Annotated in this window: 65 protein-coding genes, 2 tRNA genes, 1 pseudogene and 1 riboswitch (2 of these 69 cut by a window edge); of the genes and pseudogenes, 36 read left to right on the forward strand and 32 right to left on the reverse strand. The window is 60.7% G+C overall.

The window, feature by feature from the left end; translation table 11 throughout:
- On the reverse strand, positions 1 to 49 hold the start of the coding sequence (locus EEQ99_RS11585; RefSeq protein WP_047614089.1) for a glucose 1-dehydrogenase. 698 nt of this gene lie to the left of the window's left edge; 49 of the gene's 747 nt are visible here — the first part of the coding sequence; its start codon is at positions 47 to 49; its stop codon lies off the left edge, out of view.
- Between the two features lie 107 nt (positions 50 to 156).
- Between EEQ99_RS11585 and EEQ99_RS11590 the strand changes: the two genes are divergently transcribed.
- Entirely contained in the window at positions 157 to 513 is a 357-nt protein-coding gene (locus EEQ99_RS11590) for an ArsR/SmtB family transcription factor (RefSeq protein WP_047614087.1), read from the forward strand.
- Positions 514 to 530: 17 nt separating this feature from the next.
- On the opposite strand, the gene EEQ99_RS11595 is transcribed toward EEQ99_RS11590, so the two are convergent.
- From EEQ99_RS11595 to EEQ99_RS11605, 3 genes are all read right to left on the reverse strand, one after another.
- The gene (locus EEQ99_RS11595; RefSeq protein WP_047614086.1) at positions 531 to 734 is read right to left on the reverse strand and encodes a cold-shock protein; all 204 of its coding nucleotides are present in this window, start codon (positions 732 to 734) and stop codon (positions 531 to 533) included.
- A 152-nt stretch (positions 735 to 886) separates the two neighbouring features.
- The gene (locus EEQ99_RS11600; RefSeq protein WP_097623271.1) at positions 887 to 1,360 is read right to left on the reverse strand and encodes a nucleoside deaminase; all 474 of its coding nucleotides are present in this window, start codon (positions 1,358 to 1,360) and stop codon (positions 887 to 889) included.
- A gap of 127 nt (positions 1,361 to 1,487) precedes the next feature.
- Positions 1,488 to 1,937, reverse strand: coding sequence for a VOC family protein (locus EEQ99_RS11605; protein WP_047614085.1), 450 nt, complete (start codon positions 1,935 to 1,937; stop codon positions 1,488 to 1,490).
- A gap of 51 nt (positions 1,938 to 1,988) precedes the next feature.
- Between EEQ99_RS11605 and EEQ99_RS11610 the strand changes: the two genes are divergently transcribed.
- The gene (locus EEQ99_RS11610; RefSeq protein WP_097623272.1) at positions 1,989 to 2,591 is read left to right on the forward strand and encodes a TetR/AcrR family transcriptional regulator; all 603 of its coding nucleotides are present in this window, start codon (positions 1,989 to 1,991) and stop codon (positions 2,589 to 2,591) included.
- A gap of 78 nt (positions 2,592 to 2,669) precedes the next feature.
- Here EEQ99_RS11610 and EEQ99_RS11615 read toward each other — a convergent pair whose 3' ends face one another.
- Positions 2,670 to 3,608, reverse strand: a complete 939-nt coding sequence (locus EEQ99_RS11615; RefSeq protein WP_097623273.1) for an AraC family transcriptional regulator — start codon at positions 3,606 to 3,608, stop codon at positions 2,670 to 2,672.
- A 70-nt stretch (positions 3,609 to 3,678) separates the two neighbouring features.
- Here EEQ99_RS11615 and EEQ99_RS11620 point away from each other — a divergent pair, with 70 nt between their 5' ends.
- Entirely contained in the window at positions 3,679 to 4,518 is an 840-nt protein-coding gene (locus tag EEQ99_RS11620; protein ID WP_127430446.1) for an oxidoreductase, read from the forward strand.
- Between the two features lie 47 nt (positions 4,519 to 4,565).
- Here EEQ99_RS11620 and EEQ99_RS11625 read toward each other — a convergent pair whose 3' ends face one another.
- The 3 genes from EEQ99_RS11625 to EEQ99_RS11635 form a co-directional block, all read right to left on the reverse strand.
- Entirely contained in the window at positions 4,566 to 4,799 is a 234-nt protein-coding gene (locus tag EEQ99_RS11625; RefSeq protein WP_097623275.1) for a hypothetical protein, read from the reverse strand.
- A complete protein-coding gene (locus EEQ99_RS11630) occupies positions 4,796 to 5,116 on the reverse strand; it encodes a hypothetical protein (protein WP_097542782.1) in 321 nt (106 codons plus the stop codon). Before EEQ99_RS11630 ends, EEQ99_RS11625 begins: the two co-directional genes overlap by 4 nt.
- A 75-nt stretch (positions 5,117 to 5,191) precedes the next feature.
- On the reverse strand, positions 5,192 to 5,911 hold the full coding sequence (locus EEQ99_RS11635) for an SOS response-associated peptidase (protein WP_047614460.1): 720 nt from the start codon (positions 5,909 to 5,911) through the stop codon (positions 5,192 to 5,194).
- A 197-nt stretch (positions 5,912 to 6,108) separates the two neighbouring features.
- Between EEQ99_RS11635 and EEQ99_RS11640 the strand changes: the two genes are divergently transcribed.
- Together EEQ99_RS11640 and EEQ99_RS11645 are read left to right on the forward strand one after the other, a co-directional pair.
- Complete coding sequence (locus tag EEQ99_RS11640) at positions 6,109 to 6,699, forward strand: TetR/AcrR family transcriptional regulator (protein ID WP_047614076.1); 591 nt, start codon at positions 6,109 to 6,111, stop codon at positions 6,697 to 6,699.
- Positions 6,700 to 6,768: 69 nt separating this feature from the next.
- Positions 6,769 to 7,362 (forward strand): DUF308 domain-containing protein, encoded by a 594-nt coding sequence (locus EEQ99_RS11645; protein ID WP_063476548.1) that lies wholly within the window; start codon positions 6,769 to 6,771, stop codon positions 7,360 to 7,362.
- Positions 7,363 to 7,469: 107 nt separating this feature from the next.
- On the opposite strand, the gene EEQ99_RS11650 is transcribed toward EEQ99_RS11645, so the two are convergent.
- Positions 7,470 to 7,958 carry a RidA family protein gene (locus tag EEQ99_RS11650; RefSeq protein ID WP_063476547.1) on the reverse strand — a complete coding sequence of 163 codons (489 nt, stop codon included), beginning with the start codon at positions 7,956 to 7,958 and terminating at the stop codon, positions 7,470 to 7,472.
- A gap of 175 nt (positions 7,959 to 8,133) precedes the next feature.
- On the opposite strand from EEQ99_RS11650, the gene EEQ99_RS11655 reads away from it, so the two are divergent.
- Both EEQ99_RS11655 and EEQ99_RS11665 read left to right on the forward strand, forming a co-directional pair.
- Positions 8,134 to 8,832 (forward strand): TetR/AcrR family transcriptional regulator, encoded by a 699-nt coding sequence (locus EEQ99_RS11655; protein WP_097623277.1) that lies wholly within the window; start codon positions 8,134 to 8,136, stop codon positions 8,830 to 8,832.
- 324 nt (positions 8,833 to 9,156) lie between these two features.
- Entirely contained in the window at positions 9,157 to 9,546 is a 390-nt protein-coding gene (locus EEQ99_RS11665) for a response regulator (RefSeq protein WP_097542785.1), read from the forward strand.
- A gap of 219 nt (positions 9,547 to 9,765) precedes the next feature.
- Here EEQ99_RS11665 and EEQ99_RS11675 read toward each other — a convergent pair whose 3' ends face one another.
- A complete protein-coding gene (locus EEQ99_RS11675) occupies positions 9,766 to 10,215 on the reverse strand; it encodes a hypothetical protein (RefSeq protein ID WP_373289072.1) in 450 nt (149 codons plus the stop codon).
- A gap of 164 nt (positions 10,216 to 10,379) precedes the next feature.
- Between EEQ99_RS11675 and EEQ99_RS11680 the strand changes: the two genes are divergently transcribed.
- The gene (locus EEQ99_RS11680; protein ID WP_127430448.1) at positions 10,380 to 11,363 is read left to right on the forward strand and encodes a phosphotransferase enzyme family protein; all 984 of its coding nucleotides are present in this window, start codon (positions 10,380 to 10,382) and stop codon (positions 11,361 to 11,363) included.
- Positions 11,364 to 11,495: 132 nt separating this feature from the next.
- Here EEQ99_RS11680 and EEQ99_RS11685 read toward each other — a convergent pair whose 3' ends face one another.
- Both EEQ99_RS11685 and EEQ99_RS11690 read right to left on the reverse strand, forming a co-directional pair.
- Positions 11,496 to 11,753, reverse strand: a complete 258-nt coding sequence (locus EEQ99_RS11685) for a GlsB/YeaQ/YmgE family stress response membrane protein (protein WP_047614066.1) — start codon at positions 11,751 to 11,753, stop codon at positions 11,496 to 11,498.
- 153 nt (positions 11,754 to 11,906) lie between these two features.
- Entirely contained in the window at positions 11,907 to 12,119 is a 213-nt protein-coding gene (locus EEQ99_RS11690) for a hypothetical protein (RefSeq protein WP_127430449.1), read from the reverse strand.
- A gap of 325 nt (positions 12,120 to 12,444) precedes the next feature.
- Here EEQ99_RS11690 and EEQ99_RS11695 point away from each other — a divergent pair, with 325 nt between their 5' ends.
- Positions 12,445 to 13,128 carry a winged helix-turn-helix domain-containing protein gene (locus tag EEQ99_RS11695; protein WP_063476543.1) on the forward strand — a complete coding sequence of 228 codons (684 nt, stop codon included), beginning with the start codon at positions 12,445 to 12,447 and terminating at the stop codon, positions 13,126 to 13,128.
- A gap of 39 nt (positions 13,129 to 13,167) precedes the next feature.
- On the forward strand, positions 13,168 to 14,568 hold the full coding sequence (locus EEQ99_RS11700; protein ID WP_127430450.1) for a HAMP domain-containing sensor histidine kinase: 1,401 nt from the start codon (positions 13,168 to 13,170) through the stop codon (positions 14,566 to 14,568).
- Between the two features lie 52 nt (positions 14,569 to 14,620).
- On the opposite strand, the gene EEQ99_RS11705 is transcribed toward EEQ99_RS11700, so the two are convergent.
- Positions 14,621 to 15,424 carry a glycosyltransferase family 25 protein gene (locus tag EEQ99_RS11705; protein ID WP_047615511.1) on the reverse strand — a complete coding sequence of 268 codons (804 nt, stop codon included), beginning with the start codon at positions 15,422 to 15,424 and terminating at the stop codon, positions 14,621 to 14,623.
- A 328-nt stretch (positions 15,425 to 15,752) separates the two neighbouring features.
- On the opposite strand from EEQ99_RS11705, the gene EEQ99_RS11710 reads away from it, so the two are divergent.
- The 7 genes from EEQ99_RS11710 (at position 15,753) to EEQ99_RS11740 (ending at position 20,682) form a co-directional block, all read left to right on the forward strand.
- Entirely contained in the window at positions 15,753 to 16,190 is a 438-nt protein-coding gene (locus EEQ99_RS11710; protein WP_047614059.1) for a copper resistance protein, read from the forward strand.
- A gap of 244 nt (positions 16,191 to 16,434) precedes the next feature.
- Positions 16,435 to 17,076, forward strand: coding sequence for a nitrile hydratase subunit alpha (gene nthA / locus EEQ99_RS11715; protein ID WP_127430451.1), 642 nt, complete (start codon positions 16,435 to 16,437; stop codon positions 17,074 to 17,076).
- Positions 17,076 to 17,714 carry a nitrile hydratase subunit beta gene (gene nthB, locus EEQ99_RS11720; protein WP_127430608.1) on the forward strand — a complete coding sequence of 213 codons (639 nt, stop codon included), beginning with the start codon at positions 17,076 to 17,078 and terminating at the stop codon, positions 17,712 to 17,714. Before nthA ends, nthB begins: the two co-directional genes overlap by 1 nt.
- Positions 17,701 to 18,051 carry a hypothetical protein gene (locus EEQ99_RS11725; RefSeq protein WP_047615505.1) on the forward strand — a complete coding sequence of 117 codons (351 nt, stop codon included), beginning with the start codon at positions 17,701 to 17,703 and terminating at the stop codon, positions 18,049 to 18,051. Before nthB ends, EEQ99_RS11725 begins: the two co-directional genes overlap by 14 nt.
- A 122-nt stretch (positions 18,052 to 18,173) precedes the next feature.
- Positions 18,174 to 18,869 (forward strand): class I SAM-dependent methyltransferase, encoded by a 696-nt coding sequence (locus EEQ99_RS11730; protein ID WP_127430452.1) that lies wholly within the window; start codon positions 18,174 to 18,176, stop codon positions 18,867 to 18,869.
- Positions 18,870 to 19,142: 273 nt separating this feature from the next.
- Positions 19,143 to 20,252 (forward strand): sulfite oxidase, encoded by a 1,110-nt coding sequence (locus tag EEQ99_RS11735; RefSeq protein WP_127430453.1) that lies wholly within the window; start codon positions 19,143 to 19,145, stop codon positions 20,250 to 20,252.
- Positions 20,253 to 20,445: 193 nt separating this feature from the next.
- On the forward strand, positions 20,446 to 20,682 hold the full coding sequence (locus tag EEQ99_RS11740) for a hypothetical protein (RefSeq protein ID WP_127430454.1): 237 nt from the start codon (positions 20,446 to 20,448) through the stop codon (positions 20,680 to 20,682).
- Between the two features lie 387 nt (positions 20,683 to 21,069).
- Here EEQ99_RS11740 and EEQ99_RS11745 read toward each other — a convergent pair whose 3' ends face one another.
- The 8 genes from EEQ99_RS11745 to EEQ99_RS11780 all read right to left on the reverse strand — a co-directional run bounded on the left by EEQ99_RS11745 (position 21,070) and on the right by EEQ99_RS11780 (position 23,814).
- Positions 21,070 to 21,663 (reverse strand): hypothetical protein, encoded by a 594-nt coding sequence (locus tag EEQ99_RS11745; RefSeq protein ID WP_127430455.1) that lies wholly within the window; start codon positions 21,661 to 21,663, stop codon positions 21,070 to 21,072.
- 13 nt (positions 21,664 to 21,676) lie between these two features.
- Complete coding sequence (locus EEQ99_RS11750) at positions 21,677 to 21,874, reverse strand: response regulator transcription factor (protein ID WP_063476536.1); 198 nt, start codon at positions 21,872 to 21,874, stop codon at positions 21,677 to 21,679.
- The gene (locus EEQ99_RS11755) at positions 21,871 to 22,170 is read right to left on the reverse strand and encodes a GcrA cell cycle regulator (protein WP_127430456.1); all 300 of its coding nucleotides are present in this window, start codon (positions 22,168 to 22,170) and stop codon (positions 21,871 to 21,873) included. Before EEQ99_RS11755 ends, EEQ99_RS11750 begins: the two co-directional genes overlap by 4 nt.
- Positions 22,167 to 22,562, reverse strand: coding sequence for a hypothetical protein (locus EEQ99_RS11760; protein WP_127430457.1), 396 nt, complete (start codon positions 22,560 to 22,562; stop codon positions 22,167 to 22,169). The genes EEQ99_RS11755 and EEQ99_RS11760 overlap by 4 nt, the downstream gene beginning before the upstream one ends.
- The gene (locus EEQ99_RS11765; protein WP_063476533.1) at positions 22,528 to 22,893 is read right to left on the reverse strand and encodes a hypothetical protein; all 366 of its coding nucleotides are present in this window, start codon (positions 22,891 to 22,893) and stop codon (positions 22,528 to 22,530) included. The genes EEQ99_RS11760 and EEQ99_RS11765 overlap by 35 nt, the downstream gene beginning before the upstream one ends.
- 32 nt (positions 22,894 to 22,925) lie before the next feature.
- Positions 22,926 to 23,204 carry a sigma-70 family RNA polymerase sigma factor gene (locus EEQ99_RS11770; RefSeq protein ID WP_127430458.1) on the reverse strand — a complete coding sequence of 93 codons (279 nt, stop codon included), beginning with the start codon at positions 23,202 to 23,204 and terminating at the stop codon, positions 22,926 to 22,928.
- A 236-nt stretch (positions 23,205 to 23,440) separates the two neighbouring features.
- Entirely contained in the window at positions 23,441 to 23,626 is a 186-nt protein-coding gene (locus EEQ99_RS11775) for a hypothetical protein (protein ID WP_047614037.1), read from the reverse strand.
- Positions 23,623 to 23,814, reverse strand: a complete 192-nt coding sequence (locus tag EEQ99_RS11780; protein ID WP_063476531.1) for a hypothetical protein — start codon at positions 23,812 to 23,814, stop codon at positions 23,623 to 23,625. Before EEQ99_RS11780 ends, EEQ99_RS11775 begins: the two co-directional genes overlap by 4 nt.
- 140 nt (positions 23,815 to 23,954) lie before the next feature.
- Here EEQ99_RS11780 and EEQ99_RS11785 point away from each other — a divergent pair, with 140 nt between their 5' ends.
- The 4 genes from EEQ99_RS11785 (at position 23,955) to EEQ99_RS11805 (ending at position 26,208) form a co-directional block, all read left to right on the forward strand.
- Complete coding sequence (locus EEQ99_RS11785) at positions 23,955 to 24,602, forward strand: S24 family peptidase (protein ID WP_007627142.1); 648 nt, start codon at positions 23,955 to 23,957, stop codon at positions 24,600 to 24,602.
- 870 nt (positions 24,603 to 25,472) lie between these two features.
- Positions 25,473 to 25,736: a hypothetical protein gene (locus tag EEQ99_RS11795; RefSeq protein ID WP_097542798.1), complete on the forward strand. Its 264-nt coding sequence runs from the start codon at positions 25,473 to 25,475 to the stop codon at positions 25,734 to 25,736.
- A gap of 11 nt (positions 25,737 to 25,747) precedes the next feature.
- On the forward strand, positions 25,748 to 25,987 hold the full coding sequence (locus EEQ99_RS11800) for a hypothetical protein (protein WP_127430459.1): 240 nt from the start codon (positions 25,748 to 25,750) through the stop codon (positions 25,985 to 25,987).
- The gene (locus EEQ99_RS11805; RefSeq protein WP_127430460.1) at positions 25,984 to 26,208 is read left to right on the forward strand and encodes a hypothetical protein; all 225 of its coding nucleotides are present in this window, start codon (positions 25,984 to 25,986) and stop codon (positions 26,206 to 26,208) included. Before EEQ99_RS11800 ends, EEQ99_RS11805 begins: the two co-directional genes overlap by 4 nt.
- 26 nt (positions 26,209 to 26,234) lie before the next feature.
- On the opposite strand, the gene EEQ99_RS11810 is transcribed toward EEQ99_RS11805, so the two are convergent.
- The gene (locus EEQ99_RS11810; RefSeq protein WP_018069182.1) at positions 26,235 to 26,474 is read right to left on the reverse strand and encodes a DUF982 domain-containing protein; all 240 of its coding nucleotides are present in this window, start codon (positions 26,472 to 26,474) and stop codon (positions 26,235 to 26,237) included.
- A gap of 468 nt (positions 26,475 to 26,942) precedes the next feature.
- Here EEQ99_RS11810 and EEQ99_RS11815 point away from each other — a divergent pair, with 468 nt between their 5' ends.
- Positions 26,943 to 27,494, forward strand: a complete 552-nt coding sequence (locus tag EEQ99_RS11815) for a Panacea domain-containing protein (protein WP_127430461.1) — start codon at positions 26,943 to 26,945, stop codon at positions 27,492 to 27,494.
- A gap of 462 nt (positions 27,495 to 27,956) precedes the next feature.
- Here EEQ99_RS11815 and EEQ99_RS11820 read toward each other — a convergent pair whose 3' ends face one another.
- Positions 27,957 to 28,262 carry a hypothetical protein gene (locus EEQ99_RS11820; protein WP_127430462.1) on the reverse strand — a complete coding sequence of 102 codons (306 nt, stop codon included), beginning with the start codon at positions 28,260 to 28,262 and terminating at the stop codon, positions 27,957 to 27,959.
- A gap of 53 nt (positions 28,263 to 28,315) precedes the next feature.
- On the opposite strand from EEQ99_RS11820, the gene EEQ99_RS35605 reads away from it, so the two are divergent.
- The 5 genes and pseudogenes from EEQ99_RS35605 to EEQ99_RS11845 all read left to right on the forward strand — a co-directional run bounded on the left by EEQ99_RS35605 (position 28,316) and on the right by EEQ99_RS11845 (position 32,269).
- Positions 28,316 to 29,374, forward strand: a complete 1,059-nt coding sequence (locus tag EEQ99_RS35605) for a CBS domain-containing anti-phage protein (protein WP_127430463.1) — start codon at positions 28,316 to 28,318, stop codon at positions 29,372 to 29,374.
- Positions 29,368 to 29,625, forward strand: a pseudogene (locus EEQ99_RS11830) (helix-turn-helix domain-containing protein); the annotation flags it as partial. The gene EEQ99_RS35605 and the pseudogene EEQ99_RS11830, both read left to right, overlap by 7 nt.
- A 150-nt stretch (positions 29,626 to 29,775) precedes the next feature.
- Positions 29,776 to 30,027 carry a type II toxin-antitoxin system Phd/YefM family antitoxin gene (locus tag EEQ99_RS11835; RefSeq protein ID WP_127430464.1) on the forward strand — a complete coding sequence of 84 codons (252 nt, stop codon included), beginning with the start codon at positions 29,776 to 29,778 and terminating at the stop codon, positions 30,025 to 30,027.
- Positions 30,024 to 30,473 (forward strand): type II toxin-antitoxin system VapC family toxin, encoded by a 450-nt coding sequence (locus EEQ99_RS11840; protein ID WP_127430465.1) that lies wholly within the window; start codon positions 30,024 to 30,026, stop codon positions 30,471 to 30,473. The genes EEQ99_RS11835 and EEQ99_RS11840 overlap by 4 nt, the downstream gene beginning before the upstream one ends.
- Positions 30,474 to 30,682: 209 nt before the next feature.
- On the forward strand, positions 30,683 to 32,269 hold the full coding sequence (locus EEQ99_RS11845; RefSeq protein WP_127430466.1) for a hypothetical protein: 1,587 nt from the start codon (positions 30,683 to 30,685) through the stop codon (positions 32,267 to 32,269).
- Between the two features lie 85 nt (positions 32,270 to 32,354).
- On the opposite strand, the gene EEQ99_RS11850 is transcribed toward EEQ99_RS11845, so the two are convergent.
- Together EEQ99_RS11850 and EEQ99_RS11855 are read right to left on the reverse strand one after the other, a co-directional pair.
- Positions 32,355 to 33,647, reverse strand: a complete 1,293-nt coding sequence (locus tag EEQ99_RS11850; protein ID WP_127430467.1) for a bifunctional folylpolyglutamate synthase/dihydrofolate synthase — start codon at positions 33,645 to 33,647, stop codon at positions 32,355 to 32,357.
- Between the two features lie 21 nt (positions 33,648 to 33,668).
- A riboswitch (ZMP/ZTP riboswitch) is annotated at positions 33,669 to 33,746 on the reverse strand.
- Between the two features lie 292 nt (positions 33,747 to 34,038).
- A tRNA-Pro gene (locus EEQ99_RS11855) sits at positions 34,039 to 34,115 on the reverse strand.
- A 262-nt stretch (positions 34,116 to 34,377) separates the two neighbouring features.
- Here EEQ99_RS11855 and EEQ99_RS11860 point away from each other — a divergent pair.
- Entirely contained in the window at positions 34,378 to 34,785 is a 408-nt protein-coding gene (locus EEQ99_RS11860) for a hypothetical protein (protein WP_097542804.1), read from the forward strand.
- Between the two features lie 446 nt (positions 34,786 to 35,231).
- Positions 35,232 to 36,419 carry a TCR/Tet family MFS transporter gene (locus EEQ99_RS11865; RefSeq protein ID WP_127430468.1) on the forward strand — a complete coding sequence of 396 codons (1,188 nt, stop codon included), beginning with the start codon at positions 35,232 to 35,234 and terminating at the stop codon, positions 36,417 to 36,419.
- A 57-nt stretch (positions 36,420 to 36,476) separates the two neighbouring features.
- Here the strand turns inward: EEQ99_RS11865 and EEQ99_RS11870 are convergent, their stop codons facing one another.
- The 4 genes from EEQ99_RS11870 to EEQ99_RS11885 all read right to left on the reverse strand — a co-directional run bounded on the left by EEQ99_RS11870 (position 36,477) and on the right by EEQ99_RS11885 (position 42,368).
- Positions 36,477 to 37,541 (reverse strand): dipeptidase, encoded by a 1,065-nt coding sequence (locus EEQ99_RS11870; protein ID WP_127430469.1) that lies wholly within the window; start codon positions 37,539 to 37,541, stop codon positions 36,477 to 36,479.
- A gap of 321 nt (positions 37,542 to 37,862) precedes the next feature.
- The gene (locus EEQ99_RS11875; RefSeq protein ID WP_127430470.1) at positions 37,863 to 41,258 is read right to left on the reverse strand and encodes an acyl-[ACP]--phospholipid O-acyltransferase; all 3,396 of its coding nucleotides are present in this window, start codon (positions 41,256 to 41,258) and stop codon (positions 37,863 to 37,865) included.
- Positions 41,259 to 41,350: 92 nt separating this feature from the next.
- A complete protein-coding gene (locus EEQ99_RS11880; RefSeq protein WP_003546080.1) occupies positions 41,351 to 41,632 on the reverse strand; it encodes a YiaA/YiaB family inner membrane protein in 282 nt (93 codons plus the stop codon).
- Between the two features lie 49 nt (positions 41,633 to 41,681).
- Positions 41,682 to 42,368: a PspA/IM30 family protein gene (locus EEQ99_RS11885; protein WP_127430471.1), complete on the reverse strand. Its 687-nt coding sequence runs from the start codon at positions 42,366 to 42,368 to the stop codon at positions 41,682 to 41,684.
- Between the two features lie 110 nt (positions 42,369 to 42,478).
- Here EEQ99_RS11885 and EEQ99_RS11890 point away from each other — a divergent pair, with 110 nt between their 5' ends.
- From EEQ99_RS11890 to EEQ99_RS11905, 4 genes are all read left to right on the forward strand, one after another.
- The gene (locus EEQ99_RS11890) at positions 42,479 to 43,093 is read left to right on the forward strand and encodes a TetR/AcrR family transcriptional regulator (protein ID WP_127430472.1); all 615 of its coding nucleotides are present in this window, start codon (positions 42,479 to 42,481) and stop codon (positions 43,091 to 43,093) included.
- Between the two features lie 409 nt (positions 43,094 to 43,502).
- Positions 43,503 to 44,282, forward strand: coding sequence for an SDR family NAD(P)-dependent oxidoreductase (locus EEQ99_RS11895; protein WP_127430473.1), 780 nt, complete (start codon positions 43,503 to 43,505; stop codon positions 44,280 to 44,282).
- A 289-nt stretch (positions 44,283 to 44,571) separates the two neighbouring features.
- A complete protein-coding gene (locus tag EEQ99_RS11900; RefSeq protein WP_127430474.1) occupies positions 44,572 to 46,005 on the forward strand; it encodes a hypothetical protein in 1,434 nt (477 codons plus the stop codon).
- A gap of 293 nt (positions 46,006 to 46,298) precedes the next feature.
- Positions 46,299 to 47,225 (forward strand): hypothetical protein, encoded by a 927-nt coding sequence (locus EEQ99_RS11905; RefSeq protein WP_127430475.1) that lies wholly within the window; start codon positions 46,299 to 46,301, stop codon positions 47,223 to 47,225.
- 335 nt (positions 47,226 to 47,560) lie between these two features.
- Here EEQ99_RS11905 and EEQ99_RS11910 read toward each other — a convergent pair.
- A tRNA-Gln gene (locus EEQ99_RS11910) sits at positions 47,561 to 47,634 on the reverse strand.
- A gap of 163 nt (positions 47,635 to 47,797) precedes the next feature.
- Here EEQ99_RS11910 and EEQ99_RS11915 point away from each other — a divergent pair.
- From EEQ99_RS11915 to EEQ99_RS11925, 3 genes are read left to right on the forward strand one after another with little or no spacing between them, the layout of a single operon-like run.
- The gene (locus EEQ99_RS11915; protein WP_127430476.1) at positions 47,798 to 48,715 is read left to right on the forward strand and encodes an MBL fold metallo-hydrolase; all 918 of its coding nucleotides are present in this window, start codon (positions 47,798 to 47,800) and stop codon (positions 48,713 to 48,715) included.
- Positions 48,716 to 48,717: 2 nt separating this feature from the next.
- The gene (locus EEQ99_RS11920; RefSeq protein WP_127430477.1) at positions 48,718 to 49,170 is read left to right on the forward strand and encodes a thiol-disulfide oxidoreductase DCC family protein; all 453 of its coding nucleotides are present in this window, start codon (positions 48,718 to 48,720) and stop codon (positions 49,168 to 49,170) included.
- Positions 49,167 to 50,888: a saccharopine dehydrogenase family protein gene (locus tag EEQ99_RS11925; protein ID WP_127430478.1), complete on the forward strand. Its 1,722-nt coding sequence runs from the start codon at positions 49,167 to 49,169 to the stop codon at positions 50,886 to 50,888. The genes EEQ99_RS11920 and EEQ99_RS11925 overlap by 4 nt, the downstream gene beginning before the upstream one ends.
- Positions 50,889 to 51,026: 138 nt before the next feature.
- Here the strand turns inward: EEQ99_RS11925 and EEQ99_RS11930 are convergent, their stop codons facing one another.
- The gene (locus tag EEQ99_RS11930) at positions 51,027 to 51,449 is read right to left on the reverse strand and encodes a hypothetical protein (RefSeq protein ID WP_127430479.1); all 423 of its coding nucleotides are present in this window, start codon (positions 51,447 to 51,449) and stop codon (positions 51,027 to 51,029) included.
- 143 nt (positions 51,450 to 51,592) lie between these two features.
- On the reverse strand, positions 51,593 to 52,302 hold the 3' portion of the coding sequence (locus EEQ99_RS11935; protein WP_097622934.1) for a DUF1499 domain-containing protein. 202 nt of this gene lie beyond the right edge of the window; only the last 710 of its 912 coding nucleotides appear in the window; its start codon lies beyond the right edge, outside the window; its stop codon occupies positions 51,593 to 51,595.

Raw genomic sequence — 52,302 nt, forward strand, 5'->3', positions numbered from 1 at the left:
CTTTGGAGGCGCCGGTGACCACGGCAACCTTTCCCGTGAGCTTAGCCATATCGAATTCCTTTTGACTCGGACGGCCGTCGGGAGTGGCGGCCTTGTTCCGTAGTTCAGAAATTCGGAACTATTGATCTTGATGTCAAGTGCGGCTATATAAAATTTATGCGACCGCTCTTTCACCCAGCATTAGAGGACATCCGGCCCGAAGCGATTCTCTATGCGCTTGCCGATCCGGAGCGCGCCGCAATTTTCGCGCAGCTTGCCGGTGCTGCCTGCGGCAGGACGTGTTCTGCCCTCGCGGAGTTCGGGGAGCGCGTCATCCCGAAGTCGTCGCTGTCGAATCATTTCAAGGTATTGCGGGAGTCGGGGCTGATCGTCAGCGAGCGCCAGGGTGTGGAGATGCTCAATCAAACCCGCTGCGCGGAGCTCGACGAACGCTTCCCGGGCCTGATCAAGGCCATTCTGACCGCTTACGGCCAGTTTCCCGGGCAGTTGAAGGGGCGAACGCCCCCTCAATAGTCGGCATTGCCGCCCGGTCAGAGGACCGAGACGTTCTCAGCCTTGGACTTGCCGGTCTTGCGGTCCTGTCCGACCTCGAAGCTGACCTTATCGCCTTCGCGGAGCGAACCGCCGCGTTGCAGGGCAGAGACGTGAACAAACACATCCTGTCCGCCACCCTCAGGCGTGATGAAGCCGAAGCCCTTGTCGTCGTTGAAGAATTTAACCGTACCCGTTGGCATAAGAGCCTCCTGTTTCGTTCGTCCGGATTGCGAAGCGGACGCTACAGCGCCAGCGCTCGACTATCAATGGCGAGCATGCAGATCACTGCTATCTGGGCTTCAATTGTGCCCATGATTGTGACCGAGAGGGAGCGTCAAAGGACGCAGGCGCTCTAAGCCTTGCCCAGATGCTTCGGCCAGAATTGCTGATGGACGTCGGCGGCTTCGTCTTCGAGGTTCGTCGGGCCAACCACGGTGACGGTGCGCGCGCCGGTTTGCAGCACCGCCCGGCTCGGCACGTTCAACCCGATCCCGGCGATCTCGCCAAGCCGCGTTTCCGAGCAGGCAAACACCATGCGCCCGATGCCCGACCAGTAAATCGCCCCGGAGCACATCGCGCAGGGCTCGGTGCTGGTGTAGAGCGTGCAGTCAGCGAGAAACGCCGTGTCGTAGTGCTGTGCGGCCAGTTTAACCAGGTTCATCTCGGCATGGTTCGTCATATCGTGGCCGGTGAAGACGCTGTTTTCGGCGCGCAGGATGACTTCGCCGTCCTTCACCAGCACCGAGCCAAATGGTTCGTCGCCGCGTTCCATCGCGGATTTCGAGAGCGCGATCGCCTCGCGTAAAAACGGCTCGTGGTTTTCCATCAGGGTCCCCCGCTAGAGCGAGATGATCTTGTCTTGAATCGGTGGGATTTCCAAGGCTGCAAATCCGATTCAGGTCGGCGATCTCTAGCCACAACCGTCATTTTCTCTCATCTCGTCGCGGCGGCGCTCATGCCGACATGTCCTCGTTCCAGCGGCGTTGCATCTCCTCGGGCGTGACCTGTTCGATGGTTTGCGACAACATCCAGCGATGGCCGAAGGGATCAAGCACCTGCGCCACCCGCTCGCCAAAACTCTGGTCGGTCGCCGGGCGCAACATCGTCGCCCCGGCCGACAGCGCCTGGGCCAGTGCGGCGTCGGTCGACGCCGTGTCCATGTGGAAGGTTACCGGCGAGCCTCCGACGGTATCGGGAGAAAGGGCGCCGAAGTCCGGATATTCGTCCGCCAACATCATCAGCGTCTCTCCGAAACGCAGCTCGGCATGGCCGATCCGCCCGTCCGAGGGATCGGTCATGCGGAAGACTTCCGTGGCGCCGAACGCCTCCTTGTAGAAGTCGATGGCGCGTGCCGCATCCTTGACGATGAAGTAGGCGCTCACTTTTCGGGCAAAACTCGGCATGGATGATCCTCCTTGACTGGTTTCTTTAATAACGTTACGTATCGTAATGATATGAGTCAAGAGCGCAGTGCAACACCTAGGAAAAGAGGGCGGCCGCCAAGCGCTGCCGCGCAGAGGCGCGCCTTGGAGGCCGCCCATGAAATCCTGATGGCCGAAGGTTTCGGCCGCATGACGATCGAAGCCGTGGCGGCGCGGTCCGGTGTCGGCAAGCCGACGATCTACCGATCCTGGGCCAATGCGCAGGAACTGGCGATGGCCGCTCTTCTGGTCAACCGGCTCCCGGAAACGGAGGTTGGAGGGGCCACTGCGCAGGCGGCTCTCGGCGCGCAGATGAGCGGATTGGTGACGGCCTTTGCGAGCACGCGCGGGCGGCAGATCACCATGGCACTTGCGGCCGCCGATCCGGAAAGCGAATTCACCAAGGCCTTCCGCAATCGGGTGATCCTGTCGAGCCGCAACGCCGGTCGTGTCATCCTGGAGCAGGCTCTGGCTCGCGGAGAGATCGTGGCGCCGCCTGATATGGAGGCGCTGCTCGACATGATCTACGGACCGGTCTTCTTCCGGCTGCTGGTCGGCCATCGCCCGGTCTCGCCGGAGTTCGGCGATGCGATCGTCAGGACTGCGTTGCGGGCCGTTACACCGTCGGGCGCATGAATCCTCACGTCGCCATCGGCGGCGCCGGTATCCCGCCTGCCCGCTGACCGCCGCTGCGCAGGCGGCCGATCCCATGGCCTAGCCGCGATCGTCACCCGGCTCGCCGAGGTGGCGCTGGACCCACTTGATCTCTTCCGAGGCGGTGCGCCCGAAATGCCGTTTGAAGTCGCGGCTGAACTGCGCCGGGCTGGCGTAGCCGACCGAAGCCGCGACCTCGGCGATCGTTCTCGTCCGGCGCGCGATCATCAATCTTGCTTCGTGAAGCCGCATCGCTTTGACATATTGCATTGGACTGTTGCCGGTCAGATCCTTGAAATGGACATGGTAGGAGGGAACGCTCATGCCCACCTCTCTTGCCAGATCGGTGACGGCAATCTCCAGGCCATAGTTTTTCCGCAACCAGGCGAGGCTCCGGATGATCTTTCCGGATCTGCCTTTCTGCTGGAGGGCGGCGATCATCGCGCCGCCTTGCGGACCGACCAGGACCCGGTAGTGCAGCTCGCGCAGAATGCCGGCGCCAAGCACGGCAATCTCAACGCTGCTGCGTAGCGCCGTCAGCAGGCGCAGCAGGACGTCCTCGATATCGCCATCCATCCTGCTCGACACCAGGCTTCTCGGCTCGTCGCCCGGCAGTTCGGCATGCTGTTCCACCTGCAGCGCGATCTCGGCTGCCATCTGCATATCGAACTCGACATAGACCGCCAGCAATGGCCGCTCGGGACTGGCCGTCGACGTCATCCGAAACGGGACGGGCAGCGACACCGCCAGATAATGCTCCTCATCATAGAGGAAGACCTCGCCTTCGAGGATGCCCTGCTTGCTGCCCTGCAAGACGAAAACCGCGCCGGGCTTATAGAGCACCGGGATGTCGTGGAGCACGGCTTCGGTGCGCAAGATGCGGACGGAATTGAGCGCGGTCGGATTGTATCCGTGACGCGGCGCGAGACCTCCGGCCAGCGCGACCATCTCTCGCCGCTTCGATCGGCCGCGATCGCCTGACATAGGATTTGGCAACATAATTAGAGAATCCGCAATCGAAGCACCGGGTTCCTCATACTATTTGTCAAATCCCACCCTCAATCAAGGAATGTTTGCCGATGTCACGAAAGACCCTTTTTTCATCACCGGATCGAATTCCGGCTTCGGGCTGGCCATCGCTTCTGCGGCAGTCCAGGCCGGCCACACGGTGATCGGCACCATGCGCTCGCAAGCCTCGCGCACAGCGCTCGCCAAAACCCTGCCTGCCCTGCGGCCGGTCCTCTGCGACGTCACCGCGTTCGACCGTATCGATGATGTCGTCCGGCAGGCGGAGGAGGAGCATGGGCCCGTCGACGTGCTGATCAACAATGCCGGCTACGGCCATGAGGGCGTGCTCGAGGAGTCGCCGATCGAAGAGATGCGGCGGCAGTTCGACGTGAACGTGTTCGGCGCCGTCGCCGTTGCCAAGGCATTTCTGCCACGGTTTCGCGCGCGACGCCGCGGGTTCATCGTCAACGTCACCTCGATGGGCGGCATGATCACCATGCCCGGCATCGCTTATTATTGCGGCAGCAAATTTGCGCTTCAAGGCATATCGGAGGTGATGCGTGCGGAAATGGCTCCGTTCGGCGTCCATGTGACGACCCTTTGCCCCGGCTCCTTCCGGACGGACTGGGCCGGACGATCGATGGTGCGCACAGCGCGGTCCATCGCCGACTATGACGCCCTTTTCGATCCGATACGCCAGGCGCGACAGGCCGTCAGCGGCAAGCAACTCGGCGACCCCGCCAAACTGGCGGCGGCGGTGCTGGAGCTGGTCGAATCCGATAATCCGCCGCCGCAGCTTCTGCTCGGCAGCGACGCCCTCAGCCACGTGTCGGACAGGATCGCTCGCCTGCAGCAGGAGATCGAGGCGTGGAAATCCCTCACCGTCTCGACCGACGGCTGACGGCAGAGGCTTTGCTTTCCGCTTCAACGCGGGATCATCAGCCAGCTTCAGTGGATGATTTTCCCGGCCGCCTCCAGCTTCCGCCTGAGCGCCTGTTCCTGTTCGAATGTCTTGTGCGGGAAATGTTCCCAACACCACCAGCGCGTCGGCACGGCCGGGGATGGGCTGTGGCCCCAGCCTCCCCATTCCTTGCAGCGTGTGCCGTCGGCAAGCCGGTGCTCGCAATAATGCTCGACGATCACATTGGCGCCGGGCGCGCTCGAATGGCCTTCAATGCTCATGGCTGCGCCATCCTTGATTTCCCGCTCTTGATGCTCTCATAGATCATTTCCAGCCGCCTCGAGGCGACATAGGCGCTGTCCTCGTATCCGGCCGATGGCCAATCCAATCGATGGCTGCCGTCAGCCGCCACGATCCAGAACCAGCGATTATCGATCCCTCCGCCTGCCTGTGACCGGAATATCCTTCCGATCTGGGTATCGCCGTCAAAAGCGACGTAATCGTCGCCGGCTTTCTCCTTCCAGGCGTGCCGCCATTTGTATTTGATTTCTCGGCCACTGACATGTTCCCACGATTTCCATGTGATTTGTTCTGGCATGCGTCGTCCTGTCCTCTCGCGAGGTATCTCTTTGACCGCATCGTTGATGGATGGCTCCCGCCCGAGCCGGTGAATTCAGATCAGCGTCGGTTCCGGATCGGGGTCGATCGGATCGATGATGTCAGCCGTGTCATTCTTGGGCGAACCCACATTGCGGCCGATCGGCCACATGGTCATCAGCTCCGCCGGGAACGGTTTCATCAGGTCGTTCGGATCAGGCTCCGGCGACAGCCAGCGCTCGTAATCCTCGCGGTGCAGGACGACCGGCATGCGGTCATGGATCTGCGCCATCATCGCATTCGGCTCACAGGTCACAATCGCAAAGTTCCGGATCTCGATGCCGGCAGGATCTTTCCATATCTCCCAGATGCCGGCGAGCGCGAAGGGCGAGCCGTCGGCCATGGCGATCGCATAGGGCTGCTTGTTCTTGCCCGTGCCGAAGATATCCTTCCATTCGAAGAAACCGTTGATCGGCACCAGACATCGCCGCGATCTGTAAGCCGAGCGGAACAGGCCATTGGTGGCAATGCCCTCGCAGCGCGCATTGATCGGCGGCGGCCGGCCACCCGGCTTCATCCATGCCGGCATCAGCCCCCAGCGCGCCGAGGCGAACACCGGCCCCATGACATCCGGCTCGCGGACCATGTCGCGAATGATGATCGGATAATCCAGCGTCGGCGCGCCGTTATAGCGCGGAAATCGGTTCCCGAGTGCATCGATCGCGCCGCGCTCTGCGAAGGCGAAATTGCGCACCAGTTCCTCAAGCGATGTCTTGATGTAGACGCGGCCGCACATCCAGAACTCCATTCCGCATATTAGATGTTCTGATTATGTTCTGGGTATTCGAGGCGAGTCAAGGCCGGTCGCTACAACCGACGCCGCCAACGCTTTTCGCCCGTATCAAGGCGAAGTCCGTCAAGCTCCGACCAAGGGGATGGAGAAATTCCGCATTTGGCTTGACAGCCTTCCTACTGGAAGGTAGATCAAAAGCCATGAGCAACCTTTTGACGACGTCCGACGAGATCCTGGCTTCCGCCCGCGCACTGATCATGACCGGAGGCTATAACGGCTTCAGCTATGCCGATATCGCTGCCGTCGTCGGGATTCGCAAGGCCAGCATCCATCACCATTTTCCGAGCAAAACCGACCTGGTGCGCACGCTTGTCGTGCGATATCGCGAAGATGCCGAAGCGGGTATCGCCGGCCTCGAGCAGCAGGTGCGGGATCCGCTGGCGCTTCTCCAGGCCTATGCCGGCCACTGGGCCCAGTGCATCGAGGACGCCAGCAGGCCTTTTTGCGTCTGCGCCCTGCTGGCGAGCGAACTGCCGGCGCTGCCGCCGGAGGTCGCGGCCGAGGTCAAGGCGTTTTTCCGCTTTGCTTCGACATGGCTGACCTCGGTGATGGAACGAGGTTTGAAGGACGGGAGCTTGAGACTGTCGAGCGAACCGCGCGTCGAGGCTGAGGCCTTCATGGCCTCCGTCCATGGCGCCATGCTGTCAGCCCGGGCTTATGGGGCTCCGGAGATCTTCGCCACCATTCTGGCGCCCACCTTGCAGCGCCTGTCTCCGACCGCCACTCGATAAGATCTCCGGCGACATAAGCCCGGAGCGACTCCTATGACCAGTGAAACTACCAACTAGTAGGAAGACAAAATGACCAGAGCTATTCTCCCCGCCAATGATCAAACCACCATCGCATCTGGCGATCGGGAACAGTGGCTGACGCGCTACTATGTCTCGCGCGCAGCCTTTTCCGCAATCTGGGTGGCGGCGGCTTTGACGGTCGGGCGCCAGTCGCCTGCCCTCGCGGCGGGTTTGCTGATCCTCTATCCGGCCTGGGATGCCGCCGCCAACCTGGTCGACGCGGCGCGCAATGGCGGCCTGGCAAACAACCGCAGCCAGGCGGTTAACGTCATCGTCAGCGCGGTGACGACCGCTGCCGTGATCGTCGCGCTGACGATGAGCATGAACTGGGTTCTCGGCGTCTTCGGCCTGTGGGCCATCTTTTCCGGGCTGCTGCAGCTTACAACCGCGATCCGGCGCTGGAAGACCGATGGCGGCCAGTGGGCCATGGTCCTCAGCGGCGGTCAATCCGCGGTGGCGGGCGCCTTCTTCATCGCCCAGGCACGCATGCCGGAACCGCCGTCCATTGCCAATATCGCCGGATATGCCGGCCTCGGCGCCTTCTACTTCCTGGTTTCGGCCGTCTGGCGGAGCGTCACGCAGATGCGGCGGAAGCGGGCCTGAGCCGTCGTGCCCGCGGCCGATGGCGGCCAGAGTCCATCCTCGGGACAGGCCCTGGGAAGACAGAGCGCGGGGTGAACGTCCGTGTCGTTCACACCTGCGCCCCGCCGCTATTCCAGAATGACGACGGCTTCAACCTCGAAGAGCATGGGGTCGATCGCCAGCTTGGGAACGGGGATCAGCGTCTGCGCCGGCAGGGTTTCGCCGAACATGTCCTTGACGTTCCTGGTCAACACCTCAAGCTTGGACATGTCGTGATCGACCACGAAAACCGTGAGCTTGGCGACCTGATCCGGCCTGGCGCCGAGCCCCTCGAGAGCGGTGCGCAGATTTGCGTAAGCCTGCTTCACCTGGACGGCGAAGTCGGGCGATAAGGCCCCCGTCCCGTCCTGGCCGCCCTGCCCGGAGATATAGGCGAGCCTGGCGTCGCGGGGCACGATCACCGCCGTGCTGTAGCCATTCGGCGTCGGGTCGTAGAGGTTTTTCGGATTGACGATCTCAAGCTTGAGATCCTTCGCATTGGCTGTCGTCGCTGTGGGAATTGCCATGGTCATGATGATGAACCCTCCGATAAGCAGATGATTGATTGCGCGTGACATGATTTTTCTTTCGGGATCTGGGGATTGCGAGGAACGACCCTCGCGGCCAGCAGGATTGAATGACTCGTACAGCGTACGATTCAATGTCATCGTACGCTGTACGAGTCAATCGGTCAGGATCGACATTCCTGGCATTGTCGGTTTAGATCGGCGTTCTGATCACTAGGGAAAACGGATGGCAGCCAAACGCAGCGGCGCTGAGAGCAAACAGTCTCGACGGACGGTCGCCTCACCCCGGCAGGGGCCGGAGCCGCGCGGCGAAGCGCCCCTCTCGCTGGAACGGATCGTGGCGAGCGCGGTGGAACTGCTGGACGCCGAAGGGCTCGACGGCTTGAAGATGCGCCGGCTCGCCGATCGCCTCGGCGCGGGCGCGATGAGCCTCTATTGGCACGTCGGCAACAAGGAGGCGGTCTTCGATCTGGCGCTCGACGCGGTGCTCGAATATCGCCGGTCGCCTGAGATCGTCGCGCCCCAGGACTGGCGCGGGGAAATCATCCATATGCTCGAAGACTGGCGCGCCGGCATGCTGCGCCATCCCTGGTCGGCATCGCTTTTGCCGCGCCGGGCGCTCGGCCCGAACATCCTCAGCCGCCTGGAACTGCTGGGCAAGACCCTGTCCAAAGCCGGTGTCGCCGACGCGGATTTGAACGTCGCGATATGGTCGCTCTGGAACTATGTGATCGGCGCCACCATCACCCGGGCGAACTTCGAGCTCTCGGACGACGACAGGGCCGCCGCGCAGCAGCGCCTGACGGATCTCAGCCAACACTATCCGACAATCGAACGTTCCCGCCTGCTGCTCGACAATGATTGGGACGGCGCCTTCCGCAAAGGCCTCGATTTCCTGCTCGACGGCCTGGCTCCGAGAGAGTGAACATTCGTCATCATCACCGCCGGATCCAGTCGGAGGAAGCGCGCGGGCACCCATCACCGGGTCATGTCGATTGCGGGCCCGCAACGGCAAACTCTCGACGCCCTGCGGCGGTAAAGTCGAACTTCGTACCGGCTTCGCTCAGCTTTGCCAGACCCCAAAGGCTGGCCTCGGGACCGGCCCCGGCACGGCCGTCACAAACAACCACCGGGAAAGCGCCGGTTTGCGAACCGACATTTCTGCGGCCGCGTAGGAACCGATTGGCTTCCCAAGCGCTACACTAGCGGAGCCCCGCGAGGTTCACACTCCAATTTGACCGAGTGAGCGATGAAAAATGGCAAAGCCGTCGTCCTGGTCGTCGAAGACAGCATGATCATTCGGATGGGTGCCGTCGATCTGGTGCTCTCTGCGGGATACGAAGCGCTGGAGGCGTGTGATGCGGACGAGGCAATTCGCATTCTTGAGTCGCGAGACGATGTCGATCTGGTCTTCACCGATGTTCAGATGCCCGGCACGATGGATGGCATCAAGCTATCTCATTACATCAGGGATCGGTGGCCGCCCGTCAGGTTGATTGTTGCATCCGGCGAAGCCATCCTCGAAGAGAGCAGTCTCCCCACCGGCAGCCGGTTTTTCTCCAAACCCTACGACAACCACGTGATTACCGACGCAATGGCCCATCTGCTGTCGATCGGGAATGATGAGTGGATAAATTAAGTGTTTCCTCCCCCGCAAGCCAGCGTTCGGATGCCGGCTGAATGCAAGGAGCAGCGCTGCGGCGGTTGAGCTTGCTCGGCCTGCGGGCTCAGACTTTCCACAAAGAGGCCCGGACTGGTGCCTCGGCCGGTGACGACAGCAGGCTTACCGGCGAGGACTCCCGGCAACAGCCACACGGCCAGCAAAATTGCAACGAGTTTACGGATGGGACGCTTCACCCTAGTTCTTGATGACATTGATGTTGACGGTAACGTCCTTGATGGTTCCCTCCCCGTAGGACACTCTCACCTTATACATGTCACGTCCAAAATATCCGCTCTTTGAAGTATAGTATTCCGACACGCCGAGAGACTTCCTGGAGTTGCATTTATCGCGAATGCCGTCTCTATAATTGGGAAAAATATTCTCTTTGACGAAATCAACCGAGCCATGCGCCGGGGCTTGCACCAATTTTATCTTGGCAATCGTCGCAACGGTGCAGTTTGCATTCAAATTGTAGGACTGGCCCATTTTTGTCCGCTCCCCACTCAGAGCTCGGCTATGATCCTCAGACATAGCGATACCGTTCTTAATGGTAACGCATCCAGACAGACCTAAAATTATGGAAAGCACAGAAATCGAAATAAGATTTTCTTTGAAAAATCGCACACCCAGCATTTCGTTTTTCATCTCATAGTTTTATTAATATCGCCATTCACCTTATTCAATCAGCAGCTTATTGCAATGGTACGGGCTTACACCGCGCCCGCTCCATGGTCTCCTCGCCACCGAGAAAGACTGCCCCCCGGCGACGTCGGAAACAGCCCTCTCGCAAAGCCCTACGGACAGCGCCTATGTTCGACTTTGATCCGCTCTATTCGACGCCTCAGGTCGAGGCTGTCGAACAGTTCATCAGCAAGCACTATCCGCTTGCCGGGCCGATTTCCTGCCGATTGCTTCAACGCGGCTTGAACGATGTGTATCTCGTCGTCGGCGGCAACGGCGAGCATTATGTCTTCCGGCTTTCCCACCGCCGCGCGCGCGGTCCAGCCGACGTCAAGACCGAAACGGCATTTCTGGCGCACCTTTTGCAATCGGGCGTTCCGGTCGCAGCGTCCATTCCGACACGCGAGGGCGCGATGTTCGTTCAGGGATACGCGCCAGAGGGTGCCCGCCACGGCGTGCTCTTCCGGGCGATCGACGGCCGCAAACCGTCTGCAATGGATGCCGGCGATGCCTCGGCCAACGGCAGGACGCTTGCCCTGATGCACAATGCCGCCGAGACATTTTCGCCGGATGAAGCGCTCTATCGGCTTGACCTCGAACACTTGCTGCATCGCCCACTCGCCCGAATACGCGATAGCGGCATCGTGGAAGACGCCGAGGTCCGCAGCGATCTTGAGAACATCGCCGCGCGAACCGCAAAGGCAATCGAAGCCTTCGCCGATCTGACCTGGACTCATTGCCATGGGGATTGCCACGGCTTCAATGCGCGTATCAACGATGCCGGTGAAGCCATATTTTTCGACTTTGACGACGGCGGTCGGGGATACCTCGCTTACGACCTGTCGGTCTTCCTGTGGGCGCAAGTATCCTTTGGCCGGAAATCGACCGCCATGTGGGACGTATTCCTCGAAGGCTATCGAGCCGTCCGGCCGGTCACTCCGGATGACTTCGAAGCCGCCCTTCGCTTTGTGATCGTCCGCCACATCTGGCTGATGGGCGAATATGCAAGCCGGGCGCAGGAATGGGGAAGCGAGACTGTCGGCTGGATTGCGCGGGAAGCGCATTTCCTCAGGACGTGGGAGACCGAGCAATTTGTCGATCGTCTCTTCTGAATTCAGTCACGGCTGGTCGCTACGACGCAATTCGCGGCGCGCGCTATGACACGGAACTGCCGCGCCTCAAGCCGCGCGTGAGCGCGACCCGAGAGCTTGCTGAAGGCGGCCGGGCGGGCCGCCTCGGCTCCATCAGGCCGTACGTCTGACCATTCTGGCAACGGCGATCAGGATGCAGGCTCCGATGAAGCCCGCGATCAGATAACCCAGCCAGCCGCCCAGGGCGACGCCGAAGAGCGACAGGATAAAGTTGGCGACGATGGCGCCGACAATACCGAGTATGATGTTCATGAGCACGCCCATGTTGCTCTTCATGAGCAATTCGGCGAGCCAGCCGGCAATGCCGCCGATGATGATTGCGGCGATCCAGCCGATACCTGCATTTTCCATAGCAATTCCCCATTGTGAAATACGCCGGCTATCGCGTCTCGCAGGTCGAGCTAAACCGATTGCCAAGCGACAAGACTATAACCTTCGGCGGCGCCAGTTGGTTCCATAAGCCCCCGCCCCCAGCGGTCATGTGCGCCTCGCGATCTGATTCAGTCACCTGTCGGCCGCGGGCCAATCGTTGGAAGGTTCCTCTATCACCTCGTCGTCCGCGGGATCGGGGTCGCGCTCAAGGGCTGCGCGCAGATTGCCGATCTCCTTGATGATCGCATCGAAGACGTCCTGCTGCCTGGCCCCGGCCACAACGCAGTCGTCGACGAGATGGTCCAGCTTGGCGCGAAGCCCGACTTTCCAGTTATTTTTGCTCATGGCCTTCTCCTCCTCTGTCTGACAGTTCCCACCGCCGTTGACAGGCGGGCGGCGGCTTCCGCCTGGCGTTTCGTTGCACATCGCCGCTGTTCCTGACATCGATCGGCGGCGTCGACGATCCGCATTCATCCCGCTTTCTTGCGGACGCTTCGGCCTTTGACGTGGCGCGGCTTGTCGCCGTCGTCCAAGGAACGGCGGGAAACTATTGGCGCCCGGTGCGCCTGAAGCCGCTCCTCCCCCATCACCTTACCAATCGGTAAGTTGTGGCCAAGCCGTCCTCTCGGCTAAATCTCGCCATCCAGGCAAGTCGGGAACGATCGGGCTGATGCGAATCCTGCTTATCGAGGACGATACGAAGACGTCCGATTATATCGCCAAGGGCTTCTCCGAGGCAGGGCATGTCTGTGACGTGTTCGGCGACGGCCGCGACGGACTGTTTCAGGCGCAGCGCGAGGCCTATGACGTCATCGTCGTCGATCGCATGCTTCCGGGCCTCGACGGGTTGGCGATCGTGCGTTCACTCCGCGCTGCCAAGGTCGGCACACCGGCGCTGTTCCTGACGTCGATCGGCGGCGTCGACGATCGGGTCGAGGGGCTGGAGGCGGGCGGCGACGATTATCTGGTCAAACCCTTCGCCTTCTCCGAGCTTCTGGCGCGCGTCAATGCGCTTGGCCGCCGCCCGCCGGTGCAGGAGCAGCGGACGGTGCTGAAGGTTGCCGATCTCGAGCTCGATCTGATCCGCCGGGAGGCCCGCCGCGCCGGGCAGATGATCGAGCTGCAGCCGCGCGAATTCACCCTGCTCGAGGTGCTGATGCGCGGCGAAGGCCGGGTCATCACCAAGACCATGCTGCTGGAACGGGTCTGGGATTTCCACTTCGATCCGAAGACCAGCGTCGTCGAGACCCATATCAGCCGGCTGAGAGCCAAGGTCGACAAGCCGTTCGAGGCCCAGCTTCTGCACACCGTCCGCAACACCGGATACAGCCTGCATGCGCCTCGAACAGGATGATTTCAGGCCCATCCTGTTCGCAATTTAAAGAGTAAGAGCATGATGTCGTCCGAAAACCGCGCACACTTTTCGGCATCATGCTCCAGCCTGCGCAGGAGCACGCCGTTCCGGCTTGCCGTCACCTTCGGCGTGCTGTTCGTCGTCGCCTTCATCTTGAGCGGCACGATCATCTATCACATGCTGCGCCTCGGCCTTGCGCGCGATCTCGAACAGTCGCTGGGCGAGATGAATTCGCTGATCGTCTCGACCTACGAACCCAATGACACCGAAGACCTGGTCAACACACTGAACAATTATGCGAGCTTCCAATCGACCTCCGACGGGCTTTATTCGCTGACCGATGCAGGCGGGCGCAAACTTGCCGGCAATTTCGCCGCACCCCGCATCCCGAACGGCGTCTATACCGTCACCTCCAGGGATGTCGGGCTGAAGGGGCATGAACGCTATCGGATGCAGGTGTCGACCATCGGCCCCTACAGCCTGGTGGTGGCGGAAAACTTCAACGATGTCGACGAGATGCTGCGGATCGTGCTGGTGAGCTTCGAATGGGCGGCCGCGATCGTCGTGGCGACCGCGATCGGCGGCGGCGTCTTTCTTGCCGTTCGTGCCCAGGCGCGGCTGGACAGCGTCGCCCACACGATGAACGACGTCTCGCACGGCGCGCTCGACGCCCGTATCGCCATCAGCGGCAACGGCGACGATCTCGATATGGTGGCGCTCCAGATCAATGCGGCGCTGGAACGGCTGCAGCGCTTGGTCGAGAGCATGCGGCAGGTGAGCGCCGATATCGCCCACGACCTGAAGACGCCGCTCAACCGGCTGCGCCTGACGCTGGATGCCGCAGTGGCTGGAAATGACCGGCAGGCGGATGTTTCGGCTCTGCTTGACGAAGCGAGACACGAGAGCGACCGGATCAACGCCACCTTCGAGGCGCTGCTGCGCATTTCGCAGATCGAGGCCGGCGCCCGCAAGGAGCGTTTCCAGGCGACCGACATCGATGCCGTGCTTGCCGTGATTTCCGAAGTCTATGTCGATGTCGCGGAAGATGCGCGCCAGTCCTTGACGATCGCGGAGCGCTGTCCCGCGCTCATTCGGGGCGACCGCGATCTGTTGATGCAGATGATCGCCAACCTGGTGGAAAACGCGATCAACCACTGCCCGGCAGGAACCGACATCACGGTTTCGCTCCGCCGCCAGGGCGGCCACGCCGTCCTCTCGGTCGCCGACAGCGGCCCCGGCATTCCCGCCGGCGAAAGGGACAAGGTCTTCCGGCGTCTCTACCGGCTAGACAAGAGCCGCACGACACCGGGAAGCGGCCTCGGACTCAGCCTCGTCAAGGCCATCGCCGAGCTGCATTCGGCTGATATCACCATGGCGGACAATCATCCCGGCCTCATCGTTTCGGTTAGCTTCCCGCTGATGCCGGGGGAGCGGTCCTGACCGCTCATCCCCGGGGGAGCGGTTCTAGCCGCTCATCCCCGGGGGAGCGGTTCTAGCCGCTCACCCTCCAAGCCGCGAGACGGCGCAAGCGGCGCGCAAACCGGCGCACCTCAGCGGCCGTGCGATAGGGCAGGACGCTCCATGGCCGGCGGCGGCCAAGCCGGTATGCCGAAAGCCCTGCCTGTATCTGGGAACAGGGATCCGCCCTTTGGCTCACCGGCGCCGGCTCGACGAAGCAGGCGCTCAGCCCCTCATCGAACTCCAGATCGAAGGCGAGATCATAGGGCAGGCACATGGGCAGAAGCGCGCCGGCAATCCACCCGGCCGCCTTGCGATTGATCAGATAGGCTCCGGACCCCTTCTCGCGGGTCAGTGCGATGGCAAGCGAGCGCGACGCGGTCAGCGGCTCCACCTTGTGCTTTTTCCCGGAGCTGACGGTGGACAGACGCAGGATGTCCCAGCGCGCCTGGTGCTCGAGGGCGGCATCGAGCAGCTCGGCCAGATCGTCATCGAAATCGAGATCGTCTTCCAGAATGAGCGCGAACTCGGCATTGCTGGCGAGGAAGCGCCTGGCGCATTCGACATGGCTGAGATAGCAGCCGATCTCGAAAGGGTTCGGCCGGCGGCCGTGCCGGCTGAGATAGGCCGCTTCGTCGAAGCCCGGATGCGGCAGGCTTAGGCCCGCGCCATCGACCGCCGCCACACGCTCGAAGGCAAGGCCGACGCTTGCCAGCAGGCGCTCCATTCGAAACCTGCGCAATGGCGCACGGTCGAGATTGATCAGGTAGGTGTTGACCCGCAGGCTGACCGGATGAATGGCCGGCATAAGGGTGGCGGGTGCGGCGCGCATATTCATGAGAGAGCTACCTCGACTTGGCAATGACGGCGCCAAGCTGCGCTCCAATCCTCACGGGGACCTCGCCCCAGCTATACATTTTCGTAAAGTGGCCGGCAGAGTGCCCAGGCCTGCATTCTTACGGATTGGTATAGTCCCGGCAAAGGACGCGTAAGAATGCCGCGCTACCAGCTCTCTTGCGACACGCAGCGGGCCCTTCCCTTCCCCCGATCAGAATGCAACCAACGCGCCTTCGATGACGATAGCGACCCACTGCGTGCCGCACCGGATGATCCTTGGCTTGAGCACGCCGCTCAGCGCCCTCACCCACCACAGACGGAGACCAACGATGAAACCACGTGCCAGATTGCTGCCCCTGCTTGCCGGAGCTGCCATTCTCGCCTGCTCGGCCGGAACAAGCTTTGCCGCCACGGTGATCAATGTCACGGAAGATGGAGAGGGCGGCGGGGCGATGTCGCTGAAGCTCGACCCGCCAACGGTGAAAGCCGGCCCCGCGACCTTCGCAGTCCACAACGATGCGATGACCGAGCAGCATGAAATGGTCGTCGTTCGCCTGAAATCCCCGGACCTGCCCATCCCGGTCAACGCCACCAAGAATCGCATCGATGAATCGAAGCTGAAAAGCCTGGGCGAGGTTTCCGATCTGAAACCAGGCGCCAGCGGCAAGCTGAACGCCAGGCTGACGCCGGGGACCTACCTGCTCTTCTGCAACATGAAGGGCCACTACGAAGCCGGGATGCAAGCCAGGCTGACGGTTACGCCGTAGGGCGTGCGACTGCCCGCTCGGCGGCGAACAGCTCTCGCCGCCGAGCAGCGAACCGCAGGAAAGGCCAGCGCCAGACGATGAAGGAACCGCTCCCGCCTCATTCGCCGGCATAGCGATTCCCTCTTGGCGCGGCCCGTCCGATTTGCAGGCCTCTGATGGCGGGCGGCCTGCCGCAGACATGACAAAACGCGCTTTTTGCGCTACTACTTGACGCCGGAAATGATTGTCAGCCAGGGGGAGCGCCATGACCTCGTATGACTCTGACAAGGCCGCCAAACTTCATCGCGAATTGCATAGCCACCTTCCGCCGGCACCGGCGTTGCGTCTGAAGGCCCTGGAAACGGTTCTGACCGAAAAGGGCTTTCTCGGTGCCGATGCTGTCGACATGTGGCTCGACAACTATTCAGAGAATGTCGGGCCGATGAACGGCGCCAAGGTGATTGCACATGCCTGGACGGATCAAGCCTTCGCCGATCGGCTGGCGGGGAATGCGATCTCTGCTTTTGCAGAGGTGGTGCCAAGCGTCGAGCCGGACTACAATCTGCGCGCAGTCTTCAACACGCCGGATGTTCACAACCTGATCGTCTGCACCCTGTGCTCCTGCTATCCGCTCGGCATCCTCGGCATGTCGCCTTCCTGGTATAAATCGACCGAGTACAGGGCGCGTGCCGTCCGCAATCCTCGTGGCGTCCTGCAGGAGTTCGGCATCGTGTTGCCGGAATCCGTAGAAATCAGGGTATGGGATTCAACATCCGATCGTCGTTACATGGTCATTCCGCAGCGGCCCGACGGGACCGAAGGCTGGTCGGAACAGCAGCTTGCCTCGCTCGTCACCCGCAACTCGATGATCGGCACGGCCAGGGATCTCGCACCGAGGGCCAGTTGATGGATACCATCCACGATCTCGGCGGCAGACAGGGATTTGGGCCGGTTTTACACCAGTTCGATGATGACCAGCACATGTTTCCTGAAGAATGGAAAGCACGTGTCTGGGCGATTGCGATGATGTCGATGTCGAAACTCAGCCAGCAAGAAACCGGATGGACGCTCGACTGGTATCGCCACGTTCTGGAACGGTTGCCGCCCGACCTCTATCTCCGCTTCGACTATTTCGAAAAGTGGATGCTGGCAATGATGGTCACGGCGATCGATGAAGGCATTGCAGATGTCCAGGAATTCGTGGACGGGCATGCAAGGTCTGCGACGATGCAGTTGCGCCATATGCCGCCGCAGGCAGAGAGCGCGAAAACCATTGATTCCTTCAAACCCGGCGACAAGGTCCTCGCCAAGCGAGACAGCGGTTCGATGCACACCCGTTTGCCATCCTACGTGCGAGGGCGCCGCGGTATCGTCGAAAGCGTGACAGGGCCGCAGCCTCTGCCGGATCTTTCCGCGACCGGCAGAATTTCCATCGAGCAGACCTACGCGGTTCGCTTCGATATGAAGGAGCTTTGGCCCGAAGCGGCTGACAGCCGCGACGTGCTGCTGATCGACATGTGGGAGAGCTACCTTGACCCGGCCTGAGATTTCCCGTGCTTCTCTTCGATCTCGCGACCGAAATCCCGCCTTCCAGGAGCAATGGCATGCGCAAGTCGTCGCGATTGTCGAACTGCTGCTCGCTTCGGGAAAACTGGATCCGGAGGACTGGTCGCAAACTCTGGGCGCGGAGCTCGAAAAGCGCGCACGCGCTGGTGAGACCGACGACGATGCGACCTATTACGGGGCGTTCAAGGCGGCCCTCGAACTTGTTCTCGATCGTACCGGAATAGCGTCTTATTCGGAAGTGGATCGGCGCGAGAGCGCATGGCGTCAAGCCTATCTCAGCACGCCTCATGGCAGGCCGGTGACGCTCCCAGGCTAATGCACCGAGGCCGAGACCTGAGTTCAAACTTTGCCGACGCAGCCAACTCTGACTATACAGCTCGATCGGGCAAACTCCTGCCCCTCAGGCATCCTCGAACAGTCTCTGAAAAGGGGAAAATCTTGGCCGAGAATGATTATGATGCGTTCGCGGCGGCTTATGATGCCGATAACGAGGTCAATGCCTGGAATGCCTATTACGAGCGGCCGGCTATTCTTGCCCTGGTTGGCGACGCCGCCGGGCTTTCCGTGCTCGATGCCGGATGCGGCGGCGGGGCGCATGCGGCAGCGCTGATCGAGCGCGGGGCTGTCGTGACCGGGATCGACGCAAGTGCCGGCATGCTTGATATCGCGCAGCGTCGCCTGGAAGGGCGCGCGCGCCTGCTGACCGCTGATCTCAACGAGCCATTGCCGTTTAGGGACAAGGCTTTCGACCTGATCCTTGCCTCGCTCGTCATGCATTATCTGCCCGACTGGTCGAGGCCGCTTTCGGAATTCAACCGGCTGCTCGCGGCGGGCGGTCGCCTCGTTTTTTCCACGCACCATCCCTTCATGGATCACGCCTCGACCGGCCGAGACAATTATTTCGAGACTTACAGCTTCGATGAGACCTGGCAGCGCGGCGGAAGGGAGATCGCCATGCGCTTCTGGCATCGGCCGCTGCACGCCATGTTCGAGGCGCTGAAGTCGGCCGGATTTCAGATCGACATCGTCAGCGAGCCCCAGCCCGACCCGCAAGCCCGCACGCTTTTTCCGCAGGCCTATCAGAGCCTGACGACCAAGCCGCGGTTCCTGTTCTTTTCGGTGGTGAAAGTGTGACGACGGGTGCTGGTACCGGGGTCTGTTGACTCTCTCGGGCGTGGTGTTCCGAGGTCGCGGAGCTATCCCTGCCTTTGAAATAGCACCGCCGGACGGCGGCTTGCTTATCGAAGGATAAAGCTGCCGTTCGAGGTCGATCCGAGGAACGTGCTATGTGTTAGGATGCGACCCGAAGGCGGAATGCGGAATGCGACAGACGCACTGCGAGGGGCGGTGTGATCGCACCCGAATTTGCGCGACCGAGAGCCGACGTTCAAAGGGGAGACGAGGACGATGCCGACACCACAGCAACCCAGTCTGATAGTTCGACAGAAATCCCCACCGAATATCGAGTTTCCGTTTGCGTCGCTCTCCGATTGGCTGATCCCGACCGAGCAGTTCTTCGTGCGAAACCATTTCCCGTCGCCGGACATCGATGCGCGAGACTGGAGATTGCGCGTCGGCGGGGCGGTGGAGCGGCCGATCGAACTTGACCTCGACAGCATCAAGGCGATGCGGAGCACGACTTTATCAGCCGTCGTCGAGTGTGCAGGGAATGGCCGCGTCTACTATGAGCCGCCGAAGGAGGGGTTGCAGTGGCAGAACGGAGCCGTCGGCAATGCCGCGTGGACAGGTGTTCTTCTGCGCGAGATTTTGGAAATGGCGGGCGTTAAGCCAACCGCATGTGAGGTTCTGCTCGCAGGCGCCGACAGCGGCGTCGTCGACACGAACAAGAAAACGGCTTCTCCCGGCCCCATCGCTTTTGCGCGCAGTTTACCGCTTGAGAAGGCCATCGCTGACAGCACGATCCTTGCCTATTCGATGAACGAGGCGCCGTTGACGCGCGATCACGGCTACCCGCTGCGCGCGGTCGTGGGTGGCTGGTTCGGCATGGCTTGGGTCAAGTGGATCACGGATATCACGGTTGTGGAGCAACCGTTCCTTGGCTACTGGCAGGCGCGCGACTATTTCCGTTGGGAGCGCAACCTCGGGGAACCCAGGCTGGTCCCCCTTGCGGAGATGGAGGTCAAAGCGCAGATCGCGCGTCCCGTCCAGGGGGCGCAGCTCATCGCCGGCCAACCGTACCGGATTTTTGGAGCCGCTTGGAGCGGAGAGGCTCCTATCCGGCAGGTGCAGGTCTGCACCGGAGATGGCAGGGGCTGGCGCGAGGGAAGGCTCCTCGAAACAGAACGTCCCTTTGCATGGCGCTTGTGGGAGTACATGTGGACCCCTGAAGAAGTGGGGCGATATACACTGCGATGTCGCGCTGTCGATGGGGCGGGGAGCGTGCAGCCCGAGCTCCAGCGTTCCGACTGCGAGAGCTACGCGGCCAATTGGATCATTCCGGTGGAGGTTACGGTCGTTCCCGAGCCACAGACGTACCAGGAGGAATTCGTGATCTGATCACCCGCTGGGACGGAATGGCGGCTTTTCGCGCTTTGTTGCCGTGAGGTTTCGACGGCAAACCCCGATGGCAGGGCTGCTTCTGTGCTTCATCTTCGAAAGCGGACGAGATCTTCCAATTCACTGTCACCCATTGACGTGAACCGGTTTCACCCCAATACGGTCAGGCCAGCCAGACGACAACAGGAGTGTAATAGTGAGCGAACCGACCGTAGCCGATGCAACAAACCGCATTTATGAGTCGCTCCAGGCGGACAACGCCGACATCGACGCGCATATCGCCGCTCTCAAGGCGGCGTTGACGCGGGCGGGTTTAAAAGAGGCCGTATTCGACCCGGCCAGGCTCGTGCAGAATAACCGGTCCGGCAGGAAGCGAATGCAGGCCTACTTTCGCCAGCGCGGTGTCATGGTGACATTCTCAGCCTCGTGAAGCCTTACTATGAAGGCAGACGGCTGTAATCACCTCAGTGAGCCGAGCAGCGTGACGTCGGGGCATTTGCGACACTGCGGGGCCGAGCAATTCCGGCGTCAACCGCCCCTCGCCCCGCCGTAAGCTCCCTGCTCGCCCACAAGAGCAGCAGCGGCAGCGGCATCCGGCTGAGGTCTTCGGCTCGATCGGCCGGTTCTGGCGAAAACACACGCCCCACCCTCCGTCATCCCAGGCCTTGAGCCTGGGATCCATGCCCGTGGCTGATGGAGGCAGGGGTGGATCCTCGGGTCAAGCCCGAGGACGACGGAGGGTGGGGTGAGCTCTGCGGCAAATACAGTGATGGCGGATGGGATGTGGGCGAATATCGCGTCCGTCGCCCCGTCATCATCACCCAGCCCTCGCCCCCCGCAACGCCGTCAAACCCCTGCGCAGCCACAGCAATTGCTGCGGCGGCATCTGGCGCAAATGGTCGTAGTCCATCACCGTCACATTATAGACCGTGCTCCTGACCTGCGGTCCATCAGGGCAGCGCAGCAGGATGCCCTGCAGGGCCATCATGCGGTTGCTGGCCTTGCGGGCGCGGTCGGCGTGGGTGTCGGTCACCTCGCCTTCATGGCCCTTGACGGCAAAGAGCGATTGCGCCCTCGGGCTCGGGGCCGGGATGCCTGTGGTCTTGTGGTAGCGGGCGATGGCCTCGGCATAGTCGTCGCCGGCCTGGCGCTGCTCGGCGGTGATCAGGCCGTCGAGGAACATGCGGCCGAGGGTGTAGCCGGCAAAGGGGCTTTTGACCGTCTCGTCGGCCACCGTCCGACCGAAGCCGTGGATGCGGCGGCGGGCCGATATCGCCACGCTGATATTCTCCTTCTCGGTTTCGAAGGGCTTGATCTTGCCGCAGGGAAAGCGCTCGACATTCTCCTTGCGCGGCCGGCCGGCGCCCTTGTTGACCCGTCCTGTCTTCACCTTGGTGGCTTTGCCGCCCATGCTGATCGTCCTTCTATCGAATGATGCCGTTTCTGAGTGCCGCGGCGACCAGCGCCGTATCCTTGAAGACGCCGAGCCGCGCCTTGGCGTTTGATATGTGCGTATTCACGGTGATGTGGGAGATGCCGAGAATGGTGCCGATCTCGGCGGCCGTCTTGCCCGCCGCCATCCAGCGGATGATTTCGGTTTCGCGTGGGGTGACCTTGCTCATGGCTCTGCATATCCATCGATGCACGGCACGCGCGGCATCGTCACATGCGCGCCCGACATGGTCACCCGCGTCACGCGGTCGGGGTGGCGGATCGGCTGGACGGGCGGGCCCGCCTTCGGCTGCGGATGCCAGGCGTCCTGCCTCGAGGGAAACCTGTCGCGGTTGCGGGATGCCATGTTGATGACGGTGTTCTTCTTCGAGCCGAACATGACGGCGATTTCTCTGGCCGACAGCCCTTCCTTCCAGAGCTTTTCCGCCTTGACGATCTTGTCTTCCGTCCAGAATGTGATGGTCATCTCAATGCCTCCTCAGGTCGTGCGGCCCTTGCAATGATCGGGTTGTCGGGGAACATCCTGGCGAGCTCCCGCTTGGCGTTGCGGCTGCCATTGGCGGCGTCGCGCAGCAGCTGCATCTTGTAGGCGGCGACCTTCGGCTGCGGCCTCTCCGGCTCGGCCTCCATGCGCGGGCGGCTCTCCGCCTCGATCGCCGCCTGCTGATGGCGGCATTGCTCGGCGAAACTGGCGCAGCTCGGAGCGAAGGCGCGGTTATGATCCCGGACCTTTCCTGAGATGAAGAGTTTGGCCGCCTGCCAGACCGCCTCCAGCGGAATGCCCTCGATCGCGACGAGATAGGCGCGGATCTGCATGTCGGGATCAGTGCCTGCGGATGCCGGGAAACCCGAAAGCATCCCAGCTATGATCTTCACCGGAGAGGAAATCTCTTGCGGCATCCACTGTCGTCCTTCTCGTACTGCTGTTGATCGACCCGGCTTCCCTCGCCTTCTCCTTGAGGTACCAGTCGCATTTGATCGCCTGCCAGCCGCGGAAGATCTGCATCTCGGCGGCGCCGACCGGGTCGCCGGTCGCCAGATATTCCCGCGCCTGCATCCTCGCCGCATAAGCCGTCAGCGGCTTCTTCAGCGTGCGTTTGCGATGCTCGATGATCGCCGCTGCCAGCTCCTCCCCCAGCACCGGGCTGAGGATGTCCATGATCTCCTGGTTCATTGTGTCCTTCGCCATGCGATGTCCTTTCCCGATTGAGATGGCCGGCCTCAAACCCGCACCCGCCGTCGGCCGCCGGCGAAATTGACCGGCGTGCCCGGCTTGAGGGGGCGGCGGGGAAAGCGGCGAATCTCCGCGCCGGCATGGTCCTGCTGCGCGGTGTCGCCCTTCTCGGCGCTTCGAAGCGTGTGGATCTCGGTTTCGACGGACGGCACCGACGTGCCGAGGATGGCAGCGATTTCGATATAGTCCCGGCCGGAGCGGAAGAGCTCGAGCGCGTTCATGTGGGTGCCTTGCTGCGCCGGGGCGGCCTTGAGCTGGAAGCTCATCGCTTGATCCTTCTTTCGAACGCGGTTCGCCGTTCCCGCCGAAGCGGGTGCTGCCAACGCCTTTGATTTTTCACGGATGACGACCGGAGCCCGGCTCTGTTGCGGAGCAAAAGCTCCGGTCGTCTGCCAGGCCGCCGCCTGGGTCGGGCACGAGCGCGCCCGGTGGGCACGACATCGTCGCGCCCGGGATGCCGGCGTCGCCGAGGGAGGGCAACGACGCCAGCCACCGATAGCCGTCAGGGAGGAGTGAGGCTGTCGGGATCGGGGATCGGAAGAGCGCCGGGGGCGATCTCCCGCAGCTCTTTCGGGCTGGTCGGCCGGCTGCAAGTCTCGCAGTGGCGCTCGATCACCTCGGCGATCGACAGCGCCTTGCCGCAATTCGGGCAGCCGGTGTAGCGGGCGGGCGGGGTGGAGATGGTCACAGCGACTCCACCTCCCGGTTGGCGTTCAGCACCTGCTGCAGGGCCTTGGCGAGGAAGGGGATATCCTCGTTGCGAACTGGTATCGCGGACATCCGCCCTCCCCTTGGCCCCTGCGGCCGGTGAATGACGACGCCGGTCGGCACGACGTCCATGGCGAGCCTCTCTTGCGAGGAAATGGTGAACCTCATGGCGTCTCCTCCAGTCCGAAAGGCTGGCCCGTTGTTGATGATGTCGGTGCATATCATGGCGATTAGGGTACAATTAATACCCGATATGTCAAGCACATTAGGGCATGACATGTACCTTAATTTAGGGTATTTTTTATATCATGTTGAAAGATCAGGAACAATTTGAACGCGAAGAACGCGCAAAGCGCCTCGTCATGGCCAGGAAGAATGCTGGCTTTGCCGGGCCGAAGGCGATCGTCGATCGGTTCGGCTGGAATGCGAATGTCTACAAGGCGCATGAATCCGGCCGCAACGGCTTCGGCATCGCCGATGCGAAGAAGTATGCCCGCGCTTTCAAGGTCAATCTCAACTGGCTGCAGTTCGGCACCGGCAACGCGCTCGATCCCGATGAGCTGCCGGTCTCCGTCGCCGATGTGCCGAAGATCTCCTGGGTCAGCGCCGGCCAGCTCAGCGAGCAGGCGCCGATCACCGACTTCTCGGAATTCCCGACGGTCGCCGCCCTCGATCTGCCCGATGGCGAATGGATCGCGCTCGAGGTCGAGGGCAATTCGATGAACAAGATCTCGCCGCCGGGCTCGATCATCTTCGTCAATCTGCGCGACAAGCGCCTGGCGCCGAACGCGCTTTATGTCGTCGCCGACGAAACGGGCGCCGCGACCTACAAGCGCTATCGCCCGAACGACAACCCGCCCTTCCAGCCCGCCTCCTACGAGGACGTGCCGCCGCCGGAATTCCAGGGCGCCGTCACCATCGTCGGCCGCGTCCGCCGATCGATCATCGAGATGTAGGGATGAGAGCGCAAGGCGCGGAAACGATGCCGCGAAGCAATCAAATTCAATAGGAAAAACAGAACGATCCGTCCTTCATCTCGCGCCGGCAGAATCTGGTTCTACATCGTCACGGCGGCGGTGTTTCTCCTGGCATACAGCGCGCGCGGGAGATGTACGGCCTGTAGGATTTCGCTCCGAAGCCCGCCGATCCCCAGCTGTGATCACGAGGGATATCGGACCGATGCATCCTCCGAAAGCACAAATTGCGGAAGCTCCGGATGCCGTTTACGCACCACCCGCGACACCGCCACCAGGATGGACCGGATGGCGGCGGGAAACATGTCCTTCGGCAGCGTCTCCTCCCACGGATCGTAGAATTCGGTGATGCCAGGCCTGCCTCGATCACCTCGTCGGTGATTTCGATTTCGCTGCGCGTGGCCCGCCTCTTTTTTCTCGTAGCTTCATACTCCAACTTCAGTTCTCATTCCTCTCTCTTCAGCTTAGGAGGAGAAGGTTCCTGAAGGCTGGTGAGGGAGGGTTCCGGCCAAAGCTTCCCCCTACCCCATGAGCAAAGCCCATGAAGCCGGGAGAGCATTGGCCAAGTCCTGAAGGCCGGAGCCGGGATGGGACACGTGCCAGAGGGGCCATTCGCTTCGCCCTCGTCCTGATTTTCTGACAGCGCACTTAAGGACTTTCGCTTCCCGCGCCGCTGGGCTTCGTCAGCTCGGGAGTTGCACCCGGTCGCCCAATCACTGGCGACACACATACGCCTACGATTCGTACCTCGTCAATCCAATAGGTATTTTTTATACCTTTTTCCGTTGACGCGATCGGGTATAATAAATACCTTAATCTCAGAAGCCGACCAGAGGCGCGAGAGGACAGGCGATGCAGCACATTCGCAAGATCGAGACCGAGGAAAGCAAGCGGGACGCCCGCTGGAATGCGGCGCGCACGATGGGCGACTGCCGCGCCTATATGGCCAACGAGGCCCAGCGCATGGGCGCCCTCGGCTTTGCCTTCCTGCGCCGTCCCGAACATTCGATCCGCGGCCCATCCTGGCTGCGCGGCGCTGCGGCAAGCGTCGAGGAGCACTACCGCTATGCCCGCGAGATCATGGGCATCACCGATACCGATCAGCTTTACGCCTGAGGGGAACGGAGATGTCTGCCGCCAATCCCACATCCGAACCATCGACCGAGCGCCCTTCCCGTCCCGCCGCCCGACGGGCCGGAGCAAGCGAAAAGACCCGCGCCACGGCCCGTTTCACCGCCGGCGCACCCGATCTCCTGGAGGCGCTGGTGGAGGCCGAACGCTTTTTCGACGGCAGCGACGATCACGGCTGCCCGCTTCACCAGAAAATCCTCGCCGCCATCGATACGGTGAAAGGCGGCGCATCATGAGCGATTGCCTGATCAAGGCCTTTTCCGGCTGCGCCTGCCCGCCCGGCGAATGCGGGCAAAAGCCCGTCACCCCGGCGCCGCTCACCTTCGTCTCGTGGCGGACCCAGGCCATTGCCTGCCTCGCCTTCGGTTTCCTCGCGGCGATCATCTCGGCCGCCTGGATGGAGACGCAGTTCAAAACCCGGGATCTGCGATACCAGGAGCAGGTGTCATGGAAGTGAGCCAGGGCTCTTGCCGACACCACCGCTCAGGAGCTGAACTTGATGTCGCTGGCCTTCGCCGCGGTAATGAACGCCCGCCGCACCTGCTCGGGCCCGGCGGCATCGTTGAACACGTCAAGCACAAGACGTTCGGCAGCCTTCGCCGCCGGCGTCTGCTCGGGCCAGTCATTCAGCAAGGTGTTGCCGGCCTGAACAACATTATAGACCGTCCTCACCTTGCCATTGATGGTGATCTTCACCGGCTTGAACCTTCGTCGCCTGCTCATGATGCATCCCCTCACGCTGGAAATACGCGACTCAACGAATCACCGCGGGACTCGTTCCGGTTGAGGTGGCAGTGGAATTCTGGAACGCTGACGTATGGCCATCAGCGCCAAGATCACAAGGCAACGCTGGTGCGGTGATCGTCTCAGCCGCCTGAAATCAGGAGCATACGTCATGGAAGTGAGCGAAGGCTTTCCAGCCATGCTGAGCCGACACCGGCGGCAAAGCCGATGAAATAGAAAGGCTGCCTCTCGTTCATCCATGAACTCACCAGCCTCATCACCGGCAAAATACTACGTCGAACGGCTCACCATCCGTGGCGGTACCGAAACACGGTCACAGGTCGGGGAAAGTACGGAGAATTGAAGAGAACGTAGAGAATGCGCAGCAATTGCAATGTTTGAAAATTGATGCTTTCAATACCATTTTGGTATAAGCAATGCGGCATGACCCCCTAGAGGGCGAGCGATATGATGCGATTCAAATTCAATCTGGATAAAACGGTGCAAGCGATCGACTTTGTCGCGCAGCACAAACCAGGCATAACCCAATATTATATCGGCAAGATATTGTTCTTCGCCGACCGTGAGCATGTGCTCGATTACGGACGGCCGATCACAGGTGACAAGTATGTTGCGATGGAGCATGGCCCCGTGCCGTCTGCGACGCGCGACTTGTTGCGAGTCGATTCCGGTTATCCAGATGAAATGATTGACCGTTTTCATGAGCGACTTCGCATCAAGCATCAAGACAATAAGCAGCACGTATTTTCAAAAGGGCATGACAAATTCCCTGCGCTTTCGGGAACCGACAAGGAATACCTGCTGAGTTCGCTGCAGCGGTATGGAAGCATGAGTTTCGGAACTCTCAGGGAAATTTCTCATGAGGATCCGGCTTATGCTGATGCTTGGGATCGCCCTGGTAATGCCAATGAGATGGATGTTTCGCTCTGGCTAGATCAACTTGACGAGCCAGAGCTGGCTAAGAGCCAGCTTCAAGAGCGTGTCGGCTGTGTGGCGTAGCATATGCAGAAATGGGAGGTTGTGCGGGTTTTCTGTGGTTTCTTGCCAAACCCTCACGACAAGTTTTGCATATGTATCTGCCCGATAAGTCACCGCTACTATTTCGTAAATAGCAATCCGCCTCAATTCCGAAAAGCTCGCCAGTTCGCGGTGAGCATCGAGAACTACGAGGCAATGTTCCTGACACACCTATCATTCGTCGACACTACATCGGTAGAGCTGATTCCCGCCGATCTCATTGAGGCAGCCTACGAAGATGAAGGCCGTAGACACGGGTTGATAGCGCCATTTCTTCAGCAAAGGATAAAAGAGATGGTCGAGTCTCACGAGGCGTTGACTGCAGACGAAAAGGCCCTGGTTTTAACTGATCCCTGAGTTAGGCTCTCATCGTGCAGCCGCTCCGAACTCTCGCAGGAATTCAAAAACTGCGACTAGATCGAGAAGCGAAGGCGACGGGAGGAATCAAAGTGGCCAACTGGCACCCATTTTAGCAAAAAGCATTTTGGCAATTTGGTAGACGCCGGTTAGAAGGCCAGCGAATTTCAACCAAGTGGCGAGAGTTATCGAATCGGCAGCACGTTTTCCAAGCTGATCAGCGAAACTCTCTGCAAACTTTTCGCCATGGCGACTGAAGAAATCGGTTAACCGCTGACCGCGCGTCTGGAGTACATCTGTTGCTTGAGCGACCTTGATCGCATTGACGGGTAATTCATCAATAGAGATATCCAGCGTCGCAAGGGCCAGCTCAATCGCAGCTTTATCTGTCAACGAGATATCAATTAATCGAACCTATCTACAGGGTATCTCGCGAGGATTGTGGCATGGTTGATTTGATTGATGAATTGGGTGAAGTTCTAAAGGACCTAAAAAGCGGAAAAACTGCCACCCCTGTTACGATCAGAACGTTTCTGTCTTGGTTCGGCATGCAACGCCGAACCACCTCTAACGTCGACTACATAAACAGCCAGCTAATGGTGGCGGGCATCAGAACGGTTCCGAACTACTTGGACATCTGGGTTGATACCCCGATCACTTTTGAACTGATCTCTCAGCATAAAAACAGCAAAACTGTCGAAGCGCCTTCCGGTAGCTCCTCCTCAGCGGGCGCCTCAGATAACGCACCTCCCGAAAACAAATCTCCCGATGATCCATCGTTTCGTATCGGGAAAATTGAGTCTGCCAATCGTACTCCAGTTAGCGTAAAACCCACCGCAAGCTTGCAAGAAGCCATCACTTTGATGCTGGCCCGTAATTTCTCGCAGCTGCCGGTCATGACCACCGAGCGTGAAGTGAAGGGGGTGATTAGCTGGGAGTCTATCGGAGCTAGGTATGTTACAAATATCGAGGGAAACGAGGTTCATCATTACATGGATGAGGCCCACGAAATTCTAGCCTCGGCATCCTTATTTGCAGGTATCAAAATTATACTTGAGCACAACTACGTCCTAATTAGATCTGCAGACAAGCGGATATCGGGTATTGTTACATCGACGGACATAACTCATCAGTTTGAGGAGACAAGCACGCCATTCCTGTTGTTAGCCGAAATAGAAAACAATCTTAGAGCATTGATTTCCAAAAAATTGAATATTTCTGATATAAAAAAGGCATGCGGCGAAGAGTACCTTCCGAAGGATTTCAATGGTGTTTCTGAACTCACATTTGGAAACTACGTAAGGATTCTCGACAAGGACGAGAACTGGGCCAAGCTGAAACTACAACTTGATCGGATAACTTTTTGCAAAGAGCTGCTTGAGGTGAACTCCATTAGAAATGATGTCATGCATTTCGACCCCGACCCTCTCACGCCTGACAATCTCGCCACACTTCGAAACGTCGCCAAAATGCTCGATTTTATTAGAAGTTTGGGCGCCTATTGATTTTCCACGACGCCGAGACGCTGGTGCGCCGGATCGCGACTGCGCGGGAGGTCTTCGGCCTCTCGCCGGCGCAGACCCGGCTTGCTGGGCTGATCGTCGATGGCCACGACCTCGCAGCCGCCGCAGATCTGCTCGGGGTCAGTGTCAACACGTTGCGTGCTCAGCTACAGCGCATCTTCGACAAAACCGGCGTACGCAGCCAGGCGGCATTGGTACGGGCGCTGTTGAGCGCTGGGGCTCCGAGCCAATAGGCTCGACCGCGGGCGTCTGGTTGGGCCAATCGTTCAGAATCGAACTTGATCCATGCGATGCCGATGCACCCTTGGAAAGTCCTCCTCTTGCTTCCATCGGCGCTAATGCCTATTTTGACCATATGTGGTCATTTAGGACAGGGGGACGCAATGTCGACAATCAGCGTGGCAGAGGCGAAGGCGGGTTTCGCAGGTCTGGTCGATGAAGCGGCAAACGGGGAATTCGTGACGATCACGCGGCACGGAAAGCCGGCTGCCGTGCTTGTGTCGGTCGAGGCGGCCGAGGCGGCGAAAAGGGCTTTGCAGAAGCCACGGCCGAATTTCGGGGATTTCCTGTTGACGTTCCCCGGCGGGGTCGAGCTGGAGCGGAACCCATCGAAAATGCGGGATATCGATCTTTGACCGCCTACCTTCTCGACACGAACATCATTTCGAAGTTCGCGCCGGGCAAGGCGCCGCCGTCCGATCCGGTGCGGGCATGGTTTCATGAGCAGGGCGAAGCCGATGCCCTCTTTCTGTCGGCTCTATCGGTCGCGGAGATCGAGAAGGGAATGCGCAGCCTTCACCGGCGCGGCGGCATCGAGCGGGCGAAGCGCCTTTCGACATGGCTGGACTCCATCACCGACAGTTTCGGGGATCGGATCTTGCCCATGGATACCGTTGTCGCGCGCATCGTCGGCGCTCTGGAGGATGAAGCCGCAAGCCACGGCCGTCATCCGGGGCTTGGCGACCTCATCATCGCTGCGACCGCGCACGCCTATGACCTCACCGTCATTACGGAAAACCTGCGGCATTTCCAGCCGCTTGACGTCGCCGTCGATCTTCCCGCCGCGTTCCGGTCGGAATGATCGGCACCATCGCCGATGACGAGCCGTCACTTGATGTCGCTCGCCCTGGCTGCCGTTATAAACGCCCGCCGCAGCTGCTCGGAAGCACAGCTTTGACCGCGGCGCCGGCTCATGGCCGCAGCACCTCACGCACCGATCTGAACCTGATCTAAACCCGACCCTCCAAAAGAGATCGTGATATGGTTGGAGTCCAATTTGGAGAAGGGGCTATGCTGAAAAATCCTATAGTTGGACTGGCGGTTGGCGCGCTTACGGTTTTTGCGACCCACGCAGCAGCGACTGCCGATCCGCTCCCCAAAGGTTTTGAGCGCCACAAGTTCAACGGATCGGTCAGACCGGAGGTCAAGGACGGCGTGACCCGCTTTGAGATATTCGACCGTCAGTGTTCCAATGTCGACTATGGAGATGGACGGGGCGAAAATGATTGTCGCAATGGCAACGTCCGCTCCACGATTCGCTATACGCGAGACATGAGGGTTGGCGAAAGCGTCGAATACAAGTTTGATTTCCGGCTCGATCCGACTTTTGCCTACAAAGGCTGGCACAACAACTCCGCAAATGGCTTTTATCCCGATGGCTGGGACAGCCATTTGCGTTTCGCGTCCTGGGAAGGACCGGCAATCCACAATTTCATCTACATGCTGAAGGCCGACACGCGCAACGGCGTGAACTTTCTCGCCCGCCAGTGCCAAAAACCGGAAGATTTCGGCAAATGGGCGACATTCTCGCTGAAAATCCGATGGGCAAACGATGACAGCGGATGGGCTACGGCAAGCTGCGACAACAAGGTGATCTACGCCGCCGAAGGCGAAGCAACCAACCAGGCTCCGCATTGCTGGGAATCGAACGAGTGCGAGCCGCAATCAAACCGCGACCCAAAATCATTCAACTTCATTCTCGGCCCGGTGATGATGGGTTGGGGCAATGAATGGAAGAACTATGACCATCATACGTCCCAGTTTGACGTGGTGCAGCCGGATGGTATCGGCATCGATGTCCGCAATGTCAGTGTGACCCGCGGCGTCAGCGCCTATTCCGCCGAACAAGCCGTTTTGCTCAAGACGTTGCAGCAGCAACTGGCTCATTTGGGCTGCAAGCCAGGGAATGTTGAGGGCAAGCCTGACAAGGCAACACGGCAAGCCGCTCTCTCTTGCCGCAAGTTCGAGAGCGGTTCGCTTCCCCAAGCGCTCAATCTCACGACACTGCGAGCCTTCGCTGACGCCTATGCCAAGCCGGAGACCGCCAGTCTGCCTTCAGGCAACGCCGCGGCTGGTACCGAAAACGTTTCGTCAAAACCGAGGACCTATATCAAGCTGGGCGAAATGCTTGCCATGAAGACAGGCAAGGACACCAAGGTGAATTCCAACTTCTATGGCAAGATCAAAGGCGCCAAGAAGGGGCAGAACGAGCTGGACTTCATCGTACTGGGTCAGTTCGATTACACCGACAACACTTTCAGCCAGCTGTCATTTCTTCTCCAAGACAATCTCTCCAAGGCCGAAGTGAATGCCGCGGCCAAGTGCGGCTATGGGACGATCAGATTTCCAGATGGCACAGATCATTTGGAGATCGGCATGAAACGTTCGGGAAACTCATTCTCGTCCCCACCAAGAACTGACTGCTTGATTCAAGCGCTCGGCAAACGACCGGCATCGCAGGTTCCCTACCTCACCACCGGGTTTGCCGATCTGGCTAAATCAATGGTTTCCGACGGCGGTTGGAAGAAACTGCGGCATGAAGGTTTGAAGATATTTGTCAAACGTGTTGCGGATGGTGAAATCACGGTCGGCGGCTGAGATCGCAGCACAGCGCCGCACGTTCCAGCGGCGGCGGCTTCTTCTCCACCGCGTTCCGGTCGGAGTCATTCACACCCGCTCGGGCTCACGCCGCACGGATAGTGCCGACGAGATAGAGCGATCCCGTCACGAGAACCCATGCGCCCGATTCCGCGGCGCCGGCCAGTGCCTCCTGATAGGCCTCGAGCGGGTCCGGCACGACGATGCTCAGCAGCCCGAGGCTGTCTGCAATCGTCTTCAGCTGTTCCGGCGAACGCGATCTGGCGCCGACGGTGGTGAAGATGATCGATATATCGTGGCGCGTCATCGTCGACAGCAAGCCTGCCGCGTCCTTGTCTTCCGCGATTGACACGACGGCAATGCCGGGAGCGCGGTACTTTTCTTCCTGCGAGAGGTCGCTCAGAACCGCAGCAAGGTTGAAGGGAACATGCGCGCCGTCCAGCACCACGTTGACCTTATCGCCGTGGCTGGTGACGACGGCGATTTTTTCAAGCCGTCCCGGCAGGCGGGCAGCTTCGATCGTCGAGGGATCGAGGAGCTGTGCTCCAAGAGGCTCCGACATCGCGCTTGCGGCCTTTGTCATGACGCCCATTTTCCCGAGGACATCCAGAACCGCGCCCGCCACGGCAACATTCCGCCGCTCAATCGTTGCATCGGCCGGCACCGTGGGGCGTCGCAGGGCACAGCCGAGTTCTGCTGCCCGGGCGGATATGACGGCGCCTGCCTCGTCCGCCTCTGGCAGGAGGGTGACGACCGTTGTGCCGGGCTTTATGATTCCCGCCTTCTCGAAAGCAATGGCGGCGCGGGTTTTACCGAGGATTTCGGTGTGCTCGAGATCGATATTGGTGATAACGGCGACATCGCTTTGAACGATATTGGTCGAGTCCCACCGCCCTCCAAGTCCGGTTTCGAGAACGGCCCACTCTACCCTTTCCATGCTGAAGATCAGCAAGGCCGAAACCGTCAGGATATCGAACCAGGTCGCTCCCTGCGCGGCTGTCGCCTCTCGCCTTGCGTCTTTGAATGCCGCCAGCGCTGCCCCAAGCGCGTCCGCCAGGCGCTCCTCGCCGACCGGACGGCCATCAATGCTGACGCGCTCGGTGATGTGCATGACATGCGGCGAGGCATATCGCCCGACGGAGAAACCCGCTTGCGCAAGACCCGCCTCGATCAGGGCGCAAGTCGAGCCTTTGCCCTTGGTGCCGGCCACATGGACGATACGGAAGCTGTTCTGGGGATCGCCAAGCCGGTGAGCGAGATCGCGCATCGGCTCCAGATCGACCCGCATACCGCCGCGCGGGCGGCGTTCCCAATTCGTGAGTTGATCAAGTTCGGCTAGACAATTCGCAAGCCGTTCACTTTCGATGAGGGACGACATGGGGCACCTTCGCAAAAATGATCCAGATGCCCAGGCGAGCGGCCAAATTCCCACGCTCCCCGGTGGTATCCACCTTCATCGCCAGTCACGCAGGCCTTCGATGCTAGCATAGATGAGTCCGAAATCCAGAGCGGCGCTCGTGCGGTCCGCAAATTGCGCTTGGGGCACCTGGATGGAGACGCAGCTCAAAACCTGGGATCGGCTCGAACTTCGATTCTTGCGTTGCCGATGCACCGAGCTTCCGCCAGCCGCGCTTCGGTTATACCTTTCCTGCAGATTATAACCGGAGAAGGACGGGATTTCGGGCGGTTGAACTCGCTCCGGTGAATCCGGGGGAATTTTGGCTGAGATTCGTACAAACGAAAAACCCCGCCGAAGCGGGGTTTCTAGCTGGTCGGAGTGGAGTGATTCGAACACTCGACCCCCACGTCCCGAACGTGGTGCGCTACCAGACTGCGCTACACTCCGTGACCAGCGGCGCTTCTATAGAACAGCCTATCTGGTTGCACAAGCACCAAATTCCAAAAAACCGGCGGAATTTTTGACGGGGTTGTGACAGGCGCGGGCTCGCGCGGCTGCAGCAAAAAGCCACACTTCCCGCAAATCGAACGGAAGTCTCAAACGGGCAATTTTCTTTTGCCGGGTTCCGCGCTAAAGGGCAGACGGGACAGGCGAAACCGCTCACGAGGGCGGGCTTCGCAGCCAATGCGCTAGAGATCAGGACGACACGATGAATTTCCGCACCATGACCGCGGCCGGGCTTGCAATTGCGCTTGCCGGATGCACGACCATTCCTTCCGCCGGCAATCCGATCGAGGCCCGCTGGGTCGGCAAATCGGCCGGCATCTTCTTTGCCGCCTACGGGCCGCCGATCAGCGACAGCGAGCAAGGCTCGACCACTGTCTATACCTGGCGCGGCGGCTACAAGACCGTGCGCATTCCGGCGAAATACGCCGAAGGCGCCGACGGCAAGCGCGGCAAGCTGATTGCGTCCGCCCGCACCGCCTATCTGCGCTGCCAGGCGGAAATCACCACCAGCTCCGATTACACGATCCGCGACATCCGCACCGTCGCCGATATTCCGGGCGTCAACGGCCCGTCCTATTGCGCCGAGTTCCTGGCGCCCGAACAGAAGTAACGGACGCTTCGTCCGAAGCAGCTCACAGGCGGCCCGAGTGCCGCCTGTTTTCGTTCGCGGCGGCTGCTTCTGCCGCAAGCCGGCTTCCGCACGAAGAGCAGATTCCGCCAGGTCCGCCGTTGCAGCGGATGGCCCATCGACTCCCGCTCTCAATATCCCGACAGCCCGCAGCCGGATCCGGCGCAAAAAGGGGCTTGTCGCATTCAGCCCTCCGGCGTATCTATTGCCCGTCGCGAAAAGCGGCTGCCTCCCTTGATCCGCTCAGTGGCGGAGTAAACAGGTGGACGAATGGTCGTCCAGGTGGTCGAGCACACGCCATTCATGCCTTTGCAGCATGGATCGGCCAGCACCTCCCAGAAACCAAACGCCTGATCAGCTCAGGCTTCATCGTGAGTCCATTGGCGCTCGAACGGCGCTCGTGCGCTTGCGTCGACCCGGAACGCGCCATGACCAGATCCCTTATCGTCATTTTCACCGCCATTGTCCTCGATGCCGTCGGCATCGGCCTGATCTTCCCCATCCTGCCCGCGCTGCTGCGCGATATCACCCATGCCGAAAACGTCGCGGCCTATATCGGCACGCTGACCGCGCTCTATGCGGTCATGCAGTTCATTTTCGCGCCGGTGCTCGGGGCGCTCAGCGACCGGATCGGCCGCCGGCCGGTGCTGCTGATTTCGCTCGCCGGCGCTGCCGTCAACTATCTCTTCCTCGCCTTTGCGGCCAATCTTCCGATGCTGTTTCTCGGCCGCGCCATCGCCGGCCTGACGAGCGCCAACGTGTCGGTGGCAACCGCCTATATCACCGACATTTCGCCCGAGGCGAAGCGCGCCGGCCGCTTCGGGCTTTTCAACGCCATGTTCGGCCTCGGCTTCATCATCGGCCCGGTCGCCGGCGGCGTCCTCGGTGATCATTGGCTGCGGTTGCCCTTCATGGCGGCCGCCCTGCTCAATGGCTTGAACCTGCTGCTCGCCTTCTTCGTCCTGCCGGAATCGCGCCCCGGCAGCCGGGAGAAGATCGCGCTTTCGGCGCTCAATCCGCTGAAGCCGCTGCACGCGGTGCTGGAGGTCAAAAGCCTGCTGCCCGTCGTCACCCTCTTCTTCATCTTCAGCGCCACCGGCGAGGCCTACGGCACCTGCTGGGCGCTCTGGGGCAGCGACGCCTTCCATTGGAGCGGGCTTTCGATCGGCCTTTCCCTCGGCGCCTTCGGCATCTGCCAGACGCTGACCCAGGCCTTCCTTCCGGGACCGGCGGTCAAATTGCTCGGCGAACGCGGGGCAATCCTGACCGGCATCGCCGGCGCCGCGATGGCGCTCACCGTCATGGCCTTTGCCGGCCAGGGCTGGATGATCTTTTCGATCATGCCGGTCTTCACGCTCGGCGGCATCGGCGTGCCGGCGCTGCAGTCGCTCGCCACCCGGCAGGTCGATGAAAACCGGCAGGGGCAGTTCCAGGGCGTGCTGGCCTCGGTCGTCAGCCTCGCCTCGATCGTGGCGCCGCTTGGCTTCTCCAGCGTCTATTTCCTCGTCCGCCAGGCATGGCCGGGCGCGATCTGGCTCTCGGTCGTCGCCGTCTATGCGCTGGCCGTGCCGCTCATTCTTGCTCTCAGGCTGAAGAAACCGGCGCCGGTGGGCTGAAACCAGCGGTCTCCCGCTTCGGCCATTCCTGTTGCAAAAATCGAGATCGCTCCGGCTTCACGATGACGGGCTGTTCTTCCAGGTCAGCGCGAACACGCGCAGCCAGTTGTCGAAAGCGAATTTCGACAGGCTCTGCGTGTCGAAGCCGCTGTTGCGCATGGCTTCGAACAGATGCGGCAAGCCGCTGGCGTCCTTGATCGCGCGGGGGATGACCGCGCCGTCGAAATCCGATCCGAGGGCGACCCGGTCTTCGCCGACGCGGTTGACGAGATATTCGATATGGCGAGCGACGGCCTCAAGCGGGGTATCGTCGTTCAGGTCGCCATCGGCTCTGACGTCGTTGACCGAGAAGTTGAAGCCTATCACGCCGTCGCTATCGCGGATGGCGTCGAGCTGCCTGTCGGTGAGATTTCGGGTGGACGGGCAGATGGCGTGGGCGCAGGCATGGGTGACGACGAGAGGTGTGTGGCTCAATGCCGCCACATCCCAGAATCCCCGTTCGTTGAGATGCGCCAGATCGATCATGATTCCGAGCCGATTGCAGGTCCTGATCAGATCCTTGCCGATCTCGGTCAGCCCGGGACCGGTATCCGGCGACCTCGGATAAGCGAAGGGAACACCATAGCCGAATATATTCGGGCGGCTCCAGACCGGCCCCAGCGACCGCAGGCCCGCCGCATGCAGCGCATACAGATAGTCGAATTCGCCATCCAACGCTTCGGCCCCTTCCATATGAAGCACGACGGCAAAAGCCGCCTCGGCCCTGGCCGCCGCAATCTCATCGACATCAACCGCCATGCGCATCCGACCGCCGGAGCGGCGGATCAATCTCTCCAGCGCCAGTCGCTGCGCATCGATCTGCCGGCGGGCATGAAGCGGATCGACGGTCTCGGCATAGATGACCTCGTAGCCGTTCTCTCTTATGATCAGGTCATTTTCCGGCTGCTGCTCCGGGCCTGCATGCAGCGCAAACAAGCCGCCGACCAAACCGCCCTCACGGGCCCTCGGCAGATCGAGATGCCCGCTTTCCGACCGCACCAGAAAGTCGCGGCCGGCTGACTTGTATTCCGCAATGAATTGAACCGCGTCATTGTGCCCGTCGAAGACATCGATTTCGGCCATGTCGGTTTCCTCCGGGATCGCGAGATCGTCTATCCATTTTGGCGAGATTTATCTGTCGGCTAAAACCAGCGGAGATTCAATGAATGTGACATCCCGATCCTAAGCGAGCGGCGAGGGTAGCCCCTCATCCGGCTGCCGCCACCAGCCGGGGTCGAGCCCCTCGTCTCGACCCGTCCTTCGGACCCCGTAAACGGGGCGAAGGGACCATGCCGCAACCTCTCGGTTCTCCAAAGCCTCTCGCAGGGCACGTCCCCTCTCCCCGTTTTTACGGGGAGAGGGTTAGGGTGAGGGGCAATTCGCGATCTCATAGGGCGCGGGCAATCACGCCGCCTCCCCCGCCTGCACCGCGCTTTCCGCCAGCTTGCGGGCCGCGACGAAATCCACCTTGCCGGAGCCGAGCACCGGCACCCTGCCGATATTGACCTCGGCCGGGACCATCATGTCCATGGCGCCCTTGGATTTGGCGAAGGCGAGGAATTCGGCGCGGGTGGCGGTGGGGGCGTCGGTCAAGAGCACCAGGCGCTCGCCCTTCTTGGCGTCGGGCAGCGAGGAGACGACCGACAGCGCGCCGGGCCAGAGCTCGGCGGCGAGCGTCTCGACGGCGGCGAGCGAGATCATTTCGCCGCCGATCTTGGCGAAGCGTTTGGCGCGGCCGCGGATCTTGACGAAGCCGTCCTCGTCGATGGTGACGATGTCGCCGGTGTCGTGCCAGCCGTCGGCGAGCGGCTCGAGCACGCCGGGCTTTTCGGCGCGGAGATAACCGGCCATGACATTGGCGCCGCGCACATGCAGCCGGCCGCCCTCATCGATGCCGGGCACCGGTTCGAGCTTCCATTCCATGCCCGGCAGGATTTTGCCGACCGTGCCCGATTTGTTGTACATCGGCGTATTGATCGAAATGACCGGCGCGGTCTCGGTGACGCCGTAACCTTCCAGGATGCGCAGGCCGAATTTTTCCATATAGGTCTGGCGGGTTGCGGCCTTCACCGGCTCGGCGCCGGAGAAGATGTAGCGGATCGAGCGGAAGTCGTAGGGATGCGCCGTCCTGGAATAGCCATTGAGGAAAGTATCGGTGCCGAAGATGATCGTGGCGTTGGAGACATAGATCAGCTCCGGCACGATGCGGTAATGCAGCGGCGACGGATAGAAATAGACCGGCACGCCCGAGATCAGCGGCAGCACGGTGCCCGCCGTCAGCCCGAAGGAGTGGAACACCGGCAGGATGTTGAACACCTTGTCGCCGCTGTGGAAATCGATGCGGGCGGCGGCCTGGGCGGCGTTCGACAGGATGTTGCGGTGTGTCAGCACCACACCCTTCGGCGTGCCCTCGGAGCCCGAGGTGAAGAGGATGACGGCCGGATCATCCGGCTGACGCTTCACCAGCGGCCGCGCCTTCCTGAGATAACCCAGGATCTTGTCCTTGAGGGAGATTTCGGCCCGGAGATCATCGAGCCAGACGATCGTCACCTGCTTTTCCATCTCCTCGATGACCGGGCCGAGCTTGGCCTGGGTGACGAAGGCGCGCGAGGTCAGCACATGCCTGACCTCGGCGGCCTTGCAGGCGGAGAGGATATTGGCGGCACCGGCAGTGAAGTTCAGCATCGCCGGCACCTTGCCCGCCGTCATCACGCCGAGCAGCGTGGCGGCCGCGCCATTGGCATTCGGCAACATGACGCCGAGGTTGGTTTCCGGGAAGCGGGCGCGGAACTTGGCGCCGAGCACGGCAGCCCCGGTCAAGAGCTTGCCATAGGTCAGCCGGCCGGTGACCGGATCTTCGACGGCAAGCTTGCCCATGCCGAATTCGCCACCTGCCTGAATGACGCGGTCGAGCACGGTCGACGAGGTATCGGCGGTGCGGAACAACAGGTTCGACATCACCTGGTAGAGCGCGGCGCCTGCCGCCGTGCGGCGCTTGCGGCCTTTCAGCTCCGGCGGCACTTCCAGCTTCACCGGCTCGAGAATGGTGACCTTGACCTTGGGGAACAGCCGGCGGCGGATCTTGCCGTTGTCGAGATAGGAGAGATAGCTCTTCTCCAGCCCGTCGATCTTCACCGGCACGACCATCGAGCCTGTTTTGTCGGCGACCATGGCGGCGCCATCATAGACCTTCATCAGCGTGCCGGTCACCGTCAGCCGGCCCTCGGGGAAGATGCCGATCGGACTGCCATCCTGCACCACCTTGATCAGCGACCGCGTCGCCATCGGCTTTGTCGGGTCGAGCGGCAGGAATTTGCACATCTTCAGGAAGGGGCGCACCCACCAGGCCTGGGCGATCTTGTAATCGACGGCAAAGACCGGCTCTTCCTCGGTGATGGCAAGCGCCAGGGCGCCATCGAGCAGGCTGACATGGTTGAGGGCGATGATCGGCGCGCGGCCGGCCTTCTTGATATTTTCGAGACCCTCGACCTCCAGCCGCATGAAGGCGCGGAACAGGATCGAGATGAAATCGCGGAAGGGATTGGTCGGCAGCGTCTTCAGCATCAGCCAGGCAACGGCGAAATTGATGATGCCGAGGCCGATCAGGATCTGCGGAATGGAAGCGCCGAGCGCCTGGATGACAGCCACCAGGCCGAGGCCGACGGTGATGAACAGGGCAGACAGCACATTGGCGGCGCCGATGACGCGGGCGCGGCGGTCCTCATGCGCCCAGGTCTGCAGGGCGGCGAAGGTCGGCACGGCGATGAAGGCGCCCGAGATTGCCATGCCGGCGAGATCGATGGCGACGCGGATGGTATTTTCACCGGCAAAGAAGGTGACGATCGTCGTCGCATGGCTTGTGGAGGCCAGGCCCCAGAGGTTCCAGGCGAGATCGAGGCTGAAAAGGCCGAGCAGCGCCGTGCCGACCGGGGCGGGCAGCAGCACGATGCGGCCGGAGGACATCCAGGCGGCAATGGCCGAACCGACAGCGACGGCGATGGCAAAGACGGTGAGATAGGCCGGCACGACCAGCTCGGAGCCGCCGAGCAGCTCGGTGACCATGGTCGGCAGGATGGAGAGCACGAAGGCGCCGACCAGCCAGAACCAGCAGTTCATCAGCGCCGAGCGCCACAGCCGTTTATCCTCGCGGATTTCCATGACGAGGGTGTAGCTGGAGCGGATGACATTGCGGTCGATCTCCAGATCCGGCGCCTTGGAGCCGGTCGGCGGGATCATCCGGCTGGCCAGCCAGCAGAGCACCGAAAGCCCCATCATCATCGTGCCGAAGATCAGCACGTTTTCACCGCCCGAGAAGGCAAGTGCGGCGATGATCGTGCCGGCGAGGATGGCGATGAAGGTGCCGCCCTCGATCCAGGCATTGGCCTTCGGCAGGTCGCGGCGTTCGAGATGATCCGGCAGGATGCCGTATTTGATCGGCCCGAACAGCGCCGAAACGATGCCGAAGCCGAACAGCGCCGCCATCAGCACGAAGATGGAGGAAAAGGCGAGGCCAACGACGGCCAGGGCGGCGACCGCGATCTCGCAGCGTTTCAGCAGCTCGGCGATTTTGGCCTTGTCGTGCTTGTCGGCGAGTTCGCCGCCGAGTGCGGAGAGCAGCAGGAAGGGCACGATGAGGATGACGCCGGCAAGCGTCACCAGGGCTGCCCCCTCGCTGGCCGACATCTTGAAGAGAATGAGGAACACCAGGGTGTTCTTGAGGAAATTGTCGTTGAAGGCCGTCAGGAACTGGGTCCAGAACAGCGGCGCGAATTTCCTGGAGGTCATCAGATTGTGTTGCACGGCTTGTCCCTCTTTCGACTGGCAGAGAAGGCCACAGAGTTGTTACGCAAAAGTTGAATGCGATAACAACTCTGCGCTGTGGTTAACCAAGATCAATCTTCATCGTTACGATTGAACTTGACCAGGAGTTTCTCGGTGCGGGCATCCTCGACCTTGCGGATCAGCTTCTCGGATTCGGCGTTGTCGCGCAGCGTCTTGGTGATGTTCACCGTGGTCTGCACCAGCATCAGAATGCCCATGGCGAGATAGCCTTTGCCCCAGAGATCGAGCGGCATCATGTAGAGGCCGAGCGCCAGCATGAAGGCGGCCGAGCCGAAGGAGATGTAGGAGAAGCTGACCCAGCTGGCGGAATGTTTCTGGAAACTGTCGTTCATTGTCTTAATCCCTGTGGTTCGATGGATGAATGGTTGGATGGATGCAATTTCAGGCAGCAGGCGTGATGCGGCTCTTCAGCCGCGCCAGCACATCATCGGCGGATGAGCGCAGCGGCGCGCCGAAGCCGGCATTGGCAAGCTTTTCGATGATGCCGGCCGGGCGGATGGTGCCTTCCATGTCTTTCAGCGCGGCGGCCGTCAGCTCATTCTGGCTCTGGCGCAGGCGAAGCCGCGCCAGCGTCTCCTCGGCATCGTCGAGCGTCGCAAAACCCGGACCGGCGACTGACACATCGAGCTTCTGCGCCTCTTGCGTGGCACGCGCCAGCCGCTCGCCGCGCTGCAGCTCCTGCAGCCGCGCCTCCGAAGCCCGGACGATGCCCTTCAGCTTGTCGATCGCCTGGGTGAATTGCGCCTGCGCCTTCTCCGATGCATCGCGCTCGGCCTCGAGAAAAGCGATCGCCTCGGCCGCCTCGCGGGCCAGGCCCTCATTGCCCTTGGCAAGGGCTGCGGTGGCGCGTGCTTCGAGATCGGCGATGCGGGCAACGATCGCCCCGTGCTGCACCTTCTCCTGCTCGTTCTGGGCGATGGCGACGGCGACGCTGCGGCGGGCCGACTGGATCGATTGGGCGGCATCGCGGATCTGCTGGGAAAGCAGCGGCACGGCGTGGCAGTCGGCGAAAGCCTGTTCGGCATCATGCGCCCTGCCCCGCAACAAAATGGAAATCAGTTTGAACATTTCCTTCCTCCGGTTTATGAACGTTGTTCACGAGAAGTGTTATGCCAGAATCATGAACGTCGTTCAAGATAAATTTTGAACGACGTTCAAAAATCGAAGTGGAATGGTTAATGGCCGGTAGGCGAGAAGAAAAACGCGAAGACCTGAAGGCCCGGCTGATCGAGGCGGCGCGCGAGCGGATTGCCAGAGACGGGCTCACCAATCTCCGGGCCCGCGACATCACCCAGGATGCCGGCTGCGCGCTCGGCGGCCTCTACACGGTCTTTTCAGACCTCGCCGAGCTCGTCATCCACGTCAATTCGGGAACGCTGAAGGCGCTGGAGGCAAGGCTCACCCTTGATGAAACCAAGGACCGGCCGCCGACCGACCGGCTGCGCAACCTGGCGCAGGGCTACTTGAACTTCGCCGTCGAGCACCGGAACCTGTGGAAGGCGCTGTTCGACCACTTCCCGCCGGAAACCAGCCCGACGCCGCAATGGCATCTCGACGAACACCTCTTCCTGATGGATGTGATCGCCGAACCGCTGGCCGAACTGCAACCCGACATGCCCCCCGAAGACCGCGCCATCCGCGCCCGCACCCTGTTCGGCGCCGTCCACGGCGTCGTCAGCATCAGCCTCGAAGGCCGCTTCGTCGGCCTGCCGCTGGAGCGGCTGGCACGGGAGGTGGATGAGCTGGTGCAGACGATTGCCGCGGGGGCGGAACGGCGGCGGGAGAGTATGTGAGGTGGCGCTGGGTGGAGTGAGGGGCGGAGGCAACAAACCGTGGTTTTGGCCGCCGCATCACCACACACTCCGTCATCCCAAGCCTTGAGCCTGGGATCCATGGCGCCGCCGTTTTTCGCCGAGCCCCACCACCTCCTCCGTCATCCTCGGGCTTGACCCGAGGATCCATGCCCCGAGCATTGTGCTCGCCGTCGACAGACGGAGCGGCAGGGGGCATCCTATGCGTGAACTCATGTATGTCGAGTGCTGCGTATGGATCCTCGGGTCAAGCCCGAGGATGACGGAATAGGTGGGAACCACAGGCAAAACCGCACCCACTCGCTGGCGGACTTGTCCACCATCCCACCTTGACCCAGGCACCCCTACCCAAGCACTCTCTGCCCTCCACACCACCGCCAACGGAGACACCATGAGCCGCATCTTCATCACCGGTTCCACCGATGGCCTCGGCCTCGCCGCCGCCCGCACCCTGATGAAGGAGGGCCATGACGTCGTGCTGCACGCCCGCTCCCGCGAGCGCGCCTCCGCCCTCGCCGAGATTTCGCCCGCCGCCCTCGGCATCGTCATCGGCGATCTCGCCAGCGCCACCGAAACGCGCTCGATTGCCGAGCAGGTCAACGCCATCGGCCGCATGGACGCCGTCATCCACAATGCCGGCATCTACCTCGAGCGGAGCCGGGGCGAAACGCCTGATGGTCACGCCAAGACGCTGGCGGTGAATGTGCTTGCCCCCTATCTGCTCACCGCCTGGATCAACCGCCCCGATCGCCTGGTCTATCTCACCAGCGGCATGCACCGCAGCGGCAGCAGCGCCCTTGACGATATCGACTGGAAGACGCGGCCGTGGAACGCCAGCCAGGCCTATTCGGAAAGCAAGCTCTACATCGCCACCCTCGCCGCCGCCCTCGCCCGCCATTGGCCGGATGTTATCAGCAACGCGGTGGATCCCGGCTGGGTGCCGACAAAGATGGGCGGCGCCGGCGCGCCCGATGACCTGGAGATGGGGCACCTCACCCAGACCTGGCTTGCGGCCAGCGATGCGGGAGCTGCGAAGGTCAGTGGTGGGTATTGGTATCATCGGCAGCGGCGGGAGGCGGCTGCGGAGGTTGCTGATGCGGGGTTTCAGGATGCGCTGGTGGGGAAGCTTGCCGGGTTGACGGGTGTTCGGTTGTTCGTGGGGCGACGGTAAGGCGAAAGACTGGCAGCGGCAAGCGAGCGGTTGGCCAGTCCCGCTGCGTCGGCTGCTCGAATGGAGACACCGGATGTCCCCCTTTAATCTCGGCAATGAACAGGCCGACAATACCGCTCCCCCAAAGAGGTTGAGTGACGGAAAGTTATAGGTCTTTAGCAGGTAAGCGAGCCCAAATTGTCGAAAAAACAAATAAAGCGGTTGATTTCGTTGCTCGGAGCAGTCGCGATGGTTGCAAATCGTCAAAGATCAGGCAACGTTGCGCGTGCGATCATAGTTGTGAGCCCATATGTCAACCTTTTCAAGCGGTAGACTTTTTTCGACACAATTTGGACTATCAGTCAACGCGCTAGAAAAAGCGGGTCTAGTTGACACCTTCCTGAATGTGGATACTCCCCTTTTTATTGATCCAATCTTGCTTGATAAATCAAATACGAAGCTAATCAGAGAGGACGCTTATCAGCACTTCCGGCAATATATCTCCCAGATAGTTCGGCTTTTGACTATCTCGAAAAATGAGGGAGACGCGCCTTGGAAAGCGGCACAAAAGCTTCTCAATCTTCAAGAACCACCAGAGAACGGTCTAGGATACGGAAGTGGCGAACGAGCGGGTAGTTCCCGACCCGACGAGCTCCGCGACACCATCCTTAGAACCACGAAAGAAATTGTCGATCTTGGCGTGAATGACCCGGAGATGATATCTCTGATGGGATTTTTCGAAGAGAACGTGGGGCCCGATACGATAAGCGATCTCACGACGCGCATTATCGCTTCCGAGCTTGCTGCCGTAACACTAGCGTTCTGTAAGCGTCAGAAGGTGCCAACCAGGATTTCGCCCCTTAGCCCAGCGATTGCGCTTCCGCATTACACGGCGCCGTCAGGTAAGCAAAAGGCTGTTCTTCTGGTCCCTAGGGACATAATTAGAGAGCTGCCACTCGCAAACGATTGGTCAGATGTAAGCGTTGCGGCGAACGCCAACAGAGAAATCCGAGATCGCGTAAATTCATTCTTGGCTGGCATAGTAACCCCGACGGTGACTGAGAGGAAAGCCGCGCTGAAGGCTGCCGCCTTATATTCAGCAGATTTGTTCAACGCTTTCATCGCAGCGGTCAAGGAAAGCGCGACCTTCTATGATCCGAATGAAGACGTTCTCGGGTACTACAAGCTCCGAGAGATTCTGAAATCTGACCGATCACTATTCAAACTCGAAATGAAATTCGAGTTGGAGAAGGGGCCACACGAAGTCTTGGGCGTGGTGCATCAAACGCTCGAAATGTTTAAGCATCACGTTGAAAAAGGTAATCTCTGGGAGGCTCTTTGGAGCAACGGCAAGCCGAAAAAAGAGCGGGCAGCACAACTCATCTATTATGCTATCGCTGACAGCTTTTGTATGGCAAACGACATTGACATCTCGCCCGAGGCAAACATGGGCGGGGGACCTATCGATTTTAAATTTTCAAAGGGTTACCGGGCAAGGGTGCTCGTGGAAATTAAAAAATCGTCCGGCACTGTCAGGCATGGCTACGAAAAGCAGCTCGAAATTTACAAGGATGCCTCTCGCACGAACTATGGCGTATTTGTGATCATCAACTACGGTGATCTGGGAGACAAGCTGAAAGTCATTCAAGAAATCCGTGCAAAGCTGCTCAAGGAGGGCCTTCCTGCTTCCGAGATCGTCGTAATCGACGCTACGCCAAAAGCCTCAGCCAGCAAGCGGAAATAACCTCGCACGCAAAAGCAACGCTTAGCCGGAGGTTGGTGCTATTGTTCTGCTTTTAGTTACAGTGGACGAGGCTCATAGCTGTGCTGAAGCCCAGATCACTAACCCGCCGAACCACTTCTGACATTGTGAAACCTCAAATGGACAATTTTAGTAGTCTGTACAGGGGCAACAGCCAGCCAGAGCGTCAAGCATTCTTAGCAGTACACTCATCGACCAACCGTTGAGCAGAAGAATAGATTGCAATCCGTGCGCAAATCGCTCAACAGGTAACGAGGGTTGCTTAGGGAGCAGGCATGGAAGAAAATAGGCATAGTGTGAATTGGTTCGTTCGCATCATGATAATTACGCTGAGCATTATGCTCAGCGCAATGGTGTTGTACAAATTCGTCGCGATACCTCCCGAGGGAGAGATCAGTGCCGGTGTAATATCCCTAATTTGCCTAGTATTAGTTTTGGTGTTGTCGGAGGCATTTGATAGTTTTTCCATTGGGAAACTTATTTCTATCTCCAGGGAAGTGAAGAAAAAGGAGAAGGAAGTCTCCAAACTGGAGCAGCAGAACTCTCACCTTCTCTCTCAGCTTATCGCCATCTCAAATAACCAATCTCAGCACCAACAGCATACAAACGTCTACGGCGACTATCACGCCGCTTCAACCGTCCAAAAAGCTACGGACCAAGAGGTGGAGGACAAACAAACTGCGGAGGCATCGATTTCCACCTCGCCCGTCGCACAAAATGCCGGAGCAGTGACGGGTCCGGCGGTAGCCAGGACGGATTGGCGGCGAGCTGAGGAGGTTGCCTTGAACAAGTATGTTCAGCAGAAGAAAGTCGATCCTCTCAACGTAATTTCTGATGCAAAGCTCGTAAATCATTTTGAGGGCGTCGACCCAATAAGCAAATCTAGTTATATATACGACGCATATATCAAAGGACTTGATAGCGAGACTTTTGTTGAATTCAAAAATGAAAGAGTATTCAGTCCAATGCTTAGAGATAGGCTCTATGTTTTGTTGTCGAAAATAAACTACTACAGAAACTCGAAGCGAGTTGATGCGCATCTAGACCTTGTGATCATGAAAATTCCAGGTGAAGAGCCATCGCGGTTTTATTCAGATACAAACTTCTTTGAAAGCTTTTCTCCAGCCATCGCAAGTGGCTTACTAAATGTCATATTTGTAGAATTCACCGCGGATGAAGCGGCGGCATTGAGGGTGCAATAGCGGATGCAGTGCTCATGAACTTGGAGAGAAGGACGCAGCCGGCGCCTTCACTCAAGCTTGCTTCGGAGGGCCGCCGGTAAGGACTTCAAGTCGCTTCATTAGCATTTCTTCAAACTTGCTCAGATTGGTGTAATCAGGACAGTTGTATGCGGCGATGTCGAAGCGGCTAGGCGTGTCAAAATCTCACACTTCAATGCGTATGAACGTTTCCGCGTCAGCGTCCTCTGCGAGGCAAAGGTTATAAGGCCTGGGTATGGGTGTGTGTTCGCAAGGATATACTCCATCGGACAGCGCAAGTGACCAGCACAAACCAATAGAAGATCTGAAAGAAATCGTGGCTGGGGCGCCTGGATTCGAACCAGGGATGACGGTACCAAAAACCGTTGCCTTACCGCTTGGCGACGCCCCACCAGAGCTTGAGCGGAAACCGCTTGCTCAAATCGACGCCTGATTAGCAAAGCTCTTCGCCTGTCACAATGACTAAGTTTATCCCTGCGACAGATTTATGCGCTGCGCAGCACCCGCCGTCGTGCTAGAAAACGGCGACGTCATCGGCCTGAGATCATTCCTTCATGGACAGTCCCGCATTCGACCTCGCTTTCGAGCCGGCCTATGGGCAAGCCGTGCCGGTTGTTGCAGGTGTCGAGCGGGTGACAGTGAACAATCCCGGGCCTTTCACCTTTTTCGGTACCAACAGCTATATCGTCGGCTCTTCCTCCGTCGCGGTCATCGATCCCGGTCCGGAGGATGAGGCGCATTATCAAGCACTGATGGCAGCGCTTGGCGGCCGTGAGGTGACGCATATCTTCGTCAGCCACACGCATCGCGACCACTCGCCGCTGGCGAGCCGCCTGCAGGCGGCGACGGGGGCGGTGACGGTGGGGCAAGGGCCGCACCGGCCGGCGCGGCCGCTGCGCGAGGGTGAGATCAATCCCTTTGCCGAAAGCTCGGATCTATCCTTCGTGCCCGATATAGTGCTCGGTGACGGTCAGACCCTGTCGGGCGATGGCTGGGCGCTGAGCGCGGTGCTGACGCCGGGGCACACGGCCAATCATGCCGCCTTTGCGCTGGAGGGTCGCGACATCCTCTTCTCCGGCGATCACGTCATGGCCTGGTCGACCTCGATCGTGGCACCACCGGATGGTTCGATGGCGGATTACATGGCCTCGCTCGAGCGGCTGATCGAACGCGAGGACCGGCTGTTGCTGCCCGGCCATGGCGGGCCGGTGACGCAGCCGGCCGGATTCCTGCGGGCGCTGAAGGCGCATCGCCTCAGGCGCGAGCAGGCGGTGCTGGCGCGCGTCCAGGCGGGCGATGAGCGGATCGCCGAGATGGTGAAGGTGATCTATCGCGATACCGATCCGAAGCTGCATGCGGCGGCCGCGCTTTCCGTGCTCGCCCATATCGAGGACCTTTTGGAGCGCGGCGAGATCGCGGCGGATGGGCCGCCAACGCTTGCCGCCCTCTACCGGCCGGCAACAGGGAGATAGGGATGACGCCCCGAGCCGATTACAGCTATCGCGACGATGCCAATGTGCCCGCCTTCGCCGATGACCGGCCGTTGATCGTTTTCGATGGCGAATGCGTGTTCTGCTCCGGCTGGGTGAAATTCGCGCTGAAACATGACAGGCAGCAGCGATACCGCTTCCTCGCGGCGCAGACGCCGCTCGGCGAAGCGCTTTACCGGCATTACGGGCTGCACGCGCGCGACTACGAGACCAATATCCTGATCGAACACGGCCGCGCCTTCTTCAAATCCGATGGCTCGATTCGCATGGTGGCGGGCCTCGGCTTTCCCTATTCTCTGGTCAAGATCTTCCGGCTGCTGCCGCGGCGGGCAGCCAATGCGCTCTATGAATTCATCGCCCGCAACCGGCTGAAGATCGCCGGCCGGCAAAGCTGCATGGTGCCGACGCCGGAGCAGCGAAGCCGCTTCATCACATGAGCGACGACCGGTTTTCGCTGCTCATCATCGGCGGCTACGGCACGTTTGGCGGGCGGCTTGCCCGGCTGCTTGGCGATCAACCCAGGCTGAGGCTCTTGGTTGCCGGTCGCTCGCTTGAAAAGGCCGACGATTTCGTTGCAGATCTCAGGACGCCGAAAGATGGAGCCGAGGGCCTGGGCAGCAACAATCTCGGCGCGATGGTGCAGGCCGTCAGCTTCGACCGAGATGGCGATCTCACCGAACAGCTGACGCGGCTGAGGCCTCATCTCGTCGTCGATGCCTCGGGGCCGTTCCAGACCTTCGGGGAGGATGCCTATAAGGTGGTCGAGGCCTGCATCGATCTGAGCATCGATTATGCCGATATCGCCGACAGCACCGGTTTCGTCGCCGGCATCGGTGGGCTCGATGCCGCGGCCAGGGCCAAGGGCACCTTCGCGCTCTCGGGGCTGAGCAGCCTGCCCGCCCTCTCCTTCGCGGCACTCAATGCGATGGCGCCACATTTCTCGCGGATCGACAGTGTCGCGGCCGGCATTGCCCCCTCGCCGCATGTGCGGATCGGGCTCAATGTCGTGAGAGCAATCGCCACCTATGCCGGCAGGAAGGTCACGGTGCTGCGCCATGGGCGGCCGGCCGCCGGGCGCGGGCTGATCGATGCGATGCGGGTGACGGTGGCGCCGCCGGGGGTTCCGCCGCTGCGCAGCCGGAAATTCCTGCTGGTCGATGCGCCTGACCTGGCGCTGCTGCCGGGGCGCTTTGCCGATCTCAAATCCAGCTTCACCGGGGTCGGCACGCTGCCGCAGCCGCTGCAGCACTTGCTCAGCCTTGCGGCACGGCTCGTCCACCTCCGGCTGCTGCCGTCGCTGCTGCCGTTTGCGCGGCTGCTGCAGCGTGCCAGCCACGCTCTCGCGATCGGCGAACATCGCGGCGGCATGTTCGTCCGTGTCGACGGCGTCGATCACGCGGGGAGCAAGCTGACAGCTGGCTGGCATCTGATTGCCGAAGGTGATGACGGGCCGTTCATTCCCATCATCGGCGTCGACGCGCTGGTGCGCCGGCTGCTGGCCGGCACGCGGCCGGAGAATGGCGCGCGGCCGGCGGCGGGGGAATTGCAGCTTGCTGATTTCGAAGCGGCCTTCCGGCGTTTTTCGATCACATCGGGCATCCGGATGGAAAACGAGGAAGTGCCCCTGCCGCTCTACCGGCAGATTCTCGGCAGCGCCTGGGAGCGGCTGCCGCCCGCCCTATCAGCCCTGCATGCCGGCGGCGCCCGCGTTGCCTCCGGCCGGGCGCGGATCGAACGCGGCGGCGGGCTGCTGGCGCGGATCGTCGCAGGCGTCATCGGCTTTCCCCCAGCGGGCGAGGATGTGCCGGTCACGGTGCGTTTCGTTGCCGATGGCGACAGGGAGATCTGGACGCGGGATTTCGGCGGCAAGGTGTTCCGCAGCTGGCAGGCCGAAGGCCGGGGCCGCGACCGGCATCTGCTCGCCGAGGTCTTCGGGCCGTTCCGGGTGCTGATGGCCCCGGTGCCGGATGGGGACAGGCTGCGGCTGGTCGTGCGCGGCTGGCGGTTTTGCGGGATTCCGCTGCCGCTGTTTCTGGCGCCGGGCGGGGATACCTATGAGGAGGAGCGCGATGGGCGGTTCTGCTTCCACGTGGAGATCGGTGGGCGGCTGACGGGGTTGGTGGTGCGGTATACGGGGTGGTTGGTGGTGGAGTGAGGGGGTGAGGTCATGATCGAAGGGTTGCCCTCGATGTTCTCCCTCATCTGTGTTGGCGTGCGTGATACCCCCTCTGCCCTACCGGGGTTGGATGCAGTATAGGTGGTGGATGGTGGGGTGAGAGGCCCCATCCGCTGGTCAACTAATATAAAGCTTGCTCAAGGGATGGGGCTCGGTCGTGTATTCCATTGAGAGAATTGAGATTGTCAAACTGCTCAACAGCTGAACATCAATCCCGCATCTCTCCGGAACATATATATAAATATCATCCGGCCTTTTATCGGCAGCGACACTTATACCGCCCCGCTTTCTAACGGCGAACGTATGAATGACTGATTTTTTAACATCAGGCTGAATCTGCAATACGCATTTCACAACCCGATCAAATTTTAAAAAGTCATCGGGAACATGGAGAGAAAAGATCTTCCCTATGGGGAACTGCAAAAAGCGGCAGCCGCCGACAAATTTTAAATAAATCTCACCTGAGAGAGTTTTGACGAAACCGAATTCATCAAGGGTCTCCAGGTCAGACACACTCAGAAAATCGACCTCGCTTCCCATAGCAGCCCCCTCTCCTCCTTTGATGCGGTATAAGGGCGTCGAGTTTGCCGCACCCTATCCCGGCCCTTCGCTTGGGCTCAGGGCGTTCGCCGCTGCAATCGATTCACTGGATCGATTGCTGCCGCCTCTGGCGGCACCGCGGCTCACCCACCCGCAATTCCCAACAGCTCGGCATCCAGCGCCTTCAGATAATCGCCGGCGATTTCGGCGCTGAAGCCGAGGTCGTGTTGGCCGTAGCGGGAGGCGACGCGGATGTCGACGAAGGTGGTTTCGGCCTCTTCGCGCAGCCGGATGAGGATATCGAAGCGCAGGCCGAGGATCAGCGTGCGGGTGGTGCCCTGCAGCGTCACGCCATTGGCGCCGCGGATCAGCTTGGCGACGTCGTCGTCATAGGGGCGCGGCGTCGGCACGGGGATGATATCGGGCGCATCGGCCACGGCATCGTCGCCCGGCTGCGGCGGCTTGACCGGCATGTCCTCGGGGTCGCGGCCGGGCTCGGTGTCGCCATTGCTCCTGGTGATGGTGATGCCGCTCATCTTGGCGACCTTGCGGACTGCTTCCAGCACGCGGTCGAGTGCGCCTTCATAACGCCGGCCGGTCAGTTCGGGATAGGCGGTGAGCTGCTTTTCGCGATCCTCCGGTGTCACCTCCGGATTGCGCTTCAGCCAAATCTGGTCGGAGTGCGGCGGCGACAGCCAGTCGGGTGCGGAGACCGGATCGGTGGAGACGTCGTAAATATCAGGCAGCGTCAGATAGTGCTCGGTGGCAAAGGCGCCGATAGTAAGCGGAAAGGCGGCATAGATCAGTGCTGCCAGCGCCGCCAGCCCGCCTTCGGCCCCCGTCATCCAGAGGC

The sequence above is a fragment of the Rhizobium anhuiense genome, assembly GCF_003985145.1.
GTDB classification, from domain to species: Bacteria; Pseudomonadota; Alphaproteobacteria; order Rhizobiales; family Rhizobiaceae; genus Rhizobium; species Rhizobium anhuiense.

Bases quoted from the DNA above. Each gene is read 5' to 3' on its own strand.
- EEQ99_RS11695 (WP_063476543.1), top strand. From the start codon at position 12,445: ATGCGAATCCTGCTTATCGAGGACGATACGAAGACGTCCGATTATATC.
- EEQ99_RS11885 (WP_127430471.1), bottom strand. From the start codon at position 42,368: ATGTTCAAACTGATTTCCATTTTGTTGCGGGGCAGGGCGCATGATGCC.
- EEQ99_RS11780 (WP_063476531.1), bottom strand. From the start codon at position 23,814: ATGAGGTTCACCATTTCCTCGCAAGAGAGGCTCGCCATGGACGTCGTG.
- EEQ99_RS11890 (WP_127430472.1), top strand. From the start codon at position 42,479: ATGGCCGGTAGGCGAGAAGAAAAACGCGAAGACCTGAAGGCCCGGCTG.
- EEQ99_RS11620 (WP_127430446.1), top strand. From the start codon at position 3,679: ATGTTTGCCGATGTCACGAAAGACCCTTTTTTCATCACCGGATCGAAT.
- EEQ99_RS11870 (WP_127430469.1), bottom strand. From the start codon at position 37,541: ATGGCCGAAATCGATGTCTTCGACGGGCACAATGACGCGGTTCAATTC.
- EEQ99_RS11905 (WP_127430475.1), top strand. From the start codon at position 46,299: ATGGAAGAAAATAGGCATAGTGTGAATTGGTTCGTTCGCATCATGATA.
- EEQ99_RS11800 (WP_127430459.1), top strand. From the start codon at position 25,748: ATGTCTGCCGCCAATCCCACATCCGAACCATCGACCGAGCGCCCTTCC.
- EEQ99_RS11760 (WP_127430457.1), bottom strand. From the start codon at position 22,562: ATGCTTTCGGGTTTCCCGGCATCCGCAGGCACTGATCCCGACATGCAG.
- EEQ99_RS11700 (WP_127430450.1), top strand. From the start codon at position 13,168: ATGATGTCGTCCGAAAACCGCGCACACTTTTCGGCATCATGCTCCAGC.
- EEQ99_RS11610 (WP_097623272.1), top strand. From the start codon at position 1,989: ATGAGTCAAGAGCGCAGTGCAACACCTAGGAAAAGAGGGCGGCCGCCA.
- EEQ99_RS11600 (WP_097623271.1), bottom strand. From the start codon at position 1,360: ATGGAAAACCACGAGCCGTTTTTACGCGAGGCGATCGCGCTCTCGAAA.
- EEQ99_RS11615 (WP_097623273.1), bottom strand. From the start codon at position 3,608: ATGTTGCCAAATCCTATGTCAGGCGATCGCGGCCGATCGAAGCGGCGA.
- EEQ99_RS11755 (WP_127430456.1), bottom strand. From the start codon at position 22,170: ATGACCATCACATTCTGGACGGAAGACAAGATCGTCAAGGCGGAAAAG.
- EEQ99_RS11645 (WP_063476548.1), top strand. From the start codon at position 6,769: ATGACCAGAGCTATTCTCCCCGCCAATGATCAAACCACCATCGCATCT.
- EEQ99_RS11810 (WP_018069182.1), bottom strand. From the start codon at position 26,474: ATGAGCAGGCGACGAAGGTTCAAGCCGGTGAAGATCACCATCAATGGC.
- EEQ99_RS11685 (WP_047614066.1), bottom strand. From the start codon at position 11,753: ATGGAAAATGCAGGTATCGGCTGGATCGCCGCAATCATCATCGGCGGC.
- EEQ99_RS11640 (WP_047614076.1), top strand. From the start codon at position 6,109: ATGAGCAACCTTTTGACGACGTCCGACGAGATCCTGGCTTCCGCCCGC.
- EEQ99_RS11735 (WP_127430453.1), top strand. From the start codon at position 19,143: ATGCCGACACCACAGCAACCCAGTCTGATAGTTCGACAGAAATCCCCA.
- EEQ99_RS11635 (WP_047614460.1), bottom strand. From the start codon at position 5,911: ATGTGCGGCCGCGTCTACATCAAGACATCGCTTGAGGAACTGGTGCGC.
- EEQ99_RS11785 (WP_007627142.1), top strand. From the start codon at position 23,955: ATGTTGAAAGATCAGGAACAATTTGAACGCGAAGAACGCGCAAAGCGC.
- EEQ99_RS11750 (WP_063476536.1), bottom strand. From the start codon at position 21,874: ATGAGCAAGGTCACCCCACGCGAAACCGAAATCATCCGCTGGATGGCG.
- EEQ99_RS11710 (WP_047614059.1), top strand. From the start codon at position 15,753: ATGAAACCACGTGCCAGATTGCTGCCCCTGCTTGCCGGAGCTGCCATT.
- EEQ99_RS11925 (WP_127430478.1), top strand. From the start codon at position 49,167: ATGAGCGACGACCGGTTTTCGCTGCTCATCATCGGCGGCTACGGCACG.
- EEQ99_RS11595 (WP_047614086.1), bottom strand. From the start codon at position 734: ATGCCAACGGGTACGGTTAAATTCTTCAACGACGACAAGGGCTTCGGC.
- EEQ99_RS11915 (WP_127430476.1), top strand. From the start codon at position 47,798: ATGGACAGTCCCGCATTCGACCTCGCTTTCGAGCCGGCCTATGGGCAA.
- EEQ99_RS35605 (WP_127430463.1), top strand. From the start codon at position 28,316: ATGGTTGATTTGATTGATGAATTGGGTGAAGTTCTAAAGGACCTAAAA.
- EEQ99_RS11835 (WP_127430464.1), top strand. From the start codon at position 29,776: ATGTCGACAATCAGCGTGGCAGAGGCGAAGGCGGGTTTCGCAGGTCTG.
- EEQ99_RS11920 (WP_127430477.1), top strand. From the start codon at position 48,718: ATGACGCCCCGAGCCGATTACAGCTATCGCGACGATGCCAATGTGCCC.
- EEQ99_RS11860 (WP_097542804.1), top strand. From the start codon at position 34,378: ATGAATTTCCGCACCATGACCGCGGCCGGGCTTGCAATTGCGCTTGCC.
- EEQ99_RS11590 (WP_047614087.1), top strand. From the start codon at position 157: ATGCGACCGCTCTTTCACCCAGCATTAGAGGACATCCGGCCCGAAGCG.
- EEQ99_RS11665 (WP_097542785.1), top strand. From the start codon at position 9,157: ATGAAAAATGGCAAAGCCGTCGTCCTGGTCGTCGAAGACAGCATGATC.
- nthA (WP_127430451.1), top strand. From the start codon at position 16,435: ATGACCTCGTATGACTCTGACAAGGCCGCCAAACTTCATCGCGAATTG.
- EEQ99_RS11745 (WP_127430455.1), bottom strand. From the start codon at position 21,663: ATGGGCGGCAAAGCCACCAAGGTGAAGACAGGACGGGTCAACAAGGGC.
- EEQ99_RS11625 (WP_097623275.1), bottom strand. From the start codon at position 4,799: ATGAGCATTGAAGGCCATTCGAGCGCGCCCGGCGCCAATGTGATCGTC.
- EEQ99_RS11770 (WP_127430458.1), bottom strand. From the start codon at position 23,204: ATGAGCTTCCAGCTCAAGGCCGCCCCGGCGCAGCAAGGCACCCACATG.
- EEQ99_RS11655 (WP_097623277.1), top strand. From the start codon at position 8,134: ATGGCAGCCAAACGCAGCGGCGCTGAGAGCAAACAGTCTCGACGGACG.
- EEQ99_RS11845 (WP_127430466.1), top strand. From the start codon at position 30,683: ATGCTGAAAAATCCTATAGTTGGACTGGCGGTTGGCGCGCTTACGGTT.
- EEQ99_RS11930 (WP_127430479.1), bottom strand. From the start codon at position 51,449: ATGGGAAGCGAGGTCGATTTTCTGAGTGTGTCTGACCTGGAGACCCTT.
- EEQ99_RS11880 (WP_003546080.1), bottom strand. From the start codon at position 41,632: ATGAACGACAGTTTCCAGAAACATTCCGCCAGCTGGGTCAGCTTCTCC.
- EEQ99_RS11900 (WP_127430474.1), top strand. From the start codon at position 44,572: ATGTCAACCTTTTCAAGCGGTAGACTTTTTTCGACACAATTTGGACTA.
- EEQ99_RS11680 (WP_127430448.1), top strand. From the start codon at position 10,380: ATGTTCGACTTTGATCCGCTCTATTCGACGCCTCAGGTCGAGGCTGTC.
- EEQ99_RS11765 (WP_063476533.1), bottom strand. From the start codon at position 22,893: ATGGCGAAGGACACAATGAACCAGGAGATCATGGACATCCTCAGCCCG.
- nthB (WP_127430608.1), top strand. From the start codon at position 17,076: ATGGATACCATCCACGATCTCGGCGGCAGACAGGGATTTGGGCCGGTT.
- EEQ99_RS11895 (WP_127430473.1), top strand. From the start codon at position 43,503: ATGAGCCGCATCTTCATCACCGGTTCCACCGATGGCCTCGGCCTCGCC.
- EEQ99_RS11675 (WP_373289072.1), bottom strand. From the start codon at position 10,215: ATGAAAAACGAAATGCTGGGTGTGCGATTTTTCAAAGAAAATCTTATT.
- EEQ99_RS11705 (WP_047615511.1), bottom strand. From the start codon at position 15,424: ATGAATATGCGCGCCGCACCCGCCACCCTTATGCCGGCCATTCATCCG.
- EEQ99_RS11650 (WP_063476547.1), bottom strand. From the start codon at position 7,958: ATGTCACGCGCAATCAATCATCTGCTTATCGGAGGGTTCATCATCATG.
- EEQ99_RS11805 (WP_127430460.1), top strand. From the start codon at position 25,984: ATGAGCGATTGCCTGATCAAGGCCTTTTCCGGCTGCGCCTGCCCGCCC.
- EEQ99_RS11630 (WP_097542782.1), bottom strand. From the start codon at position 5,116: ATGCCAGAACAAATCACATGGAAATCGTGGGAACATGTCAGTGGCCGA.
- EEQ99_RS11690 (WP_127430449.1), bottom strand. From the start codon at position 12,119: ATGAGCAAAAATAACTGGAAAGTCGGGCTTCGCGCCAAGCTGGACCAT.
- EEQ99_RS11795 (WP_097542798.1), top strand. From the start codon at position 25,473: ATGCAGCACATTCGCAAGATCGAGACCGAGGAAAGCAAGCGGGACGCC.
- EEQ99_RS11815 (WP_127430461.1), top strand. From the start codon at position 26,943: ATGATGCGATTCAAATTCAATCTGGATAAAACGGTGCAAGCGATCGAC.
- EEQ99_RS11865 (WP_127430468.1), top strand. From the start codon at position 35,232: ATGACCAGATCCCTTATCGTCATTTTCACCGCCATTGTCCTCGATGCC.
- EEQ99_RS11850 (WP_127430467.1), bottom strand. From the start codon at position 33,647: ATGTCGTCCCTCATCGAAAGTGAACGGCTTGCGAATTGTCTAGCCGAA.
- EEQ99_RS11605 (WP_047614085.1), bottom strand. From the start codon at position 1,937: ATGCCGAGTTTTGCCCGAAAAGTGAGCGCCTACTTCATCGTCAAGGAT.